60 protein-coding genes and 3 pseudogenes (1 of these 63 only partly in view) are annotated in these 53,844 nt (G+C 57.7%); 32 read left to right on the top strand and 31 right to left on the bottom strand.

Annotated elements, in window-relative coordinates:
- The 3 genes in view from ACQZ5Y_RS27205 to ACQZ5Y_RS27195 are tightly spaced (at most 2 nt apart) and all read right to left on the bottom strand, a layout consistent with a single transcriptional unit that may run on beyond the window.
- Positions 1-441 carry the start of a TniQ family protein gene (locus ACQZ5Y_RS27205; protein ID WP_011405615.1) on the bottom strand. Its footprint begins 777 nt before the window's first position, so only the first 441 of its 1,218 coding nucleotides appear in the window; the start codon lies at positions 439-441; the stop codon falls past the left edge of the window.
- Positions 438-1,346 carry a TniB family NTP-binding protein gene (locus tag ACQZ5Y_RS27200; protein WP_000393453.1) on the bottom strand — a complete coding sequence of 303 codons (909 nt, stop codon included), beginning with the start codon at positions 1,344-1,346 and terminating at the stop codon, positions 438-440. The genes ACQZ5Y_RS27205 and ACQZ5Y_RS27200 overlap by 4 nt, the downstream gene beginning before the upstream one ends.
- Before the next feature lie 2 nt (positions 1,347-1,348).
- Positions 1,349-3,031, bottom strand: a complete 1,683-nt coding sequence (locus ACQZ5Y_RS27195; protein ID WP_010791757.1) for a Mu transposase C-terminal domain-containing protein — start codon at positions 3,029-3,031, stop codon at positions 1,349-1,351.
- A 516-nt stretch (positions 3,032-3,547) separates the two neighbouring features.
- Here ACQZ5Y_RS27195 and ACQZ5Y_RS27190 point away from each other — a divergent pair.
- Positions 3,548-3,829 carry a hypothetical protein gene (locus ACQZ5Y_RS27190; protein ID WP_174060400.1) on the top strand — a complete coding sequence of 94 codons (282 nt, stop codon included), beginning with the start codon at positions 3,548-3,550 and terminating at the stop codon, positions 3,827-3,829.
- 26 nt (positions 3,830-3,855) lie between these two features.
- Here ACQZ5Y_RS27190 and ACQZ5Y_RS27185 read toward each other — a convergent pair whose 3' ends face one another.
- From ACQZ5Y_RS27185 to ACQZ5Y_RS27170, 4 genes and pseudogenes are all read right to left on the bottom strand, one after another.
- A complete protein-coding gene (locus ACQZ5Y_RS27185) occupies positions 3,856-4,278 on the bottom strand; it encodes a hypothetical protein (RefSeq protein ID WP_174060401.1) in 423 nt (140 codons plus the stop codon).
- 9 nt (positions 4,279-4,287) lie between these two features.
- Positions 4,288-4,875, bottom strand: coding sequence for a hypothetical protein (locus ACQZ5Y_RS27180; RefSeq protein ID WP_174060402.1), 588 nt, complete (start codon positions 4,873-4,875; stop codon positions 4,288-4,290).
- A 1-nt stretch (position 4,876) separates the two neighbouring features.
- Positions 4,877-5,281 (bottom strand): hypothetical protein, encoded by a 405-nt coding sequence (locus tag ACQZ5Y_RS27175; RefSeq protein WP_174060403.1) that lies wholly within the window; start codon positions 5,279-5,281, stop codon positions 4,877-4,879.
- A pseudogene (locus ACQZ5Y_RS27170) lies at positions 5,282-5,590 on the bottom strand (thermonuclease family protein); the annotation flags it as partial. It lies immediately after the preceding gene.
- Here ACQZ5Y_RS27170 and ACQZ5Y_RS27165 point away from each other — a divergent pair.
- The 9 genes and pseudogenes from ACQZ5Y_RS27165 to ACQZ5Y_RS27125 form a co-directional block, all read left to right on the top strand.
- Positions 5,587-6,096, top strand: a pseudogene (locus tag ACQZ5Y_RS27165) (lytic transglycosylase domain-containing protein); the annotation flags it as partial. The pseudogenes ACQZ5Y_RS27170 and ACQZ5Y_RS27165 overlap by 4 nt on opposite strands.
- A gap of 14 nt (positions 6,097-6,110) precedes the next feature.
- Positions 6,111-6,809, top strand: a complete 699-nt coding sequence (locus ACQZ5Y_RS27160; RefSeq protein ID WP_107341898.1) for a type IV secretion system protein — start codon at positions 6,111-6,113, stop codon at positions 6,807-6,809.
- On the top strand, positions 6,802-7,038 hold the full coding sequence (locus ACQZ5Y_RS27155; RefSeq protein WP_142523761.1) for a hypothetical protein: 237 nt from the start codon (positions 6,802-6,804) through the stop codon (positions 7,036-7,038). Before ACQZ5Y_RS27160 ends, ACQZ5Y_RS27155 begins: the two co-directional genes overlap by 8 nt.
- A gap of 4 nt (positions 7,039-7,042) precedes the next feature.
- The gene (locus ACQZ5Y_RS27150; RefSeq protein WP_037093751.1) at positions 7,043-8,071 is read left to right on the top strand and encodes a TrbL/VirB6 family protein; all 1,029 of its coding nucleotides are present in this window, start codon (positions 7,043-7,045) and stop codon (positions 8,069-8,071) included.
- 33 nt (positions 8,072-8,104) lie between these two features.
- On the top strand, positions 8,105-8,797 hold the full coding sequence (locus tag ACQZ5Y_RS27145) for a VirB8 family type IV secretion system protein (protein ID WP_037093755.1): 693 nt from the start codon (positions 8,105-8,107) through the stop codon (positions 8,795-8,797).
- A complete protein-coding gene (virB9, locus tag ACQZ5Y_RS27140) occupies positions 8,794-9,606 on the top strand; it encodes a P-type conjugative transfer protein VirB9 (RefSeq protein ID WP_127625913.1) in 813 nt (270 codons plus the stop codon). The genes ACQZ5Y_RS27145 and virB9 overlap by 4 nt, the downstream gene beginning before the upstream one ends.
- Complete coding sequence (gene virB10 / locus ACQZ5Y_RS27135; RefSeq protein ID WP_174060404.1) at positions 9,606-10,817, top strand: type IV secretion system protein VirB10; 1,212 nt, start codon at positions 9,606-9,608, stop codon at positions 10,815-10,817. The genes virB9 and virB10 overlap by 1 nt, the downstream gene beginning before the upstream one ends.
- On the top strand, positions 10,798-11,820 hold the full coding sequence (virB11, locus tag ACQZ5Y_RS27130; RefSeq protein ID WP_174060405.1) for a P-type DNA transfer ATPase VirB11: 1,023 nt from the start codon (positions 10,798-10,800) through the stop codon (positions 11,818-11,820). The genes virB10 and virB11 overlap by 20 nt, the downstream gene beginning before the upstream one ends.
- Entirely contained in the window at positions 11,817-13,904 is a 2,088-nt protein-coding gene (locus ACQZ5Y_RS27125) for a type IV secretory system conjugative DNA transfer family protein (protein ID WP_174060406.1), read from the top strand. The genes virB11 and ACQZ5Y_RS27125 overlap by 4 nt, the downstream gene beginning before the upstream one ends.
- 7 nt (positions 13,905-13,911) lie before the next feature.
- Here the strand turns inward: ACQZ5Y_RS27125 and ACQZ5Y_RS27120 are convergent, their stop codons facing one another.
- Genes ACQZ5Y_RS27120 through ACQZ5Y_RS27110 form a run of 3 tightly spaced genes read right to left on the bottom strand, consistent with a single transcriptional unit; the run spans position 13,912 to position 17,016 of the window.
- Positions 13,912-14,124, bottom strand: a complete 213-nt coding sequence (locus ACQZ5Y_RS27120; protein WP_142523755.1) for a hypothetical protein — start codon at positions 14,122-14,124, stop codon at positions 13,912-13,914.
- A gap of 6 nt (positions 14,125-14,130) precedes the next feature.
- A complete protein-coding gene (locus ACQZ5Y_RS27115) occupies positions 14,131-16,608 on the bottom strand; it encodes a relaxase/mobilization nuclease domain-containing protein (protein ID WP_174060407.1) in 2,478 nt (825 codons plus the stop codon).
- A 3-nt stretch (positions 16,609-16,611) separates the two neighbouring features.
- Entirely contained in the window at positions 16,612-17,016 is a 405-nt protein-coding gene (locus ACQZ5Y_RS27110) for a DUF6290 family protein (protein ID WP_236763230.1), read from the bottom strand.
- Positions 17,017-17,560: 544 nt separating this feature from the next.
- Between ACQZ5Y_RS27110 and ACQZ5Y_RS27105 the strand changes: the two genes are divergently transcribed.
- The 4 genes from ACQZ5Y_RS27105 to ACQZ5Y_RS27090 all read left to right on the top strand — a co-directional run bounded on the left by ACQZ5Y_RS27105 (position 17,561) and on the right by ACQZ5Y_RS27090 (position 19,929).
- The gene (locus ACQZ5Y_RS27105) at positions 17,561-18,265 is read left to right on the top strand and encodes a ParA family protein (RefSeq protein ID WP_137040027.1); all 705 of its coding nucleotides are present in this window, start codon (positions 17,561-17,563) and stop codon (positions 18,263-18,265) included.
- Positions 18,266-18,341: 76 nt separating this feature from the next.
- A complete protein-coding gene (locus tag ACQZ5Y_RS27100) occupies positions 18,342-18,713 on the top strand; it encodes a hypothetical protein (protein WP_236763232.1) in 372 nt (123 codons plus the stop codon).
- Positions 18,710-19,132 (top strand): hypothetical protein, encoded by a 423-nt coding sequence (locus ACQZ5Y_RS27095; RefSeq protein WP_174060408.1) that lies wholly within the window; start codon positions 18,710-18,712, stop codon positions 19,130-19,132. The genes ACQZ5Y_RS27100 and ACQZ5Y_RS27095 overlap by 4 nt, the downstream gene beginning before the upstream one ends.
- A gap of 182 nt (positions 19,133-19,314) precedes the next feature.
- On the top strand, positions 19,315-19,929 hold the full coding sequence (locus tag ACQZ5Y_RS27090) for a helix-turn-helix domain-containing protein (protein ID WP_336510370.1): 615 nt from the start codon (positions 19,315-19,317) through the stop codon (positions 19,927-19,929).
- Positions 19,930-20,022: 93 nt separating this feature from the next.
- On the opposite strand, the gene repC (ACQZ5Y_RS27085) is transcribed toward ACQZ5Y_RS27090, so the two are convergent.
- The 15 genes from repC (ACQZ5Y_RS27085) to ACQZ5Y_RS27015 form a co-directional block, all read right to left on the bottom strand.
- Positions 20,023-21,261, bottom strand: coding sequence for a plasmid replication protein RepC (gene repC / locus ACQZ5Y_RS27085; protein ID WP_174060409.1), 1,239 nt, complete (start codon positions 21,259-21,261; stop codon positions 20,023-20,025).
- A gap of 191 nt (positions 21,262-21,452) precedes the next feature.
- Complete coding sequence (repB, locus tag ACQZ5Y_RS27080; protein WP_174060410.1) at positions 21,453-22,466, bottom strand: plasmid partitioning protein RepB; 1,014 nt, start codon at positions 22,464-22,466, stop codon at positions 21,453-21,455.
- Entirely contained in the window at positions 22,463-23,677 is a 1,215-nt protein-coding gene (gene repA / locus ACQZ5Y_RS27075) for a plasmid partitioning protein RepA (RefSeq protein WP_052642541.1), read from the bottom strand. Before repA ends, repB begins: the two co-directional genes overlap by 4 nt.
- Positions 23,678-23,857: 180 nt before the next feature.
- Positions 23,858-24,727, bottom strand: coding sequence for an ArdC family protein (locus tag ACQZ5Y_RS27070; protein ID WP_174060411.1), 870 nt, complete (start codon positions 24,725-24,727; stop codon positions 23,858-23,860).
- A gap of 221 nt (positions 24,728-24,948) precedes the next feature.
- Entirely contained in the window at positions 24,949-26,013 is a 1,065-nt protein-coding gene (locus tag ACQZ5Y_RS27065; protein WP_336510371.1) for a Fic/DOC family protein, read from the bottom strand.
- Between the two features lie 65 nt (positions 26,014-26,078).
- Positions 26,079-26,285 carry an antitoxin VbhA family protein gene (locus tag ACQZ5Y_RS27060; protein ID WP_127625926.1) on the bottom strand — a complete coding sequence of 69 codons (207 nt, stop codon included), beginning with the start codon at positions 26,283-26,285 and terminating at the stop codon, positions 26,079-26,081.
- Positions 26,286-26,405: 120 nt separating this feature from the next.
- Positions 26,406-26,738 (bottom strand): DUF736 family protein, encoded by a 333-nt coding sequence (locus ACQZ5Y_RS27055; protein ID WP_052642533.1) that lies wholly within the window; start codon positions 26,736-26,738, stop codon positions 26,406-26,408.
- Positions 26,739-27,133: 395 nt separating this feature from the next.
- Positions 27,134-27,637 (bottom strand): thermonuclease family protein, encoded by a 504-nt coding sequence (locus tag ACQZ5Y_RS27050; protein WP_174060413.1) that lies wholly within the window; start codon positions 27,635-27,637, stop codon positions 27,134-27,136.
- Positions 27,637-28,917: a plasmid replication protein RepC gene (repC, locus tag ACQZ5Y_RS27045; protein ID WP_174060414.1), complete on the bottom strand. Its 1,281-nt coding sequence runs from the start codon at positions 28,915-28,917 to the stop codon at positions 27,637-27,639. The genes ACQZ5Y_RS27050 and repC (ACQZ5Y_RS27045) overlap by 1 nt, the downstream gene beginning before the upstream one ends.
- A gap of 590 nt (positions 28,918-29,507) precedes the next feature.
- Complete coding sequence (locus tag ACQZ5Y_RS27040; protein WP_174060415.1) at positions 29,508-29,687, bottom strand: hypothetical protein; 180 nt, start codon at positions 29,685-29,687, stop codon at positions 29,508-29,510.
- A 68-nt stretch (positions 29,688-29,755) separates the two neighbouring features.
- Positions 29,756-31,291 carry a hypothetical protein gene (locus tag ACQZ5Y_RS27035; protein WP_174060416.1) on the bottom strand — a complete coding sequence of 512 codons (1,536 nt, stop codon included), beginning with the start codon at positions 31,289-31,291 and terminating at the stop codon, positions 29,756-29,758.
- Between the two features lie 46 nt (positions 31,292-31,337).
- Positions 31,338-31,574, bottom strand: a complete 237-nt coding sequence (locus ACQZ5Y_RS27030; RefSeq protein ID WP_037094735.1) for a hypothetical protein — start codon at positions 31,572-31,574, stop codon at positions 31,338-31,340.
- A 10-nt stretch (positions 31,575-31,584) separates the two neighbouring features.
- A complete protein-coding gene (locus tag ACQZ5Y_RS27025; RefSeq protein WP_174060417.1) occupies positions 31,585-32,031 on the bottom strand; it encodes a hypothetical protein in 447 nt (148 codons plus the stop codon).
- Between the two features lie 28 nt (positions 32,032-32,059).
- Positions 32,060-33,058: a hypothetical protein gene (locus ACQZ5Y_RS27020; RefSeq protein ID WP_236763234.1), complete on the bottom strand. Its 999-nt coding sequence runs from the start codon at positions 33,056-33,058 to the stop codon at positions 32,060-32,062.
- Positions 33,055-33,510, bottom strand: a complete 456-nt coding sequence (locus tag ACQZ5Y_RS27015) for a DUF3846 domain-containing protein (RefSeq protein ID WP_174060418.1) — start codon at positions 33,508-33,510, stop codon at positions 33,055-33,057. The genes ACQZ5Y_RS27020 and ACQZ5Y_RS27015 overlap by 4 nt, the downstream gene beginning before the upstream one ends.
- Positions 33,511-34,235: 725 nt before the next feature.
- On the opposite strand from ACQZ5Y_RS27015, the gene ACQZ5Y_RS27010 reads away from it, so the two are divergent.
- Together ACQZ5Y_RS27010 and ACQZ5Y_RS27005 are read left to right on the top strand one after the other, a co-directional pair.
- Positions 34,236-34,754 carry a helix-turn-helix domain-containing protein gene (locus tag ACQZ5Y_RS27010; RefSeq protein ID WP_174060419.1) on the top strand — a complete coding sequence of 173 codons (519 nt, stop codon included), beginning with the start codon at positions 34,236-34,238 and terminating at the stop codon, positions 34,752-34,754.
- A 337-nt stretch (positions 34,755-35,091) separates the two neighbouring features.
- On the top strand, positions 35,092-35,487 hold the full coding sequence (locus ACQZ5Y_RS27005; protein ID WP_152342073.1) for a hypothetical protein: 396 nt from the start codon (positions 35,092-35,094) through the stop codon (positions 35,485-35,487).
- Here ACQZ5Y_RS27005 and ACQZ5Y_RS27000 read toward each other — a convergent pair.
- Complete coding sequence (locus ACQZ5Y_RS27000; RefSeq protein WP_174060420.1) at positions 35,481-35,828, bottom strand: hypothetical protein; 348 nt, start codon at positions 35,826-35,828, stop codon at positions 35,481-35,483. The genes ACQZ5Y_RS27005 and ACQZ5Y_RS27000 overlap by 7 nt on opposite strands.
- Before the next feature lie 175 nt (positions 35,829-36,003).
- Here ACQZ5Y_RS27000 and ACQZ5Y_RS26995 point away from each other — a divergent pair, with 175 nt between their 5' ends.
- The 3 genes from ACQZ5Y_RS26995 to ACQZ5Y_RS26985 all read left to right on the top strand — a co-directional run bounded on the left by ACQZ5Y_RS26995 (position 36,004) and on the right by ACQZ5Y_RS26985 (position 38,560).
- Complete coding sequence (locus tag ACQZ5Y_RS26995) at positions 36,004-36,435, top strand: LexA family protein (protein WP_236763235.1); 432 nt, start codon at positions 36,004-36,006, stop codon at positions 36,433-36,435.
- The gene (locus tag ACQZ5Y_RS26990; protein WP_174060421.1) at positions 36,432-37,703 is read left to right on the top strand and encodes a Y-family DNA polymerase; all 1,272 of its coding nucleotides are present in this window, start codon (positions 36,432-36,434) and stop codon (positions 37,701-37,703) included. Before ACQZ5Y_RS26995 ends, ACQZ5Y_RS26990 begins: the two co-directional genes overlap by 4 nt.
- Positions 37,704-38,032: 329 nt before the next feature.
- Complete coding sequence (locus tag ACQZ5Y_RS26985; RefSeq protein ID WP_174060422.1) at positions 38,033-38,560, top strand: hypothetical protein; 528 nt, start codon at positions 38,033-38,035, stop codon at positions 38,558-38,560.
- Positions 38,561-38,847: 287 nt separating this feature from the next.
- On the opposite strand, the gene ACQZ5Y_RS26980 is transcribed toward ACQZ5Y_RS26985, so the two are convergent.
- The 3 genes from ACQZ5Y_RS26980 to ACQZ5Y_RS26970 form a co-directional block, all read right to left on the bottom strand.
- Positions 38,848-39,012 carry a hypothetical protein gene (locus ACQZ5Y_RS26980; protein WP_174060423.1) on the bottom strand — a complete coding sequence of 55 codons (165 nt, stop codon included), beginning with the start codon at positions 39,010-39,012 and terminating at the stop codon, positions 38,848-38,850.
- A 616-nt stretch (positions 39,013-39,628) separates the two neighbouring features.
- Positions 39,629-39,925: an I78 family peptidase inhibitor gene (locus ACQZ5Y_RS26975; RefSeq protein WP_174060424.1), complete on the bottom strand. Its 297-nt coding sequence runs from the start codon at positions 39,923-39,925 to the stop codon at positions 39,629-39,631.
- Between the two features lie 25 nt (positions 39,926-39,950).
- Entirely contained in the window at positions 39,951-40,634 is a 684-nt protein-coding gene (locus ACQZ5Y_RS26970) for an SOS response-associated peptidase (protein ID WP_174060425.1), read from the bottom strand.
- Positions 40,635-40,830: 196 nt separating this feature from the next.
- Between ACQZ5Y_RS26970 and ACQZ5Y_RS26965 the strand changes: the two genes are divergently transcribed.
- The 4 genes from ACQZ5Y_RS26965 (at position 40,831) to ACQZ5Y_RS26950 (ending at position 46,265) form a co-directional block, all read left to right on the top strand.
- Complete coding sequence (locus ACQZ5Y_RS26965; RefSeq protein ID WP_211380956.1) at positions 40,831-41,208, top strand: HigA family addiction module antitoxin; 378 nt, start codon at positions 40,831-40,833, stop codon at positions 41,206-41,208.
- Positions 41,208-43,220 carry a site-specific DNA-methyltransferase gene (locus ACQZ5Y_RS26960; protein WP_174060426.1) on the top strand — a complete coding sequence of 671 codons (2,013 nt, stop codon included), beginning with the start codon at positions 41,208-41,210 and terminating at the stop codon, positions 43,218-43,220. Before ACQZ5Y_RS26965 ends, ACQZ5Y_RS26960 begins: the two co-directional genes overlap by 1 nt.
- On the top strand, positions 43,220-45,517 hold the full coding sequence (locus ACQZ5Y_RS26955) for a DEAD/DEAH box helicase family protein (RefSeq protein ID WP_174060427.1): 2,298 nt from the start codon (positions 43,220-43,222) through the stop codon (positions 45,515-45,517). The genes ACQZ5Y_RS26960 and ACQZ5Y_RS26955 overlap by 1 nt, the downstream gene beginning before the upstream one ends.
- Positions 45,518-45,710: 193 nt before the next feature.
- Positions 45,711-46,265 (top strand): recombinase family protein, encoded by a 555-nt coding sequence (locus ACQZ5Y_RS26950; protein WP_174060428.1) that lies wholly within the window; start codon positions 45,711-45,713, stop codon positions 46,263-46,265.
- 171 nt (positions 46,266-46,436) lie between these two features.
- On the opposite strand, the gene ACQZ5Y_RS26945 is transcribed toward ACQZ5Y_RS26950, so the two are convergent.
- Positions 46,437-46,850, bottom strand: coding sequence for a MerR family transcriptional regulator (locus ACQZ5Y_RS26945; RefSeq protein WP_174060429.1), 414 nt, complete (start codon positions 46,848-46,850; stop codon positions 46,437-46,439).
- 76 nt (positions 46,851-46,926) lie between these two features.
- Between ACQZ5Y_RS26945 and ACQZ5Y_RS26940 the strand changes: the two genes are divergently transcribed.
- The 6 genes from ACQZ5Y_RS26940 (at position 46,927) to ACQZ5Y_RS26915 (ending at position 51,094) form a co-directional block, all read left to right on the top strand.
- Positions 46,927-47,325: a mercuric transporter MerT family protein gene (locus ACQZ5Y_RS26940; protein ID WP_174060430.1), complete on the top strand. Its 399-nt coding sequence runs from the start codon at positions 46,927-46,929 to the stop codon at positions 47,323-47,325.
- Between the two features lie 17 nt (positions 47,326-47,342).
- The gene (locus tag ACQZ5Y_RS26935) at positions 47,343-47,681 is read left to right on the top strand and encodes a heavy-metal-associated domain-containing protein (protein WP_336510372.1); all 339 of its coding nucleotides are present in this window, start codon (positions 47,343-47,345) and stop codon (positions 47,679-47,681) included.
- 46 nt (positions 47,682-47,727) lie between these two features.
- Positions 47,728-47,901 (top strand): hypothetical protein, encoded by a 174-nt coding sequence (locus tag ACQZ5Y_RS26930; RefSeq protein ID WP_174060431.1) that lies wholly within the window; start codon positions 47,728-47,730, stop codon positions 47,899-47,901.
- A 9-nt stretch (positions 47,902-47,910) separates the two neighbouring features.
- Complete coding sequence (merA, locus tag ACQZ5Y_RS26925; protein ID WP_174060432.1) at positions 47,911-49,338, top strand: mercury(II) reductase; 1,428 nt, start codon at positions 47,911-47,913, stop codon at positions 49,336-49,338.
- Between the two features lie 9 nt (positions 49,339-49,347).
- On the top strand, positions 49,348-49,608 hold the full coding sequence (locus ACQZ5Y_RS26920; RefSeq protein WP_174060433.1) for a hypothetical protein: 261 nt from the start codon (positions 49,348-49,350) through the stop codon (positions 49,606-49,608).
- Between the two features lie 130 nt (positions 49,609-49,738).
- Positions 49,739-51,094 (top strand): dihydrolipoyl dehydrogenase family protein, encoded by a 1,356-nt coding sequence (locus tag ACQZ5Y_RS26915; RefSeq protein ID WP_174060434.1) that lies wholly within the window; start codon positions 49,739-49,741, stop codon positions 51,092-51,094.
- 344 nt (positions 51,095-51,438) lie between these two features.
- Here the strand turns inward: ACQZ5Y_RS26915 and hisI are convergent, their stop codons facing one another.
- Entirely contained in the window at positions 51,439-51,861 is a 423-nt protein-coding gene (gene hisI, locus ACQZ5Y_RS26910) for a phosphoribosyl-AMP cyclohydrolase (protein ID WP_174060435.1), read from the bottom strand.
- A 728-nt stretch (positions 51,862-52,589) separates the two neighbouring features.
- Between hisI and ACQZ5Y_RS26905 the strand changes: the two genes are divergently transcribed.
- The 3 genes and pseudogenes from ACQZ5Y_RS26905 to ACQZ5Y_RS26895 form a co-directional block, all read left to right on the top strand.
- A complete protein-coding gene (locus tag ACQZ5Y_RS26905; protein ID WP_174060436.1) occupies positions 52,590-53,006 on the top strand; it encodes a mercuric transporter MerT family protein in 417 nt (138 codons plus the stop codon).
- A gap of 19 nt (positions 53,007-53,025) precedes the next feature.
- Positions 53,026-53,322 (top strand): cation transporter, encoded by a 297-nt coding sequence (locus tag ACQZ5Y_RS26900; protein ID WP_174060437.1) that lies wholly within the window; start codon positions 53,026-53,028, stop codon positions 53,320-53,322.
- A gap of 99 nt (positions 53,323-53,421) precedes the next feature.
- Positions 53,422-53,583: pseudogene (locus ACQZ5Y_RS26895) on the top strand (LysE family translocator); the annotation flags it as partial.
- Positions 53,584-53,844 lie beyond the last annotated feature (261 nt).

The raw sequence follows: 53,844 nt of genomic DNA, 5'->3' as shown, positions 1-53,844 counted from the left end.
CAGTACGGCTTGGTTCTCCGGATCGTTCAGACAGAGCGGGCAGGCGCGATGTATCGGCTGGCTGGGCAGCCAGGCACGCCAGCTCGTGATGGATCGCGTCCTACGGCGGAGTTTCGGCAGCAGCACCGAGAGCTGGAACGCATAGGTTTCCAATGCATCTGGAATCTGATCATCAAGGCTGTCCAGTAGCCAAGGCACCCAGCCGGCGAAACTCATGCAACGCAGCCGGTCCGGCTCGATGCCGCTCCGCTGGGAGAGCATCGCCAGCAGCGCCAGTGGTGGCGCGGTGTCCAGGTCATCAACCTGGCCGTGACCAAGATCGTGCTCCAGCAGCTCGGACACCTCCATGTGATAGCAAAGGGCCACGCGGTTGAGCCACGAAGACAAGGCTTCGCCTTCCCTGGGAGCCGGATGCAGTGGCCAGTGTGGCGCTGGCTTCACATCAGTTCCCGCTCGAATTGCCGCCGCCGCTCGCTGGGACCGGTGTAATCGGCCATGCTGAGCGTGCGATGGTTGATCGCTTCCTCACCGCTCTCCACGGCAGCGACGGCCGCCGCCATCAACAGGTGCGCCAGCTCGCCGATGGTGCCCTCGCTGCGCGTGAGCAGGTAGCGGGCCATATCCAGCGTGGCAATCGACGAGGGTCGCCGCAGCGGGAGCGAAGCCGCGAAGCTGGCCAGCAGTGAGCAGCAATCGTCGTTGGCCTCCCACACCGGCAGCATCATCGGCTCGAAGCGGTTTTCCAACTGGTCGTCCGAGCGGATCGCCAAGTAGGCATCGCGTGTGCCGACCCCGACCAGCGGGATGCGCAGCTCGTTGCCGAGGAAACGCAGCAGGTTGAGGAATTCCCGGCGGTTGACGCTGTTGCCGGCCAGGACGTTGTGCAATTCGTCGATCACCAGCATGCGCACGCCGACCTTGCGTAGCAGTGCCAGCGCCAATTGCTCCATTTCCGGCAGCCGTGGGCGCGGGCGCAATGGCGCGCCCATCGCGGCAAGTAGCGCGACGTAGAAGCGGATTACCGACGGTTCGGATGGCATCTGCACGACCAGTACCGGAATGTGCTCCTGGTCGGCGTCGGAGCTGGCCGGGTGGGTGCGGCGGAATTTCTCGACGATCATCGACTTGCCGTTGTTGGTTGGACCGACCAACAGCAGGTTGGGCATGCGTTGTTTGTTCGGCCACGCATACAGGGCTTCCAGCCGATTCAGCGCCTCGACTGCTCGCGGATAGCCGATCCAGCGGTCAGCGCGAAGGCGATGGATGCGTTCGTCCGCCGGAAGACGGGCCAAGCCCTGGGCCACCGGCATCAGGTGGGACAAGTCGATGATGGGATATTCTTCCACGGCTACCACTCCTCAATCTGGTCGAACGGTTTGGCAGGTGGCTGGTTGTCTGCCTGCGGGTCAGCCATGTCCGCGTCCGGTGGTGGCGTGGTTTTGAAAAGAACTGCCGTTGCCTTGAGATGCTGGCGTCGATCCGCGTCGCGCCGCGCCTTGCGCGTAGCTTTCTGCGCGGTGGACACGATTTCGCGCATCTGGCCGATCATGCGAAACAGCGCCGACTCATCCACCTGTTCGCGCCCTTGCTGCCGCAATTTCGCCAGCGCCTGTCGTTGTTCCCAGAGGGTGACAGCCGGGTGCGACAAGGTGCGGTATGGAATTTCCAGATAGTGCTGCCCCTCCGGCTCCAGCACCCAAATGCGGCTGATGTCGCGCGGGTCGCGCCGGATCAGGAACGCAGGCAAGCGGTCGCGCCGAGCTATCCACGGCTTGAGCGCATCGGCGTAGTAATGGATGTGGTCGATGACGAAGCCGGTGCGGGTCAGCGTGCGGCGGATGATGGGCAGAAAATCGACCAGAAAAGCCGTGGTGCGAGTGATGACGGTTGGCACGCCGGTCCGCGCGATAGCTTCGGCCCAGCGCGCTGCCGGCGGCTGGAGCAGGCCGTTGTGCACGGAGCCGTGGTAGGTGCCGACCGCCAATGTGAGCCAGCGCTCCAGCTCACGCAGCGTCAGGGCGGCCTTGTTTTCGGAATCGTAGTCGCCGCGCTGGTCAGGGTTGGAGAAGGTCGTCCCTGGCAATTCGTCGTGGATCATCTGCATCGCCGTGCCGATGATCCGTTCCACGATGCCGCCGTAGTGCGGCTGCCCGAGCGGGCGATAGTCAAGCCGGATGCCATGCTGCTCGCAGCCTCGGCGTAGCGCTTCGCTCTTGAACTCGGCCGCGTTGTCCAGGTAGAGCAGCCTGGGCTTGCCGCTCATCGGCCACTCCATTTCTATGTTCAGACCCTCCAGCCAGGGACGCTTGTCGCAGGCGACATGCACAAGGCACAGGCCGACCGAAACAGATGACGGCGCTTCCAGCGTGACGACCATGCCGAGCACGCAGCGGGTAAACACGTCGATGGCGATGGTCAGATACGGACGGCCAATCGGTTGCCGGTCGCGCTCGTCCACCACGATCAGGTCGATGACCGTGTGATCAATCTGCACTTGTTCCAGTGGCGCGGTCACGGCGGGAGGCTCACCACCGACACCTTGCAGGCTGCGGGACGCATCCTGACCTTCCCGGCGGCGAGTGGCCTTGAGCGGATCGAGGCCGGCGATCCGCAGAGCCACGGTGTTGCGCGCCGGCGCCCGCAGCTTTTGCGCTTTGCAAGCCTGCGCGACCTCGCGGTGGAACGCTGCCAGGCTACGCTTCTGCTTGGTCAGGAAGCGCTTTTGCAGCAACTCGCGGATGATGCGCTCAACTGATTCCGGCAAGCGTCCCTTGCCTTTTCCGCCGCCGGATCGGCTGCGAGCCAGGTCCGTCACAAGCCCAGCACCTTGCCGGGCACGGCGGATTAGGACATACACCTGCCGCCTGGACAGGCCAAGCGCGTGAGCAGCGGCATCGGCGGCTTCATGCCCGACCACATCAAGCGCTGCCAGCGGCCCGATGATTTCCGCCCGTTGCCGGGCCTGCGCCCAAGCCGCATCGGGCAGGGTGGCCACGCCTTGCTCGGCAATCAATGATGTGTCTGACGCCATGCTCACACCTCGCTTTGGTGCACACGAGTATTGAGCATAGTCGAGATTGGTGCAGATGACTTCTGATATTGCGTTGTCAGGAGTCGCCTGCACATCTGGCGTTACGCCCCGTCAATTGGTGCAGTCGTCTTCTGAAAATGACAGCCGCCGATCTGTCGCAAATATTAGAACTTTCGCGACGATTTCGCATTCAGCCGCTTATAATCGGTTTGAGCGGTAGGTCGCCGTTCCGACAGAGATATTCAACTCATTGAGAGGGGAGAAAGGCGCTCTGTCCTCTCTCCCCCGCAAGCACTAAACCGGTCTCCCCATGCTTCGGCCTGCGGCCTGCAGCACCGGCCGCATTTCAATGAAATTCGTCTCGGCCCTCCGGGTGGGTGATCCCCCTCCGGTTTAGTGCTTGTCCCCCTCTCTCCAGCTGTTCCGCACGAGCTCGGGAGCAGGAGCGGGGCTCCTGCCCTCCCTTCGATTTCGGGAGGTCAAGGAGTGATCGCTTGCGCTTGTGGAGAGGGAAAGATGACAGATAAGCTTGAGCTGCAACCCAACGAGCCATTGTCCGTGAAGGTCGAACGTCACCGGGCCGTCTACCTGGCGGCCGTCAACGGTGAGGGCGGCGCTGACATGGATCAAGAAGCGAAGGCACGAATGGAAATCATCAGGCACGCGCCGTCAGATCAGGATGAGAGAGATCAGAAGCTGCTTTACGTAGCAGGGTATCTAATTGCCTCCAAGGGGAGCCTAAGCCCTGAGGAAATGGAGCTTCTTCTTTCAGGCTCCATCTCACTGCCGGGGCATTGACGAGCAACAGGCATCTGGCCCTGAGATCAGTAGTTGGTGGCAACCCACTCGCCGGATGCAGACTTGGCAAATCCAATGACACGATCGAGAGGAGTTGCGTTTGGATTCCTCTTGATGGCCGCAACGCATGATACGCCTGGACCGCTGGCGTTCTCGTCACACTCTCCCAAGGCGAGGGTTACATCGGCTTCATCGCGGCCGGTCCTCAGAGGATTGCGGGCATAAGCCTTGCGGTATGCGGCTAGGGCTTCCTCCTCTGTCGGTATCTCAAGCACAGGAGCCGGAGGTTCGGGAATTAGGGAGGGATTGGCTGCAATAAGGGCCGCGATCTCCGCATCAGTAGGGGCCCGAACAACCGGCTCTGGCTCCGGCATGATGAGATAAGTACCTCCTGCACCGGCGAGAATGCCGATACCGGCTGCTGCTACGACGAGAATATTGCTGTTCATGTCATCCACTCAGTCATTCAAGTTGAACCAAGCGCGCTGCTTGACGCCCTTATCGTTCGGAATGTCGAAATAATAAGGATCCGCGCGGCGAGGGCGGGGCTGAGTGATCTGCACCATGCAGCCATTGTCTCGGTTGAAAACATCATTGTCGTTGTTCTGGTTGATCTGCCGGATCGTGACACCTTTGCGCTCGTTTTCTCGGCTGTCACCAAATTGGGTACGGAAGGCGGCACGGTTGCTGCACTGGTTGACGGTTTTCGTGCACTGATCCTTGTCGTCTCGGCCAAAGAACGACCGATCTCCATCGGTGCGGGAGGAAACGGCGGTCATGCCGGCAGGGCATTCCTCGTAAGGTTCGTAGCCCGGCTTTCCGGCTTTTGCTTCATGGCAGATCGGCCAGGAGAAGCCGGGCTTCGCCATAGCTGATATGAGCCTTTTCATCGGGGGAACGCAGTAGGGGACGCCACGCCAGGAGGGGCTTTGTGAGGCTGCGCACAAGAGAATCTGGCAACCCCATGAGGCATCCTCGGCCTTGGCAGATGCTGGAGAGATGGCAAGAGCCGCAAGACCGGCTACGGCAAAAAACACTGGTTTCATATCAGGTGTCCCTCTTGATCAATGCTGCTGAAATTGCCGGCTCTGAAAAAGGTTCTTCGAGCGGAGTCCTGTATTGGATGCGTTCGCCTGCAGCGTAGATGACGGCCGAGATCAGCGCGAAGCACGCAAACCAGGAAATGCCGATGCGATAGAGCAGTGGCTGATTGGGAATATCCCGAGAAACCGCGACGAAGGCGAAGAGCCCGACCAGGTAGCTGTCGAACGACAAGTGACGCTTGTCGTGGAAAGCCAGCGACAGGATGAGAAGGAAGGTCGCTAGTAGCGCGTGGATCCACCAGAGTCTCTGCGCCGGGATTGTGAGGGCGATCGAGAGGGAGATGGCAAGCAGCAAGCCAGCCAAGGGATCCGTTGCGAGAGAGGTCGCAATATGTGCGAGGTCTGGCAACTATCGGTCTGTCCTCTTCGGCTTATTTCGCGCATCAGCAAAAGGAGGAGAGATCTCGCTTTTCCTCTCGGCCAATAGATTGAAGTCGGCGATCGGATGCCGATCTAGCGTCCTGTCGACCGCTTTGCGGCGCCATTCGTTCATGTCCAACACGTAGGTTCCCCACATCCCATACCGGGCGGCCATCGCGTTGGTCTGATAGGCGTAATATTGGGAGTTGATGTAAGGGGAATCGAGGCGAGCCCAACCGACGCGCAGCATTTCGGCGGCGAGATCCACACCGTTAGTCGTGCATTGTGCGACGGGTAGCCGCGATCAAAGGCAAGTGGATGCCTCAGTTCGGAGGCTCCGATGTGTCGAACATCCCCGAAAACTTCGGCGGAGGCACGTCGGGCTTTTCAGGTGCGCGTGACGCAACGATCAACTCAATGGCAACCAGCCAATCGATTTCCGAAAACAGCGGGAACGTCGCGTCATGGCTTCAGCAACTCGGCCAGATGGAAAGCGGCACGATCCAAGACAGCTGGGACCATAATTCCGGAGCACGCAATGCGAACCTCGAGATGATGAACCAGGTCATCCGCCTCGGAACAACGATGGCGGAGCTTATGAATTCTCAAAATGCACTCGATCTAGGCGGGCTCTCGGGGTCTTCGCGGTCCAGCGACTACAAGCGAGACGAGAAGGAAGACGATCGCGAGGTAGCTGACCTCTGCGACAAGGAACTGCAGCTTGAGTGGAATCCGGAGGAACAGGCCTGCGTTCGAAAACTCGAACCAGAGGCTGACATGAAGCTGATGTTGAGCACCGAATGACAAGGAGAACGGCCATGAAAAGAGCATTCCTGACTGCGTTTTCGCTAGCGATGGCGTCTACCGCGCATGCACAGGTCCCCGTGATCGACAGCGCCAACCTGAAGATTGCAACGGAAACCTCTCAGACCACCGATCAGATCCTGGATACGAACAAGGAGGTTCTGAAGACGGTAGAAGAGACGCTTAAAGCCGTCACGGGGGATCGCGGGAGCGTTTCAAATCCCATGCAGAACCTCGCCGTTGGTCAAGGGTTCAGCGTTTCTCAGATGCCGTCACTCGATAGCCTGATGCAGGGCGGAGTCCCGAACTTCGGCAGCATGGGCGGTGACATCGGGCAGATTGCCACCACCTTCATCAACGGTCTCCAGCTAGTAAAGAACTTGTCTGGCAAGGCGGACAGCACGTTCTCCGGCGACAAGTCCTACGAAGAGATGATGAAGACCGTCCTTGGAGTTGCTGCCCTAGTCACCGGCTCGCAACAGGCCGTTCAGTCCCGAACACAGGCATTCCAGCAGGCAGGTCAGCAGATCGGCCAGGCCCAAGACATCAAGGGGTCCATCGATCAGAACACGCAGCTGCAGGTTCAAACCGGCCTGACGATCAACGAAATGATTGGCGTGATGAATGGGGCGGTCGGCTCCCTGCAGGCTCAAAACCAGCGCCGCCTTGTCGACATCTCCAATACCAAGAAGGCGCTGACCTACGGTGACTAAGACATTTCGAGTGAATGGTTTTGTGCTCCTCTCCGTTCTGGTTGCTGCCGGCGTAACTGGCTGCGCCGGTGCTCCGAAAGAGAAAACTGCACCATGCAAGAGGCCGGCAAACCTCACATCCTACGCCGAGGATCCGCGACAGGAATGTGGCCCAATGACCAGCGTGAATGGCAACCCATCGGAAGCGCTGGCGGCGATCGACGCTTTCGCTGCAAGCGGAGAGCAGTGACCCCATGAACTTTCTAGGCGGCCTGCTTGAGGCTCTTGAAGATGCAGGGCGGAATTTCTCCCAACGGGCTTATGAGGTCGTTGGCGACGAGATCATGCCCTTGCTGACGATCATGCTTATTGCCTACGTCGCCTATTACGGACTTCAACTCGTCATGGGGACCGCGCGAGTGAGCGTCGGCGAGATCGTCGGCCGGGTCGTGCGGATGATGCTTATCGTCGCTTTCATTGATCAGTGGGGCAACTTCCAACTCTTCTTTTACGACTGGCTGAACAACACGCCGGAAGACGTGGGGCGGGCGCTCCTGACGGCTAGCAGTACCGGGATAACTGAGCCGACAGACGGCCTCTCCATGATTTGGGAGACAGCGAATGAGGCAGCAGCAGCATTCGCGGAGCAGTCAGGCTACTTCGCCATTCTCCCGGGCCTTGTAGGGTTCCTGATCATGCTGGCGGTTGGGCTGTTCATTGCCGTTGCGCTTGCCATCCTCGTGCTTGCGAAGGTGATGATGTGGGTGCTGCTTGGCACTGCACCGATCTTTATCGCCTGCCTATTGTTTGATTCCACGCGCCAGTACGGAATGGCTTGGTTCCAGCAGGTTTTGACTTACGCGATTATTCCGCTCTTCGTTTACGTCGTCGCCGCCTTTCTCATCACGACCATGGACGCTGAACTGCAGAAGGTCGCAGCGGCAGCATCCGCGAACGAGATCCAGCTAGACGATATCTCGGCTTTCGTCCTGATCTGTGCGGCTGGTGCTTTTGTCCTCTTCAACATCCAAACTCTCGCCCAGGGAATTACCGGGGGCGTGGCAACGGGCGTTGGGCAGATCGCTCGATCGGTTGGCTACGCGACCGGTGTTGCACTGCCGGCAAGAGCTTTGACCGCGACACGTTCTGTAGCCGGCAGGGCTGGAGAATTAGGAATGGCCGCACGCGCCAGAACCCATGCCGGCATGAGGGAAAACATCCAAAACGCCGGTGCAGCAGAAGCGATGCAAAACAGAATTACCAACAACAGTCTGCCCAACTAGGCAACTGGTGGCGGGAATTAAGGGCTAGGATACATGGCAGAGAATAACGATGCTCTCCGGAGCTATTTTCAGGATGGGGACCGTTGGGAGCAAGAGATCGTCAAAAAGGCCAAACGGTCCAAGGCGTTCGCTTGGCTGATTACGCTGATCTTCGGCGGCATCACGATCCTGTCGCTCTCCGCATTGGTGATGCTCGTGCCCCTCAAGAGCTTCGAGCCGTACATTGTCGAGGTCGACAAGAACACTGGCTACATTGAGGTCAAGACAGGGCTGACCAGAACATCGAACATCACCGATCAGCAGGCGGTCACTCAGGCGAATGTCGTCCGTTACATTCGATCCCGCGAGGGATATGATCCTTTTGCCATCGAGCAGAACTTTGGAATTGCAGCTTTGCTCTCCACCGGCGACGCAGCGCGCGACCTCCAGGCCCAATGGAGTGCCGCGAACCCTGACAATCCAGCTCGTCGGCTCGGCAAAAACAAGTCGATCACCGTCGACATAAAGTCTGTCACCTTCCCCAACACGACAACGGCGCTCGTCCGGTTCTCGACGCATGAGCGCTCTGATTCAGACGTCATCACGCGCCATTTCATCTCTATCGTTCGCTATCGCTACACCGATACGCCTGAGCGCAACGAATGGCGCTTCGAAAACCCGTTGGGCTTCCAGGTTTATGACTACCGCCGTGATCAGGAAACGGTGACCTCGGGAGGCCAGCAGTGAAATATGGCTTGCCTCTGGCGGCGTCGATCGCCGCTCTCACGATGACTCACGCCTATGCGGCGCAACAGCCCCGCCCTGGCAGTCTGGATGCGCGTGTGACCAGTGTCGTCTATCAGCCGAACAACGTCGTGAAGGTGTCTGCGACCTACGGCATCTCAACGATGATCATCTTCGACGAAGATGAGAAGTTTGAGACGATCTCGCTTGGCGACACCGACAGTTGGCAGGTTGCCCCGTCCGAAAAGGGCAACATCCTTTTCGTCAAGCCGATAGCCAAGGACGTTTCCACAAACATGAACGTGGTGACCTCAAAGAGGATCTACTTCCTTGAGCTGAACGACTATGCACCGGAAGCAGGGAAAAAGGTCTTCGGCATTCGCTTCGTGTATCCCGAGAAGAACCTGAACGAGTCTCTGCGGAAGGAGGCTGAGTTTCGGGCAGCTAACCCGAACATTTCGAGCATCGACAAAGCGAACGTCAATATTGACTACTCTTTCTCGGGCGACGCGGCGCTGAAGCCGACAATGGTCTTCGATGACGGAAAGAAGACCTTTTTCAAGTTCGGCCGAGGGACCGTGCCGGCCATTTTTGCCGTTCAATCCGACTTCTCCGAGACCCTGCGAAACTTCCGCAAGGAAGGCGAATACATCGTCGTTGACGGCGTGGCCACGCAATACACGCTCCGGGACGGAAACCAGTGGACGTGCATTTTCAACCTCCGCAAGCCGGACTTTGCAGCACCTGATCCTGACATCATGGCTCCGAAGCCGGATCCTGATGCCAGCAAACGCAGGAGGAGCGGCAACTAATGAAGCGCAGCCCTGAACTCGACGCAATGGCGGCGGCCGACGAGGCCGAAATCAGCAATCGAAACGTGAAGCGCAATCAAACGGTCGGCATGGCCACCCTTTTGCTGGCTGGCGTCTTCGCCGCGTACCTGGTGCTCGCCACGTCCGGAGAAAGCCCGCCTGAAAGCGCGCAAAGTGAGGAGGAGTTCCGTACCACGACCTTCCGGCCGCCCGGTTTCGTGCGCGATGGAGAACCCGCTCCCCCACCACCCGAACAGCCTGTCTTGGAACTTCCACCTCCGCCTCCTCCGCCGCCAGCTCCGCCGGTGGACGTCACTGAATTCAACGTGCCTCCCCCGCCCGAAGTAGCTCAACCGGCGAGCGCCCCCCCGCCCGCCGAAGAGGTATTTCCAGAGCGATTCCGGTCAAAGCTAATCACGCTTGACCAGAACCTGGGAGGATCCGCGAATGGTTCGCTCGATGGCTCGAACAGCGGCACGCCTTTGACCGTCGCTGGCGAGGATCGCAACAGCCAGTACCTGTCCTCAGCGAGTGCGATCGGTGATCGTTCCGCCAAGGCCCGGCAGATTGAGCGCATCGACGCCATGATCCCAGAGGGCACGCTGATCCCCGGCATCTTGGAAACGGCGATCGTCAGCGACCTTCCGGGCCAGGTCCGGGCCATCACATCCAAGGATGTCTACTCCTTCGATGGGCGGCGTGTCCTGATCCCAACAGGAACACGCCTGATCGGGGAATATCAGTCCGAAGTTACGCGGGGGCAGAAGCGGGTCTTTGTCGTGTGGACGAGGCTGATCCGGGATGACGGCGTGTCGGTGCGCTTGAACTCCATCGGCACGGACAGCCTCGGGCGATCGGGCCTGACGGGTCATGTCGACAACAAGTTCCGTGAGCGCTTTGGCACATCAATCTTGCTGTCGATCGTCGGAGGCGGTGCAAGCTATCTAACCGGATACGGTAGCGACTCCAGCTCCGGAAACGATGACACTGAGCGAGGTGCTGAATTGGCGCGAGATACGATCGCGCAGACCTTCAGCGACATGGCGAACACGGTCCTTGCCGAAAACCTGAGGATCCCGCCAACGATCAGCGTGCCGCAGGGCGAGCGGATCTTTGTCTATGTTCGCCAGGATCTCGATTTCAGCGCCATGTACGACGATCCTGTCACGGAAGCGATGAAGGAGATCAAACGTGAACGTTATGGTAGGTAACACGACGGCTCATGATCCCCACTATTTCCTGAACCGGTCTCTGGAGCCCATCAGGCAATTTCTCGATGACCCGAAGGTGGTTGAGATTGCGGTGAACCGGCCAGGCCAAGTCTATGTTGAGCGCTTCGGTGCTGATCACATGGAGCATCATGTAATCGATGCTCTGACGGCACGCGAGATCGAGAACATTGGCGAGCGGGTTGCCGCAGCGACGAAGCAGTTCCTCAACGCCGCTAATCCGATCCTTAGCGCAGCACTGCCGACCGGCGAACGTATCCAGGTCGTCTTGCCGCCCGCGGCACCCGACGGTGGGTCGATCACAATCCGTAAGCAGGTTGTGCAGAATTTCTCTCTGCAGGACTACCGTGACAACGGCTCTCTCGACAAAGTCTCGGTTGCTGTCGGGGGCCTAAGCGACGTGGATCGGGAGCTGATCGCCTATCTACGCGCAGAGAAGATCTACGACTTCATCCATACGGCCATCACGAAGCGGGTTTCGATCCTGATCAGTGGCGGCACGTCGTCGGGAAAAACCACGTTTCTGAACGCTTGCCTGAACTCTGTAGACCTGAATGAGCGGATCCTGACGCTTGAAGACACTCGTGAGCTATTCCCACCACAGAAGAACGCGGTCCACCTGATCGCCTCCAAGGGTGGGCAAGGCACCGCAAACGTGACGATTCAAAACCTGCTTGAATCGGCGCTTCGAATGCGGCCGGATCGCCTCTTTGTTGGCGAGATTCGTGGAGCTGAGGCCTTTTCATTCCTTCGCGCCATCAACACAGGCCACCCGGGCAGCATGTCGACAGTACACGCCGATACGCCGCTCGGCGCCTATGAACAGCTTGCCATGATGATGCAGCAGTCCGGCATGTCCGCCGGCTACTCCAAGCAGGACCTGATGTCCTACATCCAAATGGTCATTCCGATCGTGATCCAGCTCAGGCGGGAAGGCGGCAAGCGCGGGGTGTCCGAAATCTACTTCGCACGGGATGCATCATGAGTAAGGGGCTACAGGCCTTCTATCTGTTCTTCTGCCTGTTGATCGCATTTGCAGTCTGGATGCTGGCGTACGGGGCGGGGCTTCAGCTCTTCTACGGTGACGGTAGGATCCTCGAGGCGACAATCACCTCAAACCCATTCGCGCCAATTCAGCAGTTCTGGGCCTATAGCTCCTCCCCTTCCCTTCAAAAAGTCGCGCTCGGCTCCGTAGTGCCCGCGCTGCTCGTATCAGGCCTCATTGCTTATCTTGGGCTCAAACCTACCAGCAATCCATTAGGGGATGCAGCCTTTCAGGATCTCGCAACCCTTCGGCGCGGGAAGTGGTTTGGCAAGAAAGGTCACATATTCGGCCGCATCGGGAGCAACGTCCTCCGCGCGTATGACGATCGCCACCACCTCATTATTGGCCCGACGCGATCCGGTAAGGGCGCGGGCTACGTCATCCCCAACGCTCTCATGCACGAAGGCTCTATGATCGTCACGGATCTGAAGGGCGAGGTCTACAAGGCAACCGCCGGCTATCGGAAGCGCAACGGCAGCCAGGTCTTCCTGTTCGCGCCGGGTTCCGAGACGACCAACAGCTATAATCCCTTGGATTTCGTTCGTCCGGAGCGAGGCAAACGCACGACTGACATTCAAAATATCGCCAGCATTCTTGTACCGGAAAACACCGAATCCGAGAATTCAGTTTGGCAGGCCACAGCTCAACAGGTTCTCGCCGGCGCCATCAGCTACGTTCTCGAAAGCCCCTTCTACAAAGGGCGCAGGAACCTCGGCGAGATCAACTCCTTCTTCAACAGCGGGACCGATCTGCAGGCCTTGATGAAGTACATCAAGGAGAAGGAGCCATACCTGTCGAAGTTCACGATGGAGAGCTTCAATTCCTACCTGTCTCTCTCGGATCGGGCCGCGGCCTCGGCACTGCTTGATATCCAGAAGGCGATGAGGCCGTTCAAGAACGAACGCGTTGTGGCCGCAACGAACATGACCGACATGGACCTTCGATCCATGAAGCGTCGCCCCATCACAATCTACCTTGCCCCGAACATCACCGACATCACGCTTCTTAGGCCGCTGCTGACGCTATTCGTTCAACAGGTGATGGACATACTCACACTTGAGCATGATCCCAACTCCGTGCCGGTCTATTTTCTGCTGGATGAGTTTCGCCAGCTGAAGCGCATGGACGAGATCATGACGAAGCTGCCCTATGTGGCCGGCTATAAGATCAAGCTTGCCTTCATCATCCAGGACCTGAAGAACCTGGATGAGATCTATGGTGAGACGTCCCGACATTCGCTCCTTGGCAACTGCGGCTATCAGCTCATCCTTGGTGCCAATGATCAGGCCACGGCAGAGTATGCTTCCCGCGCGCTTGGCAAGAGAACCATCCGATATCAGTCTGAATCGCGCACTATCGAGCTTATGGGCCTCCCGCGCCGAACGAAGGTTGAGCAAATTCGTGATCGGGACCTGATGATGCCGCAGGAAGTCCGCCAGATGCCCGAGAACAAAATGATCCTGTTGGTGGAGGGGCAGCGGCCAATCTTTGGAGAGAAGCTGCGCTTCTTTAAGACGCAGCCCTTCAAGGAGGCGGAGGCCTATTCTCAGACGCACATACCGACCGTTCCAACTGTCGATTACCTGCCACCTAAACCTGTTCCAGCGACCACGCCAGCATATGCCAACGCAGGCCAGGAGCAGGCTGAACAAGCGGAAGCGATAAAGCCTGCGTCTGAGGCGAAAGCGGAGGAGCCGCGGGCGCCTGTCCAGGAGGAGGCTCCGCAAGAGCCAGCGCCCTCCACCTCGCCTGCTCGCGTTGTGAATCCCTCCGCCTTGGCCAGTAAGAAGGTCAGCGCCGGGGGCACTCCGGAACCTGCAAAGGCAGCTGTGCCCGCTCCCGGAAAGCGCACAACACTTGTCTCAGAGAACGACATCGAAAAAGCGCACAATGATCGGGTTAGTCGCCTTAGGGAGGTCGTCGAACGGGAATCGGAAGGCAAATCACCGCGCAAGAGGAAGAGCTTGGAAGAGCTATTCGCAGCGACCGTTCCTGATCCAATCATGGAACAGGCCGGTCGCTAATTCAGGTTCAGAAGGGCCAGAAGCTCGACGCGTACTGACCCGCCTCTGTTAGCCAAGCCACAGAAGCATGATACCAGCCGATCACGGTCCCGTAGACCTTGATCAGGATCGCGAGGATCCCAACGCAGACCATGCCCCACACCATCATCTTGCCGACGATATCGGCAGACTTGGGGTCGTTTACTTCCACCAGGTAGGTGTTCTGATTACCGTCCTGCATGACACTTTAGCGATCACGGTCGTCCCGATTACGCTCCCTCTGTTCAACCTGTTCACGCTCCAACTCCTCGAGACGAGGAATGTGCTGTTGTGCGGGATCAGTCCGAGTGGTCTCGCCGCCCCGCTGGGCCGCTTCCCTATCTCTGTTTACACGATCTTGCTGCCTCTGAGTAGCGTCCACCGTCTCAGCGAGCTGGTGAGCCTCACGCTCCGCTTGCCCGATCGGACGTTCCTCTTCCAGATCCACCCTGAGATCGCGTTGGCGATCGTCGGCAGTATCCGCAGTTATCGGCTGCTTGTTTGACTTGTTTTCGTCCCCACGCTCTTCGTTGCGTTCGATGGTCTCGATCTCCGCGCGCAGTTCCGGATCCTCGTTGGCAACATCCCGGAGATAGCCGTTTCCGGTAGCGGCGAGTTGAGCTGCATGATGAAGCGAAGCTTCAAGGCCCTTCTCATACTGCTCCCGGTTTTCGTCTCCGAGCTCGCCGGCTTCGATATGGGCGAGGCCGGAGCGATAGTGTTCCACATTTGCCATCACATCGTTACTAGCCTCAACGACAACCTTTCCATGCTTGGCAACAGCCGCCTCCCACTGGAGGTTAGCATTCGTCTGCTCTTGCACCTCAGATGCCGTTCTATCCGGCGCTGCCCCACCTTCTCTGGGGACGTCGCCAGCAGCGTTTCGTCCATCCTGCTCATCAAGCCCACGCTCCTTCATTTCGAGCATCTGCCTGCGCAGATCGACGATCTCGCGAGCAAGGGAGGAAACTTCTTCGAAGCCTGACCGGTCCTCTGGACCAGCGCTGCGCTGAAGGTTGAATAGAGCCGTTTCAACCGTCTTTTCGTACGCTTCGAACTCTGGGCGTGTCTGCTCGCGCATGTCCTTTGCCTCCGACAACATGTCTCTGATTGCTACCATATTGGAGCGGTAATCACCGCCGAAATCTGCATGAATGACTGCACCAGCAGGCGATTGATCCGTTTGGGTAAGGCCGTTTTCCAGATAGGAGCGATGCTGAGCGGCGTAGGCCGCAACCACTGTGTCGCCGGCGTTGACTGCAATCTTCTGCCAGGTCTCCTGCGCTTTTAGGATGTATTGGCGGCTTCTCTGGCTCGTCGCCACCACGCGTCGACCAGCTCGCTTTGCGTCATATCGCGCCTGTGCCGGATCGCTGGTGCCTACATGCTCGGTTCGACCGTCATGCCTGACGGCGCGAACCTGATTTCGCGTGAAGGCTGGCGGCGTAGCGAACTCGCGCCGATCGGTCATTTCCATATTAATGCCGTGGTCACGCGCCTTCTCGGCCATGACCTCACGCCATTGCCGGAAGGTGGCCGGAGTCGTCTCGATCCGGTCGCCCGATTCCGAACGCATGGTAACGATGGCATGGGCATGAACATGCGGCCGCTTGCCCCCCTCCCCTGCTTCTTTCGGATCGTTCTCCGGATCGTGCATAGCGAATACGTACCGATGGCCCGCAAACTGCTCAGCCAGGAAGTCGCGAACAGCTCCTTCGAACGCGACAGCATCCGTGCCGGCACGCGCCGACATGATCACGTGCATCACGTCACGGCTCTTGCGGCTGTGCAGTTCATCCCGCCATTCCTTTTGCACCAGGTCGCCCGCAGCCTTGTCATCGGCAATCGCACGTCCCTGATCGTCTCGAACGTCGTTCCGCTGCGCGATCAGGTCTCGCAACTTGGCAGCGCCATATTCCACGCCGTTGCCATAGCCTGTGAACGAGAAAGCCGCAGGGGCCTCTTTCGCAACGGCGCTGGCGTGGAAACGCTCCTGAACGATGGCGGCCGCCTTCGCGTCAGCCGTCAGCCGCTCGCCCTGCGCGCTGCGCAGCACGACATAGCCCTCGACCTTCAGCGATCCATTGTTTCGGGTTTCGACAGAGTAAGCGTAGCGTCGATCACCAAAGCCACTGCTGAGAATGTCCCGCACCTTCTCATGCGGGTTCGAGCCGCCGGAAACGCTCACCTCGACGCTAAACGCGCCGATATCGCGGCTCTCGGTCCTGTTTTGGAAAAGGTGATCCCAATCGCCACGGAGACGCGCCAGCTCCTCACGGCCACGCAACGTCTCGCCGTTCTCGTTCTCAACCTTCAGCTCCCCCCCTCTGGAAACATAGTTGAGCATCGAGCCGACGCGGGCGCCACCACCGTAGGAAGCCAGTTTGACCACGGCGGGCTGGCTCCCTTTGGCAACGCTCGCAAGACGAACGTCCATTGATCGCATAGCACCCGAACCGGCAACCATCGTCCTCGAAGGCGATGACACGTTGAATGCCGAAGTCCTCACCCCTCCCCTAGATCCCGACCCGCCTTTAGACATCCCAACCTGGCGCTGCAGATTCTTCAGTCTCTTCTCAAGCTCTTCCTCGACAGCGCTCCCACGGCCGCCGAGCGTCATTTCGTGCAATAGCGCCGCGCGCCTTTGCTCCCATTCGCTTGTGAAAGTGCCGAAAAAGAACTCCACGGCCTACACCTCGCCTCGGCGCTCATGCCCGGCACGGCGTGAAAGTGTCCGCAGCTCACTCATTACGGCCGCCTGAATCCGCTGGACGTTGCCAAGGTTGATGTCCAGCTCTGAGGGATGGACAACCTTTCCTGCATTCAGGGAGCGGGCGACCTGATTCAAATTGATGCCTATCATCCGCATGTCTTCGAGCAATGCGGCCATGATCAACCTGTCTTCCGCAGTCAGAATAGGTCGAACGCCTGCACCCTCGAGGAGCAGAGAACGGAAAAAAGCAGACACACTCATACCGGCCGACTTGGCCGCTTCTTCGATAGCCGAATGCTCTGCATCGCTGACGCGGACGTTGATGAGACGCCCCTTGCGTTGCTTGGCTGTCGGCACTTCGATCGTGTCTTTACTCGTCAATCAATTAAGCCTTCCCGGAGCCTTGCGACCGTCATCGAGGGCTTGTCCCACGATCGTGATAAAAAATGTAAAACATTTTTACGTATCCTGCCACTCTAAACCTAAAGCACCATCCCCCAATTTCAACCTAATTTCACCTCTCGACTGGCTCCGCTTCTCCTCGCACTCTTTCCGTTGGAACGCTCACCAGGGTTCACCGCCAAAACCGCTACTGAAGGCCTTTGTCTGTCCCTCGTACTCAGGCGAAAGGGACGCTTCGCTCTTCACCCTTTCGCCTTCCGTGCGAGCGCCAAGTGAGGCCTCACGCGGCTCCGGGGTTCACCACTCGACCCAGACACTTGTAAAAACCACACGACCAACTCGTGTGGTTTTATAGATGTTCTAAAGCGTGTGTTCACATGCATGTTTTGATCTTAACCTGCGTGTGTTCACATGTTAGGTTTGCATCGATGTGAAGATCTTAACGACGATACTGATGTGCCGATTGAACCCACGTCGGATCGCTAGAGGGCGGGGGAACCATTAGTCTTGAGAGGATCGTGCAATGGCAATCTGCATATCGCTGGTAAGCGGCAAGGGTGGAGCGGGCAAGACAACCGCCGTAATCCTAGTCGCTGGAGAATATGCGCTTCATGGTAAGCAAGTGCTCTTGGTCGATGCCGATGGCCGACAAAACCTGAATGAGTGGTGGTCCCGTTCCGAGGCGAAAGACAACAGGCCAGACGGCATTGAGCTTCGCACGGCAGTAACCAACGCATCACTTCAGCATATTCTGGAGAACGAAACGCATGGGTTTGACGTCGTGCTGATCGACTCGCCCGGTCAAGACACCGTGCTGCGAGACACGATCATCGCCGGCTCGGACATCGTTATGACCCCGATCCAGCCAAACCAAGACGAGATTCTTGCTGCCGGCCAGGCAGCAATGGACGTGGCTGACACCTGCGATCGTACCGGGCGAAACATTCCACATCTCAACTTCAGAACCCGGATTACTCTCCCGGGACGTTCACTGGAAGCCTACCGCCTGATACGCCCCTTCATCGCAAACTTGCAGGAACAGGGATATGATTCATACCTCTTGGACACTGAGCTTTATGAGCGAAACCCATACCGCGACATCAGACTTGGATATGGGACGCTGCAAATGCTGGAGCTGAGCGACTCAGTCAAAAAGGCCCGGAGCGAGGTCATGACCTTGATGCAAGAAATTGAACGTTTCCTGCCGAACGAGCAGAAGAGGTCGTAAAATGGCTAAAGGGACTTCCAGCATATCTGATTTTCCCGTTGCACCGCGACGGTCCCGGGGGAATGTACCCAATCCAATGTCGCAGCCGGCTATAGACAACGAAGCAGAAAACGCGGTCGCCAGCCATCAACCGGACGAGGTCGCTGTCGAAGAAGCTCCCGCTCAGGTACCAGCCGTTCAGGTGCCCTCAAGATCAAGTTTGATTTTGCCCTCACCGGAGGCTCGCCGGGAGAGAGCGACGAACAAGTCGTTGGAGCGTGAGGCGTCCAGAATACGACTGCAGGAGCTCAAGCAGAACAAGGCGCGCGAGAGCAAGCACTTCGTCAATTGCCCTCTTGATTACGACACCAAGAAACGCTTGGAGCGCGCTGCCTCTGAAAACGACTTAAAAATGACGGTGATCGTCAAGGCCGCAATCGACCAATTCCTGAAGGATAATGGTTATTGATCCTCGACCTTCGATTTCTGGCCGGGGTGGCGCTAGGCGCAACCCTTGGATTTTTGATCAACCCTGAAGCGACGGAGAAGGTCGGGATCGATATTCGCGCCATAAAGAGAACTTTACTCAGTGTCGGCGCCGCTCCACCGGAGCCTTTCAAGCAAACCGACTGGCCAACGGACGATCACGCCAAACGCGAGTTGTTCCGGTTTGCAATGTGGGACTTCGAGGAACACGGACCGAAGTCTGAGATCCGGATCACAAGATGCATCAGCATCGACCAGTTCTCCCTAGCTTGCGAAATGCGCGTGAAGTTGAGTTGGGTCAGCGACGAGAGGATCCTCGAAGGCATTTTTCAACCCAATGCCCGAAGCTGGAATCTGATTGCTGCGAAGGCGGTGAACAGGAATGCTCGCAGTCCAACTTAACTCAAGGCACAACGCGCCTCTGAGTTGCGCATTTCGATCCCAAGAGAGCAATGTTACAGATCATTCCCCCCAATATTGTTGGGTTTGTGTGACTGGCGCGCAGGATGACAGTGCCTTAATGGCACGTTATGGTGCGTGATATCTGCCACTGGCGGATTTGGGGGACTGAGGGAATACCGACGGTGCGGAATCTATCCGACTATATCAATTCAAGGGAACTGGTTGAGACCACAGATCCAGATTTCCAGAGACCCTTGTACCGCCAGCAGCGCTTCGACGGCATTGTCAGCTTCGGGGAGATCGACGCAAAGCTTTCCGCATTCCTTTTAGACGAACGTGCGAAAACTGGTTTGACCCAGAGTGATTTCGCGACCTTGGCTGGTCTCGCACGAGTGGTTTATAGCCGCTATGAACTGAACATTTCGCGCCTTACCGTATCACGAATGATCCACCTTTCTGAGCTCCTTGGTTTCCTGCCAATGCAGATGATTCATGCTGCGGCACCTCATCTTTACGGCAAAGATCCTCAAGAGGCCGATGATCGGGTTGAATTGTTCAGACTTATTCATGACCTTCCCCACGACACCATACGCAGTTTGATTGGCATAGTTGGCCAATTGACGCCAAGCGATGTTCTTGAGGCTCGACAGAAAGCGGAAGCGGAGGCTGAAGCGCAAGCTGAGGCTGAACGCCAACGATTGAACCGAAAAGCTGCGAGAGCCAGCAGAAGAGGCCGTCCGCCTGGTCGCCCACCAGGTCGCAAGTCTTCTACAACCGAAACACCTACAGACGAATGAGAGCTGAAACCGGTCGTAAGTGCTGCCAATGTAGGAAGGCTGACTTCAGGCCTTTTCCATCGAGACCTCACCCTAGTGCGTCAGCACAGCCCCTCACCCTGCTTTCCGGCCTCCGTTCGTATTAGCGCGCATCAACGACATCAGCATTGGTCCGAGCCCGAACTCCCCTGCCCTCGCTCGACGCGTGAGATCGCGAAGATATCCACCTGCCGAATTGATATGCCCTGCCCTCTCCAGGATTGCAGCCAGAGCAACCGCCGCGTTCTCCGGCCCCATCACCTCACACGCTTCCTCATAAGCCGACGGGCTAACACCAAGCATTGATCGAACCACCACCGCGGCTCCCATCAGCTCCCGCCAATGGGAGATCGTCCCCCCGGGCCCGTAATCCAAAATCTGCGGGCAGGCTTTCAGGACCATGGACAGCGGGAACGCCTTCATCTGTTCCGGCTTTGTCAACGGCTGAGCAACCGCTTTGGGTGCTACTTCCAGCTCGACGGCTTCGCCCTGCTCTTTTCGAGAGCTAGGTTCAAGTTCATGGATGGATTCGGGTTTTGAATTCTGTATGTGGCAGCCATTTTGAACAGCATTGCCGTCCATATTTTGAGAATCTAACTGATTTTCCAGAAGGTTGAGGATTTCGGTGCGCAAAAGCTGCATCTCGTCGAGGATTGCCTCCACCTGGTGACGGTCAGGATTGCGGGGAAGTCGGCTGACAATGCCGACATACATGTCTTCGATGGCTTCCCAGTCGCCGTCGGCCCCCTCCTCCATCGCTGCTGAAATCAGCTTGCGCACATCACGCCGGCAGATAGTCAGTGCCTCTTTGGCTCGCCTGAACTGCAGGCGTTCGGCAGCGACTTCCTGTGCCAGAATTGCAAGTTCCGCAGCACGAGCCAAAAGTGGAGAAAGATCGAACCCAAAGGCTTGCTCAATATCGCCACCCTTGTCCCGGTGAGCGTAGCGCTTGCCGTTCGGACTATCCTTGCGCTGGATGAGCCCGGCTTCGACCAGGGCAGCCAAATGGCGCCGCAAGGTCGTTCCAGTGATGCCGTGCGCTCTGACAGAAAGCTGAGCGTTCGAAGGGAAGACCACCAATCCGATATCGCAGTTGAGCTCGCTCTCGGGATAAAATGTCAGCAATGCGTCCAGCACAGTCAGCGCCCTGTCCTGGAGGCCGAGGCGTTCACGGGCCTCACAGGCGTCGCGAAACACTTTCCATTTTTCGACCGGGCGGTTTGGTTTCGTCTCGGACGTCTGGAGCTGCCTCTTTACAAGAGCAAGCACAGCCGGCCGCCGCCCAAAGGGCGTCGTCACATTTCCCGTCTGCATATTCCTTCACCTTTCTTCAGGCAAAAGAAATCCGCTCACCAAAACGATGCCAAAGACTCTTGACTGGGATTCATGGAAATGCGATTCTCGATCTTGCTAGGAATTGAGAGAGGCTTCCATGACGGAAACGTTTTGGGGGCCTTTTTCTTTTGTCGCGGTCTCTCCTCTTGACCAATTAACGAGTGTCTCGATCACACCTCTTGGTGAGTTGGATCGGAATGATTGTTGTATTCGCTTAGAAGATCAGGCATTCGGTCCGCCAGCCAGCGCGCGAAAGCGCGTTCCTGCTTCGGGATTGAGACCGTAGTTCCAGCCGCATTACTCTTCATGCGGCCAAAAACTCGGTCACCCACGGCGAAGTCAACAATCTCTTCAGCTGGTTCCGCAGTCACTTTGTCGGCTGCAGCACTTGCAGCTCGTATCGCTTGGGCAATACGGCTGGAGCTGTCAGCGCCTCGAAACTCGACCGTGTCGATTATCTTGCGAACACGTGCTGCGCTGCTCGGATCTTTCAGCAACTCGGCAAATGCGGTCCATTTCGGGCGACCAACTCCTTTTGCTCTGCCGATCGCAAGAATGATGTCTTCGGGAACCGCCTCCGTCACTCGAAACAGATGCGATATTGCCGCTTCTGAAGTCCCCAAGATTGGGCACATGGCGCGATGGGAAAGGCCAGCACTTTTGAGCTGTACTGCCCACATTGCCTGCTCGATCCAGGTCAAGTTTTCCCGAACACCATTCTCAAGCGATTGCTCTTCAATCAATTGCCGATCGGAAAGCTCTCGGACATACGCTCGAATCTTTATGGTCTCCGGGCGATCCGCTTCTGCCATTATGGCCTTGATCGCCGCCCATCGACGGTAACCGTAGGCAAGCTGGTAATGATCCGGTTTCGTCGGATGCGGCCGAACGAGAACCGGAATTTTTTGGCCTTCGCTTGCGATAGAAATCTTAAGCGCCTCGAGCTCTTTGGCCGCGTCCTCGTCGTTGCCAAAGCGATCTCTATAGGGGGAGCGGTCGATACGGTCAGGATCGAGTGAAATGACACTATCTTCTGTGAGCTGTGTCAGTGCCCGACCCACATTGGAAATGACAGGTGAAGAATGCCGCCGCGCCAGCGAGGGCTTGTCGGACGCGTCCGACAACACAGGAGATTCCGTCCGGCTTTCGGCGGCCGCCATTCGCTGAAGGATGCTTTTCTTCATGTGCTACGTCCCCAAACTTTGTGAACGAGGTCGAGGATCTCGGAGTTAACTCGGTCAGCGCTCTCAATTGCGCGTTTCAACGCTTCACGACCGACCTCACCCGACTCAAGCTCGTATAGGGTCTTCTTCGCTACCGCTGCACCGGCGATTGCCGTCGATTCGAGCGCCTCCGCAACGAGTACATCATCACCAAACAATCGGCGCATGACTCCGGACATGTACTTCTGCGGCCCGTCATTCGGGTTCACGCGCGTGAGCAGGAAGCGGAAAAAGTCATGCTCAAATTTAGCTCCAAACTGCCCCAGCACCTCCGATAGATCGGAGATCATGATCAGGAACTGATTGCACGATGCAACGTCGAGCATCGCCGGGTGAACGGTAATGATTAAGGACGTGGCTGCATAAAGAGCAGCGAGTGTCGAGTATCCAAGGGACGGTGGGGTGTCGATGATAACGATATCGTATCGATCATCGACGCGGGCCAGGGCACTGCTTAACCGCTCGAAAAACAAACCCAGGTCATCTCTGGTTTTCGAGGTCAGATAGGACGGGGTATCAAACTCAAAGTCCATTAGCTCCAGATTGCCAGGAACTAGATCGACACCTGGGAAGTAGGTTGGCCGGATCACTTCAGCGAGCGGCCGCCTCTCATTGTCATATCGAATGGCTGCATAGGCTGTCTGGTTCTCGCCGAGATCGAACTCGGGCTGAATACCAAATAGCGCAGTCATCGATGCTTGGGGATCAAGATCCAGACACAAGACCCGATAACCCTGAAGCCCTAGAAAATGTGCGAGATGGATAGAAGTGGTTGTTTTGGAACTACCACCTTTAAAATTCGCCGTAGCAATTACCTGAAGCTTTTCCCCTTTGCGACGATGCGGAAGCAGCTCGCCAGCTTCGTCAGGACGAAGTTCGGCCAGGAATCGCCTCAGTTCCTTGACCTGCTCTATCGTGTACGTTCGCCGATTGTTTTCTGCGCGCTCGGGCAAAGGCCCCTTCCCTTCCAGCGTCAACTGGCGAAGAGTGCTTTCCGGAACCTTGAGTAGCCTCACTAGGTCAAGGGTTGAGAATGTCCGGCCAAATGTTTTCTGCGCAGAGGGTGGATAGACAGCTTCACGCATATCGTTCAGCTCCGCAGAGAGTTTCGAGGTGTAGACCTCGATCTTCGACGCAGTGTCTCTGACGCTCTGAGAAGCTGGCTGCAGCATTCAATCCTCTTGACGGTTCTGATCACTTTACGAGATCATTTCCGTCAGGAATGCCAGACTGACTCCGATTCTTCAAGGCGTTTTTCGTTAACAAGAAGTTAACGGATCAAGGATGCCCGACTTTACAGTTGTAAAGTTTTGGGTCGATGCGCATGAGGCCCGACAGTTTTGCTAGGGCCTCTACCCTGTAGAAGAGCTGAACTGTCGGAAATAGTCAGCGACTGCCTGAGCCTTCGCGGCGGCAGTGATGACTGCACGTGAATCCTGCTTCAGCACCTTGAGCCAGTTTTCAACGTACGTCGCGGTGTTGTCTCGCGGATCATGCTCAATGCCCAGATCGGCGCAGACGAACGCGGCTGAGATTTCGGCAATAAGCTCCTCCATTGCGTAGGTCTCGCTCCCGAACCGCCCGCTAAGGTCACGATCAAGGCGTGATTTTGCGCCGCTCCAGTGCCCGAGCTCATGAAAAATCGTGCTGTAAAGATGAACCTCGCTGAGGAACCGACCGCGCTCCGGCATTTGGATGTCATCGGGGCCAGGGCGATAGCAGGCTTGCTTTCCGCCGTAGGCTATCTTCGCGCCTGTGGCCCGAATGAAGGTTTCGACATGGTCGATAACCGGAACCGGCTCGATCGGCGCCGCCTCGGCCGGGCTCTTGAAGCGGTCAGGCAGGTTGTCGATCTGCTCGACGTTGAAGACGGTGTAGCCCTTGAGATAAGGGATTGCACGGTCGTCCGCCTCCTGCTCCTTCGGCGTGAAAGTGCCGTACTTGACGACGAGGGTGCCTTGTTCGCCCTTGCGGACCTGAGCACCAAGCTCCTGAGCCTGCCGGTAAGTCATCCATGTGTTTTCGTCGTAACCGGCGAGTTGCCCGGAGAGCCACAGCATGACTACGTTGATGCCGCGATAGGCTTCGCCGGAGGCGCGGAGCGGCGTAGCCGACCTGCGGCTGTTTCCGCGCCATGGCCGGATCCAAGGCTTGGTGCCGGCCTCGAGCTGCTGAATGATGGTGTCGGTGATCCGCTGGTAGGTGTCCTTTACGCACTGCATCGCCGTCTCCTGTTCGTTGGTTGACGGCAAAGATCCGAAGATAGCGAAACGACCCCATGCACCCGTAGGGCCGCAACGGAGTGTAGGACCGCGCAAGCGGTTGAATGGGGGAGGGGCTATCGTAGTTTGTCCGTCAAATCATCCAACGGACAGGGGAGGGCGCAGAGCTCCGGCACCCCGGCCAATGACACAGGCCCTCACTGCAGCGACAGGGCCGCAGATCAGCGCTCTCGGTCGTCTTGGTCGCGGTTTCGCTGGCGATTGGCAAGCTGCTGCGCTTCGATAGCCTTAAGCTCGGCGTTGATGTGCTGCGACGGAGGCTCTTGGGCCTTTTGCTGACCTGGCTGCAATTGGGCATCTTGGACCTGTTCCGGCCGCCCCAGAGTCTTGAAATCAGATCGAGCGGTGAACTTCACCTCCTCGTCGTCGCGAGGCATCCGCTCGGGAAGGTCAGCGCGGTCAACGGCCACAATCCCCCTGTCGGTCACGAGGCTCGCCACGCGATTGTCATGCCCGAGAACCTGTCCTTCGATCACTTCGCCCGGGCGGGCCGTGCGGATGTTGTGCTCGAACGGTTTCTCGCCAGCCTGCTCGAGATCTGACATGGCACTGCGGATAGCCTCGCGACGGTTAGGATCCATCGCATCCTGGATGAGATGCTTCATCGCCGGACTGGACGGATCATTGGTGGTCTCAATGGATGCCTCGATCATGCGAGGCTTGGTGATGACGGTAAGATCGATGTCATGACCGTAGGTGCGGCCCAACGAGACCACTAGCGCCTCGTTTGCCCTTCCATTGCCTTCCCGAAAAGCGTGAACGTAATTCAGCTCAGAAAGGACGTGCGCGGCTTTCTCAGCAAATTGCTCAGGTGTCGCAGCTCTTAGGGCCTGATCGTCTCTGGCGGGCCTCAGCGCCTCGTTGAGGCCCATTTCAATCCGCGATCCGTGCAGGAAGGTCGTGTCACCCTTCGAAAGCCCACCTACCGGCTCTACCCGCTGCCCATCGACGACAGGACTTTCATTGCGCGTATGTCCTGCCCATTCATAGACATCCTGAAAGATGTAGCCGTGCAGAGCCTTCAGATGAGCTGCGTCGTGATTACCGGTAGGGCCTTTTCCCTCGGCGAGCTCCGTTTGTCTCAAAGCCGTAAAAGCGTATTCGGCTTCACGCAGCGCTGAATGGCTCCTGATATCCAGCTTGTTCTTCAGAACATCCTTGAAATCCTTATCCTCTGAAGTGTTGGGATAGGTGTAGGAGCCTTTAGCTTCATCATCGCGGGCCACGCGAAACCTCATGCAAAAAGGCCGCCTGAGATCACAGGCGGCCGCGAGAAATGTCTAGGTGATGATCAAGCCCGCTTGAAGCGGGCCAGCAGCTCTTGGCGCATTTCCTCGGAAGTGATGTCTCCCGCAACGTAACGGCCGTTTGCTTCTTCCAAAACCGGATCGCCGGTGTAACCCTGCCGCATGTTGGCGGCGCGAGCCTGATCGACGGCCTTCTTCCGGGAAGCAACAGCTTCCGGAGAGCGATCGGGGCGGGGGGCATGAACGTTCATTGGCAAAGCCTCCAGTTACTGCTCAACTTAGCATGAAATGCGCCGAATATCCAGCGAAAGCGAGGAAATCCGGCTCTTTGAGGGTGGAAACCCGATCAGAGATCGGGCCTCCAAGAGCAATTAATCGCGCGGTTCCCACTCGATGATGGCCTGCAGTGCCAGGTCATCTTGGCCGGGATAGCGACCCAGGTTGGCATTGAAGCCGAGGCGCTTGATGGAGAGCGTGTAGTAGGGCTTCCCTTCGCCGCTGGTCTTCTTCCAGATGCCGCCAACTTCGATGTCGTGGCCGCGAGGTGACTTGGCATAGACGCGATGTGTCGGAGCCTTTTCGTTTGTGGAGTCGAACGGTGTAACCTTGATGTCCAGGTCCCGGTCGATGGTGGAGATGAGGCCGGTTCCCTTGGCGTTGTCGATGTCGTCTTTGTCGAACTGGATGAAGTTGGTCATGCTCATGTTAATCACTCCTCTATGGTGGTTGCGATGATCGTTCATAAGGCACGGTGAAAAGCGGTGCGCACCGTAGGCCGGAGCGCAGCGAAGGAGGCTGGGGGGCGGAAAATTTTGTTTCGCGAGGAAGCCAAAGGCGGGGAAAATTTGGAGACGAACAGCTTTGCGCTAACCGCGTCGCCGTGCGAACGGGCATCAAGAGCAACCACTTTGGAGGTGTGGGGCCTGAGCGCTTGCAGCAATACGTCACCTCGACAAATGGGACATCGGCACTGGTAGCATGCGGCATTGTGCTGAATGCAACCGAACCAACAACCTGAAACAAGAGGCTGGGTTAACCGAGAGTTGCGCCACCACGTGAGATCTCGCCATCTGTCCCCCATATCTACGCCGCCAGTGCTTCAGTTGCCGGTATGGCTGCGGCGATAGGAGGAGGGCGATTCAATCTGAGCGCCCCACAAGCCTTGGCCGAGCTGTCGGGCACGATTCTCGGCGCGGCGGTACTGGCTCAGGTCGATCGGGTGGGATCTTGGCAGATAGCGCAACAAGAGGCTGGCCTGGCCCGCTTTCACCATTTCAAGGCCGATATCCGAGCGCTCGATGAAGCACTGGCCGACAAGGCGTCGGTACTGGTCCCGATCAATTTCGACACAGCGAACATGCTTTCCGTCGATCATGCTGGCGAGGAACCGTCGTGCCTCGACTCCGCACCTCCATATCGCGCCATTCTTGAAGCCGGTCTGATCGCGCTCACATGCGTCGATAGCCGCAATGCGGATCCTCTGCTGGCGGATGCTGAAGGTGTCTCCATCAATCACCCGCGCCCGGCCTGAAAAATCGGCCGACGCAGCGGAGGCAGTGAACAGAAGCGCAGCCAGCGCGGCTCCCACCAAGCGAATATTCATCAAGCGCGCGCCTCCATAGAATTGCGGGCTGCCAACCCAAATACCGAGCGGTTCAGATGAAGCTCTCCGCTCGCGGCTCGGTCTGTCATGGCCCGCAAATACCCGCCCGGCGAGCTGATTTCGGCGCGCGTGTATTTCTCAAAGGTCAGAGCGATCGCAACCGCAGCCGCCTGCTGGCCCATTCGTTCCACGGCCCGCTGGCGCGCATCTTCCGACACGCCGGCGATGCGGCAAAGTTTGGGAGCGATCCGGTCCAGGTCCGCCCAGCTACGCGGGGGCTGGTAGCCATATTCGGCAAGGCTTGGCGTAGCCCGCCACACATCTTCCAGCGCCACAAGTGAAGGCCGCACTTCCAGTTGCCTATTGCTTTGGCGCGAACGGCTCCCCAGGCTTTCCTCAAAAGCCCTCTTGCTGGCGGAGCCAGCCCTTAACGAACTGATTTGTTCGCCGTTAGGCGAACGCCGTTCATCATTACGAGCTTCAAAAGGTCTTGGGGTTGTAATCTGTATGTGCATGTCGTTTTCGACATCCGCGCATGTCAGATTGGCATCTATGTCGGGCGCTTGCGGGGACCGATTCACGTTGCGCAATCGGTCGGCAAGCCACTCCAAAAGCATTGTTGCCTTCCGGAGGACATGGGCCGGTGCGTGCTTGGCCGATCCTATGAAGGCCGCGATCTTCTCAACACGGGGCCCGATCCGCCCGAGAATGGCTTCCCCTCGCTGGGTTGAGGACGCCAGAGCATATCTCGCGGCACGCAGAGCGTCCCGGAAGCGACGCGCCGCGCTGTCGCGCACTCGAATCTCTTCCCGCTTCTGGCGCACCAGCTGATCAAGTTCATGGTGCCGAGCGATCAGGACACGCAGATCGATGCCGCAGGCGTCGGCAATATCTCCTTCGCCGTCACGGATCGGGTAACGCTTGAAGTTCGCACTGTCCTGCATGGTGACAAGGCCGAGGTCGTACAATCGGGAGAGAATCCGGCTTACGCGCCCTGGCGACTTGTTGATGTCATAGCCGAGCTGTCGGTTCGACTTGTAGACGATCGGCCGCCCTCCTTTGTCGAAGGCGTCTGCCTTGGCGGTCGTGATGATTGCTTCCAGCAACGCATATTCTGCGGTCGTAATCATCCCGATTGTCATCAGGTTTTTTGCAAGTACCGCAAGCTGCCCGCGCGTCACCGTTCCGATTTCCGTCGACTGCGCCAGTCGCCGGAATTCGGCTCGCTCCTTCGTCATTCTGCGACCTGTCGGCCGCTTGTGTTGTGTGGGTTCCCCCATCGTCCGTCTCCTGTCAGAGGCCAGACAAAGCTCCGCCGTTCACCGAAAAGGTGTTTTGATTATTGACATCGGAGGGGAGGTCTGCGAGAACGATTTTGGCTTATTATTACCGAACTGCAGACCGCTTCCGGATTTTTCGGGAGCGGTTTTTCTTTTCTGGGCCGGGTGTGATCTCCAAAAAGCTGTTAGAATGTGTGAGTCGGAATCGGTTACGGTTCCGCTCGTTACGATTTGTAGCCTGAGATACCGAATTGATGCAAGTTGACACATTTCCGCGCTGCTGCGCCGGTTCAGCCGATATCTGAAATAGCGCTTAAATTTCAGTTTGTTAGCATGCTTTTCCGCGTCTTCCCTCTCTTCAAGCCGAAATCTGGAACGTTTCCAGAGTAGGATTTACCCCCCCCCGTTATTGTTGGGGAAATTCAACCGGGTGGGGAGGAGAGTTTGAGAGGAGGGGGGGCGCGGGCCTCCTCTCAACGAGCGGCCTGATGTGCCGTCCCCCGATACGTTTCTGCCTCCCAGGCACCTGCGAAAGCGCCCGCATTGGCTCGATGCCAAGGCGGGCGCCAAGGTGTGGTCTTGCAGCAAAATCAGCCGCGCTGAATAGCCTCCTCAATGTAGGTCGGTGGTAGATCGAAGGCCTTTAGCGCTGTATGGAGTGCCTTTTGAACGTCATCCCAATCAACATGCTCCGGATCGTTCAGATAGGCGTTGATTAGCTGGCAGCAGCTTTCGGCGGCAAGGGTCGGATCAGGTACGGAATCAAGCATGGCTTATCCTCTGGAATAGGGGAGCCGGTCACGCTGGAGGACGTGACCGGGGACAAGCAGCGGCGGGATTATTCCGCTGCCATCGGGAACGAGTGTTCGTTCTTGTCCTCTGAGGTTTCAGCCTCCCCCTCTGCGTCGGGGTCAGACGCGATCCGAACGTGAGGCGGAAGCCAACCGCTGTCCTTGATGGACTTGGCGGCATACTCCGCAGCCTCGCCCTTCTTCATGTTGCCGACGCCAGCGGCGAAATCCTCGCCGCGCACCTCGGCAACAACGGCTTGAATGGTCGGCCTGTTGACGTGGCTGAAATAGCTTTCCGCCGTAGTCTCAAACCAGTCACGCATGTCCACGTCCAATGCGCGGCCCATCTGGTCGGCATGTGCCAGCGCTTGGCTGCGACTGCTGAACTTCTTCTCAACCGCATTGACGGAATGGGCGGCGGCATAGGCCAGAAGCTGCAACAACTCGCTTTGAGATTGATCCATCAGCCACTCCCAAAGGTCAGCAGGATCGCCGGGAAGCCGGTGCCCATAATTTTCCTCAAGGCTTCCCCACGCCTCAAGGGCCTTGTTCTCGGCGGGACGCTTCATCGAACCGTCCAGCACTTCATGTGTGACAGAGATTTCAAGCGCGCTCTGGTGGCCGGGAATGCCCCATGCCGTGCGATACTGCACTTTGAGCAACATCGCGTGGACGACCGCCACAAGCGCAATGTCGGGATTGTTCGCCAGCTCGACACGAAGTGCCGCCGTCTTCTGAGCGGTCAGGTCTTCAATCAATGCGGCTGAATGGGTCAGCCCCGTAGATTTCGAAGCGCCGTCAGCTTCCTCGTTCGCCCCGCCCTGCTTCCCTTCCGTCGCCTCGGCCTTCTTCTTGTCCTCGTCGCGGACAAGGCCTCTCAGTACCGACAACTTGCCCCAATGGTCGATTGTGACGATTGCCCCTGCCATGGCGAGGTCTTCGCTGCGATAGGCTTCTTCGCGCTTCTGCAGGACGGCGATTTCCTGCTCGACGGCGGACAAGGCGGCCTCTGCACCTTCATCCTCCTGATCCGCGTCGATCTGCGCCGCCAGTTCGTCATAACGCTCAGTCAGTGCGTCAAGCTTGGCTTGATCCTCGTCGCTGAGGTCCACGCGCTGCGGGTAAACCCGGGCCATCTGATAGATGTTATCCGGCTGCTGAGCGCACCACTCGACCCATTTCCAGCCTTCGGCCTTCACAGCTTCCGCCTCGACCTCCAACCTCTCGGCAACCAGCTTTTCAAGCAAGCCGCTATCGCATGCAAAGCCTCCTCCCTGCTCGGCAAACAGGTCGCGGCGCACTGGACCGCCAGCCGCCTCATAAACCTCTAACCCGCCGATCAGCGCGAGCCGCTTGTCGCTTGCGGGGACTTCATCCACGGCGAGACGGCGCTTGATTGTGTTGGCGCTGCGATCCCATGAGGGGAGGGCATTCCACACCTCTTCCTGTCGAGCGTGATCGTCGGTGATGGTGAAGGCGGCAAACGCCTGCAGAAAGAAGGTGCGCAACGGCGGATCATAGCCGATTACGGCGTTCTCGTCGGTCTCTTCGTCGGTTTTCACGGTCACGGTGTAGCGGCTCAATGGTGTCCCTCCTAATATCGGGCCGCACCGAAATGCGGCCCAGGTCCTATTTGAACAGCGGCATTGACCGCTTGTTGGTCAGGCTGGCGCGGTCGGTCTCAAAGCGGTAGCCGTCCCAATCCTTCCACGCTTCCCAACCTGTCGCAGTGGCGCGTCCATACCAGACGCGCACGCTGACCTTACTGTTTCCAAGGTCCTCGACAACCTCAACCGTGTGGCTCCCTCCTAAACCGGAGGGCGTGTCGAAGACCTCAACGCTTCGGCGCTGGCCGTTGCTTTTCATGCTTCGCCTCCTACAGCCGGAAATGGGCAACCAAGCCCTGATTGGCTCGGTGGCTTGCCAGTGCATAGGCGCACGCCTGCGCCAGAAGGTCGGGATTCGCTGTCATGCCCGACTTCGCGCGTCCCTTGATGTCGGCTTTCAAGTCGTCATCGCTGGTCCCAACGTGCATGTTTCCTACAATCCAGCGCAATTGCGCATAGGGGATCTCGTCAACGCGCCGAACAGGCAGGGCCGAAATCAGGCCCTTGCGCTGACTGGCTGCCTCTCCGGCCTCACTTGCCTCCTTCTTGGTCGGGAAATAGGCTTTCACCAGTTGGCGGCGCTGCGCGTCGGCGGCGCTCATGAAGGCGTTCGAGCCGTCTTCTTGGGTGTATAGGCTCCAGTCGGCGGCACTGCAGCCGAACATGGCGTCGACTCGGCCGGAAAACTCCATGACTGTAAAAATTTGCTCATTCATGTGGGGATCCTCTGTTTTCCGGGGCTGATCAAGCGGCGCTGTCGCCGCTGATCGATTTCAAGACGCACTTGGCCGCATAGCGTCCGGCCTCGTTCAAGTTGCGCTGCCACGCTCCTTGCGATGGGGACCAGCGGAACCCGTAAGATTTCAGGGTGCGCCGCGTCTGTTCGTCCGGCTTGCCGGGAAACAGCAACTGAATGCGGGCCATGTCGGCATTTTCCTTGACCCTGACAGCTCCTGCCTCCGTCTCGACGTCCTCGGCGCGGTCGCCGCGCTTCTTCATCGCAGCAAGCGAAGCGAGGCGGGTTTGCATGCGGCGCAGTTCGGCGCGGGTGTTGGTGGTGGAAAAGCCGCGTCGGTTCTGCCACGGGGCAAGGGTAACGCCACGCGATGCCCTCTCCTCGTCCATGCCGGTTTCTGCCACCACACGGGCCAGAATGTCGGCTTCGCTCGCCTGATCCTTCTCCATCCGACGAATGATGACATTCGCTCGTTTCATCCGGTCGATGGACAGCGCTAGGTCTTCGATCCGCGAGGCGATGCGCTGCATGGCGGCCGGATCGCCGGAGCGGATCGGCTCGTCATCGGTCCCGTGCGGAAACGCCTTTCGCTTCACTGCCTTTTTCGCAGTCGCGATATGGGCCGAGACGTCAGCACGGCGGGCGTCTGATACTCGCATCCGCTTTTCATTGCGGGCGACGGGAAAGCGGGCAGGTCCGGTGATAAACCAGTTCATGCAAGGGCCTTCCGCTGCCCAATACTTGCGGGTGATCGCGACATGACGGCGGGCAAAGGCCTCTAATTCAGCGTCCGGCAGGGGCAGTTTTGCTTGCTCCCACAGCTCCACCATGTAAGCGGCAAAGCCGTTCAGGCGCTCTGCCAGCCCTTCCAGTTCGGAAAGGGTGCGCCGCTCCGGAAAATGAGTAAGGGCATGGAAGCTATGTTCGATGTCCTTCGCCGCGATGGTCGCGGCAAAGGTTCCGGCGAGAATGGACAGGGTGCGGTCCTCGACAACAGCGATGATCATCGGACTACCCCTGCCATGACGGTTGGGTGAGTGCGGGTGATGCGGGTCTGGAACCCGATCAAAGCGCCGCCCAAAATGACCCCATTGGGGGAATGCTCGTCTGCCTTGGCAAAGACCGGATCAAGAACCGGCTTGCAGACGTTCAGGCGGGCCGCTGCTTCCTCAATGCTGATCTGCGGCGGTAGGACATGCGAGCCGTCCAGGCTGGCAAGAACGATCTTTCCAGCCAATGGCTGCGGGTAGCCATCAAAGACAGTGAAAGCGGTCAAGCCGTCGCGCAAACCCTCCTCATCGACGATAAGAACGTGGTTCGTGTCGAATGGCACCACCTCGACAAGCTGGCATCCAATCAGCCCGTAGGTATGAGAGAACGCGCTTGGTGCGGCGACCTCTGCGGCTTGAATGGTCCCGGCTTCCGGGTCCAGCAGGTAAACGGTTGCGGTTGTGGTCATAGTCTAGCCCTTTCTCCAATTCCGCGAAGCGGTCTTCTCGTGCCCCTCGTGGGCAGGAGCCCCGCTCCTGCTCCCGAGCTCGCGCGGAGCAGCGGGGGAGAGGGTGGCAAGGGGATAAAAACGGAGGGGGTTCGCCCGCCCGAGGCAAAGCCGAAGGGGCGGCGCGTTAGCGGCGATCCTGCACGAGAGCGCGGCCTTAAGGCTGCGCGAAGGAAGGACGGGGAGACCGTTTTTTCCCCTTGTGAGGGAGAGGGGGCGGCGCTCCTCTTTCCCTCATCAAAGAGACAGACAGGACGCCTCCGGCGTCACTGCTTCATCGTGACGGGGACCGGACTCACCGTGACTGGTGCTGATGACGGTGAGGAGCTTTCAAGATGCGGAAAGGCCGCCCCGATCAGGCGGGGCGGCCTCCGTAGGCACGCGACAAGAAAGGGCTAGAGACTTGCCACGACCTGACTTGATCAGTAGCCAATATGGGTCGATCGGGAGAGGCTGTAAATGTCGGTACCGATTTTTGCCCAAGATGCATGTGATTGAAGGCGAAGCCGCAGCGCAACCGATCGTCACCCGAATGGGCGGAGACAGCGCCTGCTGGCTCCGTGCCGAAGGCATAGAGCGGGGTCGCAAAGCGATGCGCTAAAGTAGCTATTCAGGGTAGACTTTCGAGGCACCATCTTTAATTGTTCCAGAGGAATAACGATTAATTTCCAGTGTGGTTGGTGGCAATGGCAGGTTTCGGACTCGAGCAGTGGGTAAGCTATCTCGGACTTGAACGCGTTGACGACCCGAACAAAGATTATCCCGTTTATCGCAAGCGGCTCGACGGAAAGATCATCGATCTCAAGGAACTGGATCTGCTTGTTGCTCAGCGGCTGCGTGACCTGCGAACCGACCGACAAATTGCGCAAGCTAAAGTCGCTACACTGCTGGGGGTGAAGGAGGCGACGTATTCCCGTTACGAAAACGCCTCTTCCTTGATGACCGTCGGACGGCTGATCCACGTTTTCGAGGTCCTGGATATCACTCCAGAAGAATTCTTCGATCCCTTCGTCAACGAACGGCCTACGCATCCCAAAGGCAAGTCACGCAAAGACGTGAGAAACAAGCTGATGGGAGAAACGGTCGATCACCTGAAAAAGCTCGACGATACGGCCTTGAAGATGGTGCATGACCTGGTGATAGCCATGGAGCCCCGGACGGTCGGAACGCAGAAAAGGAATGGCGCGGCGAAAGCCGCGCCATGACACTCAGCGGGTTGGCTTTGGTTTCCGCCGCGCGCCGGCCGCTTTGGCGATCAGCCGGCGCTCACGCGGCGTCCTTTCCCGCCCGTCTGGCGAAGACATCGCTTGGATCGATCGGCGCCAGTCCGAGATCCGAGAAGGACAATGAAGAACATCGGAGCTTTCAGCATAGCGCCGCCCCTCCTTCAGGGGCGGGAAAGCGGGAATTCTCGACACGGTTTTGACGGAAGAAGGGAAGCCGCAGGAGGCTTAGCATAGCGCCGCGAAGCGGAAGCCGGGACCGACCTCCCCCGGCAAAACCGTTCCGCAAAATTCGACAGTGACAGGAAAGGTGATCCCAATGGCAAATGCATTTGATCAGGCGCTGCAGAAGGCAACAGGCGGATATCCCGCTGACAGGCTGATCGTCACCAAGAACGTGGACAACGAACCCGAAGTCTGCATGTTCGTCCTCGATGCTGACAATCAGCTGCTCCGAGTTTCCTATGGCCCGAAAGGTGAGATCAGGTTTCAGACGGACCAACTGGATGACCTGCTTTTTTCGCGTCAGCTCTTGGAACTGATCGCGAAAATGCAGGTTCTCGCTGACCGTAAATGGAGACAGATCCAACGCCATTGGGTAGAGGACAAGGCGACGTGGGAGGGGTTTGAGCATCTTTTGGACGCTCCGAACGCGCCAGAGGTGATTGGCTTCGACGATCCTGTCGTCAGGAAAGGCAGCGACCGGATTCAGTGAAGCGAAGGCGCTGGCTCCTGCAGCAGCTTTACCATCTGCCTCACAACCGTTCGCAGCTTCCTCCAGTCGCGTAGATCGCCTTCGTTCACGCGCTCTTGGATCGCGGTCAGGATCCATCCGACGCAGGCGATATCGTCTGCAGCGCGATACTCATCCGATCGATGAAAACAAGCGATGATGCGAGGGCGCGCGCCTTCCTCAGTCTTCGGGATCTTCGAGACCAGGTCCTGCGCTTCTCGATAGGCCCTTGCCACGCGCTTGAGGTCGTCCGGCCCGGCTTGGGTAATCATGCCGACGGTCCACATCAGGGTATTTGAAAGGTGCTCCACTTCGTCAGTCATGGTGATCCTCGTCCTCTCCACTGTGACAGTGCCCCGAAAAGCTAACACCTTGCCGACACTCGCGTTAGCTGCAGATCTGCAGATTAGGATCGCGTAATCTTCTATCTTGATTTTTGACGCCCCATGTGTTCCCTATTTGTTCCTTTCGCTACCAGTCGTGAAAGGATCGAATTGAATGCTCGCCGGCCTGAAAATCGAGGCGGAAGTCTATGTGCCTCTCATGCTCCACGGGTTATGCGCCGGCTTTCCATCACCCGCAGATGACTACATCGAAGAATCGATTGACCTCACAAAGCTCCTGATCCGGAACCCGCCGGCGACGTTCTTGTGGAAGGTCGACGGCAACTCGATGCGAGACGCGGGAATCTTCCATGGGGATCTGATCGTGGTCGACCGAAGCGTGCGGCCGGTTGATGGCGATATTGTCGTGGCGACCGTGCACGGCGAGCGATCCTTGAAGCGGCTGCGCATGACGGGTGGTCGTTCGCGGCTGATGTTTGAGAATGCGGATATGCCGCTGTTCGACCTTCCGGAGATCGCGGAAGTCGAGATCTGGGGTGTCGCACTTTGCAACGTCCATTGGCTGCGACCGAGGAAGCAGGGATGACCTCATTCGCACTGATTGACGGCAACTCATTCTATTGCTCTTGCGAGCGCGTCTTTGACCCTGCCATCGCAAAGCGGCCGGTGATTGTTCTGTCCAACAACGACGGATGCGCCGTTGCCAGAACGGCGGAGGCCAAGGCGCTCGGCATTGGCATGGGCGAACCCTACTTCAAGATCCGCGATCTCTGTCGTGACAATGATGTAGCGGTCTACTCCAGCAACTACACCCTTTATGGCGACATGAGCGCCAGGCTGAATGCGATCTATCGGCAATGGTCTCGGGATGTTGAGGTCTATTCGATCGATGAAAGCTTTTTGGATATGACCGACATCAGGCCCGCCGATCGCGTCGCCTACGGCCGCGATCTTCGGTCCACGGTTCAGCAATGGACCGGGATCCCGACCTGTGTCGGCATTGGCCCGAGCAAGACACTGGCGAAGTTCGCAAACCACGTTGCAAAGAAGAACCCGGAGCTTGGCGGCGTCTGCGACCTGACAGATGCAGCCGTTCGGCAAAGCTGGCTCGATCGCGTCGAGGTCGGGGAGGTTTGGGGCGTCGGATCGGCATCAGAGCGAAAGCTATTCGGTCTGGGCATTGAGACAGCCGGCGACCTGGCGCGCGTTGATGCGCGGCTTGCCCGCAATCTTCTGAGCGTGGTTGGCGAGAGGACGGTTCTGGAGCTGCAGGGCATTTCATGCCTGCCGCTCGAAGATGTGCCGCCACAACGGAAGGGCTGCGCCGTAACCCGATCCTTTGGAACACCGGTTACCGATCTGGCCGGAATGCTCGAGGCAGTCGCGGCCTATGCGATGAGGGCGGGAGAGAAGCTGCGCCGGCATGGCCTCGAGGCGACACATATGGCGGTCTTCATGCATACGTCGCGCTTCAACTCGACGGACAAACCGCACTCTGCTCAAACGACAGTCCATTTTCCCGAGGCTTCGAACGATACTTTTGATCTGATCCGGGCTGCTCAGAGGGGAGCGCGCAAGATCTTCAGAGACGGCCATCGATACGCAAAGGCCGGCATCATCATGAATGATCTGGTGCGGGCGGCGTCACAGCCGCGGCCCCTGTTCGATGCGCGGGACCGTGACCAGTCGGAACGACTGATGACAGCGCTGGATGCGGTCAATGGGAAGTTTGGCCGTGGCTCGCTTATCCCGGCCTCGGCCGGCATCAAGCGCGACTGGCAAACGAAGTTTGACCGTCGATCGCCGCGCTACACCACGAATATCAAAGAACTGCCCGTAGCCGTGGCGCGCTGAAACAACACAAGGAATTGAGGGATTTGCATGAGCCTGCCTCGGCTGAAGGATTACCGGGCGGAAAAGATCGACGTCGAGTGCCGGCGTTGCGACCGCTACGCCGTGCTCGATCGGAAATCACTGGTGAAGAAATACGGCGCCAGCTGTCAGTTCGTCGACCTGAAGCGCGCCCTAGCGATAGGATGTGATCGGCTGGGGTCAGATCACTGTGAAACCAGGTTCCCATGCCTTATGAACAGTAACATACTGAAAAGATAAGATTCTGTGAGCTGAATTAACGAAAGCTTGTCAGACACATCATAACGCTCGACACTTTACGGAGCGTTTGAATGACACCTGCAGAAACGAAATGGAGCCTCGTTTGGCGCCGACAGATTCAGCTCTTCAAGCTGTATCTCTTTATGATCGCGTCAGCGATCGCCATCATCGTCATCTCATGGGCGCTGACTTTTGTGCCTCTGTTGGGTCTAACTAACGAGCAGTTCCTGACCAACGCTCGCGCTTTGTCTGACGTTACGGTCGCACGCGTCTTGTTCTCTACCTGGTGTTTGGCTGGCTTCGCCGCTTGTATCTCATTCCGCGCAAGGCAGATCTTGCTTGGCGTCGGCCCTATCGTTGAGGAGGCAGGACTTTCTCTTCTCGGTGGAATGATGGGGTTGGCTATTGCAGCCTCTCTGCAGGTCGGGGGCAGCCTGCTCGTTGAATTGGGCGCGGTTACCCTCTTGGCGTTCATCATCAGCGGGTGCGTTCGGTTGTGGATTGTAGAAGATTTCATGGAATACCGCATTCTCCGAATGCTCCTCGTTCCGGTCGCATTGGTAGGCGTCTGGTGGGGGCTTGTGTGGCCGCCGCTATAACATCCTCCAAGGATCAAATATTACACTCACCGAAGACGCCGGCTCGCCAGGATAAACACCAAGCCTAAGCCAAAGAACGGCAGAGAGTAGGCGAGGGCGTTCGGATACTTCCAAGGCGCCGGGGGAAGGTTGCTACATCCGCCCGCGCCGTCCAGACCACAACTGAGGCTCGCTACAAAATACCAGAAGCCGACCGCAAACAGGCAGACGGCAATTCCTGAAAATAGAAAGACGCGCTTGACCACAGCGCGACAATACCCAAGGCGCTGGAATTGGAAAGAGCCGCCCTAGCGGGGCGGCTCTGCGCTGATCAGCGCATCGAATGCGGCCTCTTCTTCGGCAAGCTTAACTTCGGCCGCCGCCAGCTCGGCTGCGATCTGCTGACGCTCGGCCTGGTCGATTGACGCTGCAAGTTCGGCGCGCAGTTCGTTGATGTGGTCGTAAGTGGTCATCGTCGGCTCCTTTGAATGAAAACAAAGGTGCGGGACCGACAAGGGAGGGTTTGGGTCAACGACCGCCGTAGGCGGCTGGGGGGCGTGGGGGAGCCGATTTCGTTGCGCAGCGGCGAAATTGGGGGAACCGCGCATCATTGACGCGAATCCTGCCTTGTCGGTTTAATTGGCTGATGTTGAGAGAGAATAAACCTCTCCGTATTCCTCGGCCTCTTTCTTTCGGAACCTGTGACTCCGCTCGTCGTTCTGGCGACGGAGGGGCACAAATGGCGGACAATTCTCATGTATTCAGGCAGCTGGCCTCTAGTGACATGGTGCGTAAGGCAGCGCAGGCCCATGTGAAGCATCAGCCAATACCGAATGATGATCGGATCAATTCCCTCCTGGAACGGCTGTCTCAGGCTGAAGCTTGCAGCACTGCATCAGAAGAGAAAGCCCCTCAGACAGGGAATGCAGATTGAGCAGCTTGCAGGCCGCCTATCGCTTCCCATATGAATCTTGATTGACACAGCGGGTCCTCCCAGCCGCCGCGTGATCGTTCCCCTCTGGAGGCTTAGACCTTCACACCTCAAGGGCCGCGGCTAACGCTGGCCCTTTTTCTTTGGCGCCAGGTAAATCAGCCGCAGGTGGCCCGGGTGACCAGACCCGTCGCGGGATCAGTCTCGATCGTCACCCGATCCTCTCTGAAGTCCTGGGTCACCATATCGCCGGGTTGGATCTGGCGAATCCTCTTAGAGCCGGTCAGCTGCATCGCCTCTGCGTCTGTTGGCTTTTCCTTGCCCACCAGTGCTTGCGCGGCTTCCGCATTGCACGGACCTGCTGCCGGGGATGAAGCCCCATCCGCGCTGCAACCAGATGAAGCCAAAGCCACACAGGCTGCGACCATAGGGAAGGAATAGAACGGCGACGTCATCGGGAATCTCCTTGCTTTGAAGCTCCTACAAGGAGTTCAGGATTGGCTTTTTCGTGTCGCTGCCATCATAGCGAGACGAGTTCACCTCGCGGCCGACACGGTAAAACTCAAGCTGGCTGTCGATCTGGTTTTCAAGAAGGAAGGCTTTCGCGTCAGCACCCTGAACAGAGGCATCCAACCAGGTCTCATAGGCAGACGGATCCAGCATGATGGGCATTCGCGTATGAATGTGAGCGATGTGGTCGACGGCCGGTGCAGTGATGATCGTGCAGCTGGTGACGCCTAGCTTGTCGTTATGCGCCCATAGTCCCGGGAAGGAGAAAGGCTTTCCCTCGGGGAGCTGCAACAGCCATGGGTCTTTCTTTCGGTCGTCTTCGCTTGTGGTCCATTCGAAATAACCGTCAGCCGGAATGAGGCAGCGCTTCGACTTGAAGGGCTCTCGGAATGCTCCTGAAGTGTCCACGGTCTCGATCCTTGCATTGAACATCGCGGCCTTCGGCAATTCCTTGGCGAAGAACGGCACGAGCCACCAGCGCCCGTAGTCGATTTCGAGCTCGCCAGCTTTGTCCTTGTGGGCAAAATAGACGCTCTGTGTCGGCGCGATGTTGTATCGCGCCGGCATGTTCGACGGAGGAGGCGTGTTGTCGTGAATGTTGTAGAGGGCGTGGATCTCGGCCCATGTCATCGTGTTGGTAAACCGTCCGCACATTCAAGAAATTCCTTCAATGCCATAACAAATGCGCCAACTGCGACCTCAGCAAGCCAGCTACCTTCCAATTAGGCTGCACTACGGCCAGATCCCCGGAATTTACGCTAGACGTAAATCATCCTTTTTCATAGAAGCGCCCAAAGGCTTCCGCTTCACGCAAACCAAAACAAGCGATGGCACGAAAGGGACATTCTTTATGAATGGCAAGGACATTGTCTCCTCCGCAGTTCATCCTGGCGAGATACTCGCAGAGGAGTTGCGGTCACTCGGCGTTTCCCCGACCGAACTCTCTCGCCAGATCAAAGTCCCGCCCAATCGCGTGACCCAAATTGTAAAAGGGCAGAGAAACATCAGTGGAGATACTGCCCTTCGCTTCGGTCATTGGTTTGGCACAAGCGCACAGTTTTGGCTCAACCTCCAAAGTGCTTACGACCTCAACAGGGCAGAGAAAAGCGCGGGTATAGAAATTGCCAAACTACCCACCAGGCCAAGTTCTGCTGCCGTGGTTGGAAGTATTCAATCCAAGCATGATCATCTCAAACTTAAACTTACAGCCAGAGAAGAACGTCGATAATGAATGAGCAATCAAAAAACGTGTCGTCGGAAAATTCTTTGGACTTCATGTCGAAGGAAGAACTCATTCACATCATCCGTTCAATGGTTGACGGTGGAGTGTCCATAAATTTCCACGGCAAACGTTTCTCGCACGAGGTTTTTAAGAAAGTTCGCCCTCGGCAGACCATCATAAAGAAGGATCTTTCTGTTGGACAACCCGAAGAGCAGGTAAAGAACCTTCTCATTGAAGGTGAAAACCTTCAGGCTATGGTGACTCTCTACAAGGAAAGGGGCCAAGTAGATCTCATCCTGACAGATCCCCCCTATAACACGGGGCAAACTTTTAGGTACAATGACAAATGGGATGATGATCCTAACGACCCGGACCTTGGTCAGGTAGTAAAACTAGAAGATGGCTCTCGCCATACAAAATGGATGAAGGCGATGCTGCCACGTCTTCACATGATGTATGCCATGTTGAAACCTTCTGGCGTCCTCGCGATCTGCATAGATGACAACGAACTTTTCCACCTTGGGATGATGCTCGACGAAATCTTCGGTGAAGAGAACCGTATTGCGATCATCAACTGGCAAAAATCTTATGCTCCCAAAAATGATAGTACACATGTCTCAACAGCAACTGAGTATGTACTAGTTTATGCTAAAGATAAGAGTTCGGCTAAAACGGCGCTTACGCTCCGTACGGAAGCTATGAACGCTCGCTATCGAAAGATCGATGGTGATGTTGAACCATGGACGAGCGACAATCCAGTTCGACGTGAAGCACGCGAGCGTGATCGCTATGCTATTCAATCTCCCTTCACCGGTGCTCTTCACTATCCAGGGGCAAACTCATGGCGAGTGCCACGCCCCAATCTGAAGGCTTATCTCGAGCAATGGGGATCCGAGTACATTGAGCGCGATGTAGGTGACGGGCGACCGAAAGCACTGATGCTAAAGGGTTCACCGGAGGTGAAAGTGAAACAAGGTCAGAACCTTGACACTGATCCTGTCGTCGAAGGCTTCGAGTTGTTGAGCCACCCCGTCATTGGCAACGCCCGAGCCAAGGCGCAGGAAGTGCGCGACACACAGGTGTGGCCATTCCTGCATTTCTTGAAGAACGGAGATGGCAGACCCCGAGTCAAACGTTATCTTGGTGATGTTAAAAAGGGCAAGGTACCCCTCACTTACTGGGCTGATGAGGATTACGAGACCCCCCTTGAACTCGGCCCACAATCTTGGGACCACGAAGAATCCGGTCACAGTCAAGCAGGCCTAACCGAACTAAACGCGATAATCGGCAAGGGTCATCGGTTTGATACAGTGAAGCCTATGAAGCTGATGATGAAGATCATTCAGCTGTGGTGTCCTGCGGGCGGCCTCGTACTGGATCCATATGCCGGCTCGGGCACAACCGGACACGCAGTCTTGGAGCTCAATAGGGTCACGGGCGCGTCACGTCGTTTCATTCTCATAGAGCAGGGCTCCCCAGATCGTGGAGATAAGTATGCGCGTAGCCTAACGCAGCTGCGACTTCGCTGCGCGATCACAGGTGATCGGCCAAGCGCTGACGGCACATTCAAACGAACAGCTGATCCTCTACCCGGCGGCTTCCAGTTCCGGCAGCTGACTCAGAAAATCGACAGCCGTGCCGTACTGACCATGAAAAAGGAAGAGCTAATAGATCTGGTGATCACATCGCATTGGGATAACAGCCGGCGCAGCAGCGCTGGTTTGATCCGGTTCGAGAATGAGGGGTTCAAGTATCTAGTAGGCCGCAACGATCAGAATGAGGGATATTTTCTGATCTGGAATGGCGGGGACAAAGTCGGCCAACTCGATGAAGAAAGTTACTCAACTGTCATCGCTGAGGGTAAGAAGGCAGCGCTAAAGCAACCCTATCATGTCTACGCGCGCTACGAGCTTTATCAGTCGAGGAACGTCATATTCTATAAGATACCAGACAAAATTCTTGCTCATCTAGGCTTAAATGAGTCGAGCGATAGCTTCAACGAGGACGGTGATATCTAATGCGGTTGTTCCCCTTCCAGCTTGCAGCATCCTCCCAGATCGCAGACAGGTTTTCTACTTATGCTGCCGATCCCTTAATGAGCACTCGGACGCGGCCGGTTCCATTCTTTCAGAATCTCAACGCATTAACAGGCAGTGGTAAAACGGTAATCTTGGCTGACGCTGTCAGCCAAATGCGCAGCCACCTTGGGGTTGAGCCGATCGTGCTGTGGCTCTCAAAGGGCAAAGTTGTGGTTTGGCAGACTTTGCAAAATCTTGCCTCGGGGAAGTACGCGGAGCTAGCCGGATCCTTCACCACAAAGCCTTTGATGGACTGTAAGCAGCGAGACATTGAAAACTCGCAGGGCGGCTTGATCCTGGTAGCCACGGTTGGGAAGTTTAATCAGGCAGATCAGGAAAAGGGTGATCGGTTGATTTATCAACTGGCCCTCGACCTAGGCGATGCTTCTTTGTGGGAGATGCTAAAGAAACGTCGGGACGGTGCTGGCCGTCGTCGGCCCTTCATCATCGTGTACGATGAAGGCCACAATCTGTCAGATCAGCAAACACAACTACTCCTTGACCTCGAGCCAGACGCGTTGATCGCAGCTAGTGCGACCACCCGCATCCCGCCTGAGTTGGGCCGTATCATCTCGCGCCTAAAGCAGGAAAAACACTGGACGGACGATGACCTAGTAACGGCAGTAAAGAGCAGCGACGTCGTCGCGTCAGGCCTTGTCAAACAGCAAATAATGCTCGGTGGCTACGTGACACCAATGGAAGTTGCTGTCGACGACATGCTTGAGAGCATGAAGAAGACCGAGGCCGCTGCTGCTGCGGTAGGCCTGCCATTCCGTCCAAAAGCGATTTACGTAAGCAACACCAACATCGTCTCAGGAGCCCCTGACAATCCGGCGTTACGGTTCTCGGATCGGCAAGCAAGGCCAATTCAGATCTGGCGACACTTGGTCGAGAACAGAGGCATCAATCCCTCCACGATCGCAGTGTATTGCAATCTAAAATTTGAGCAGAAGGCTCCACCTCCCCCCGAGTTTGTCCTGTTCAATGGGGGCGACAACGACTACGATCGATTTATATCCGGAGATTACCAGCACATTATATTCAACCAGACCCTGCAAGAGGGCTGGGATGATCCGTCGTGCTACTTCGCGTACGTCGACAAAGATATGGGATCCAAGGACCAAGTCACCCAAGTGGTGGGCCGCGTTCTCCGACAGCCACAAGCGCAACACTACCCCGAGCCAATTCTCAATACCGCCCAGTTTTACATCCGAACGGACCAGAAAGCTGTTTTCGAACAGGTACTAAAGGAGGTTCAGGCAAAAATTGGCAGCGAAACGCCCGAGATCGCTCTCACGGTTTTTACTGGAGGGAAAGGGGCTGCTTCCAAGCTGGTTTTGCCTCCTAAAAAGGTGAAACAACTTCCTGAACTTTCGATTCAGGCAGCACTAGCCAAGGAACCCATCAACAAGATTCTCGCTAGCGTTCAAGATTATCGCGGAGACAACCGTAATACGATTGGCGCCGGGACGAGAATTCAGGTCTTGCAGGACATCGGCGGCGGAAGAGCTGGCCAGGAGGAGTGGGTTGACGTTGAGCATTCGAACAGGGTGACGGCACGCTGGATCTTTGTCAGAGAGGTCGAAAAATCTTATCGCAGGGCGATCAACCTCTGCGACATTGAAGATCCCAAGTTCGATGCCTTGGTCGAGTACACCAGCCCAGCCGCGGAGCAGATAAGGGACGCTGCTAGAAAGGTCGTCGCTGCCTATATCGATAATTCCAGCGTCATCCACAATTTTGCTGGCGCGTTTGAAGTGCCCGCGGTCTCGATCGATCCAAGCGCCGCATCCTCGTTCAACTTCGCCATCCACGACAAGTACAGTGGTCTGAATGGGTTTGAGCGGGATTTTGCGCAGGCGCTCGACAAGACACAGCGTGTTTGGTTTAGAAACCCACCACGTGGTTGCTTTGAGATTCCACTACTCACAGCGGGCGGATCGAAAAACTTCAACCCGGACTTCATCGTTTGGATAGGTGACCAAGCAATAGCAGCTATCGACACGAAGGGCGATCATCTTATCGTCGAAGATGCTGGGCGGAAGCTGCTGTTCATCAACAAGATAGGATCAGGACCTGATCTGATTATTCGGCTAGTTACCCAAGGCTTGTGGAATGATCGCTTTGAGAAACAGGGCCGTGAGGGCTATTCCGTTTGGAGCTTACGCAACGGGAAACCTCATCCTATGCATGTCGACACTGCCGCACAGGCTGTGGCCGCTAGTTTGCGCAGTTAACCCAAAGCCTAAGGGTTCTGCATCTTCGCGGTTAGGAACGTTTTCTTGACGGGCAACAACGTGCGCAATCTAGCCCGTATGGGTATACCTGCTGAGACAATCTCCGCGAGACACTAAACAGTGTATCATTTGGGTTGCTTTTGCCGTTATGAGACGCTACCCAATGAAGGTCTAGAACCTAATGAGACGTTTCATGGCGATTTATGGGTATGCTCGGGTCAGCACGATCGATCAGGATTTGACGATTCAAGAGGCGGCTCTGAAAGCGGCCGGGTGCACGGTCATCCGGGCGGAAAAGAAATCCGGATCGAATAAGCAGGATCGGAAGGAGCTTAACACGCTTCTGGAGTTCATGCGCGACGGCGACAGCCTGGTCGTGACGCGGGTCGATCGACTGGCAAGATCAGTTGGGGATCTGCAAGACATCGTACGGCTGCTCAAGCAGAAAGGGGTGACGCTGAAGGCGACGGAACAGCCGATCGACACCAGCTCGGCGGCCGGCAAAGCTTTCCTCGATATGCTCGGCGTGTTTGCTGAGTTCGAGACGAACCTTCGCAGAGAACGACAGATGGAAGGCATCGCCGCAGCAAAAGGCAGAGGGGCCTATAAAGGCAGGAAGCCCCACGTCGATGTTGCTGAGATCCGCCGTCTTAGATCCGAGGGGATCGGACCAACAGAAATTGCTAAGACGCTGAGCATAGGTCGGGCGAGCGTTTATCGTGCCCTTAGAGAAGCCGCATCATCGTAGGGCGAGATGGTGGCTTCGCGCCGCCAATTGCGGTCATTGTGACTGACGCGAAATTCCCTATTCTGCGACGTCGCAAAAGTCAGGAAAACAAGTGTCGCTTTAATTGGGAGTTTTGCGACAGACCTCCTGGGGTCGGTTTGGGTATGGGGCGACATGACACCCTAAGGGCAGTCAAGCGGCGAGCGCGTCAAGGATCGGGCATTCCGGCACGTCTTCGCCAGAACATTGCGAGATCATTGTGACTAGCACCGCTTCGATACGCTGGAGGTCGGCAATCTTGGCGCGAACCTCGCCTAGATGCGGTTCGGTCCGACGCTGCACCTCCGCGCAGGTCTGGCTTCTGCAATCGACAAGGTGAAGCAGGCCGCGGACCTCGTCGATGCCAAATCCGAGTTCGCGCGCCCTGAGGATGAAGCGCAAGCGGCGGACGTCGGTTTCGTCATAGATGCGATAACCGCTTGCGCTGCGCGGCGGGTCGGGCAGCAGGCCGATCTTCTCGTAATAGCGGATGGTCTCCAGGTGGCAGCCGGTCGCACGGGCCAATTGGTGGCGCTGTAGACCCTTGGCGGAAAGAAGAGAATTCATGGTGAAAATACCTCTTGCGTCTGTACTGACTACAGAGCCTATCTTGTTTTCATCCAGAAATCGAGGATGGTTTGCGATGAACGAAATCGGTAGCAAGACATTGAATTCTTCAAAAGCGGCCGCCGAACCGGATCGGCGCGAGGGCGGGCTGGCAGCGATAAGCGTTATCGGCGCATTTCTAGCATCGGCCTGTTGCATCGTCCCGCTGCTCCTGGTGACACTTGGTGTGTCGGGCGCGTGGATCGGCAACCTGACGATGCTCGAACCCTATAAGCCCTATATCGCGGCGGCCACACTCGTGCCGCTGGGGTTGGGTTTCTGGCAGGTCTATTTCAAGCCCGAAGCCGCGTGCGAGCCGGGTTCCTACTGCGCCCGTCCGCGCTCCGGCATCATTACCAAGACCGCGCTTTGGCTAGCAACGGTCCTGATTGTGCTTGCCAGCACCATCGGCTGGTGGGCGCCGCTGTTCTACTGAAACGAGGAGATAATTGCGTGAAACACCTGTCGAAACATCTGGTCGCGGCGGCGGCTCTTGGCCTCAGTGGTACAATTTCGCTGCCGGCAACCGCTCCGGCGTTCGCACAATCCACGTCGGAAACGGTTACCGTCAAGGAGCTGACGGAGACCTTCGCGATCGAGAACATGTATTGTGCCCTTTGTCCGGTCACCGTGCGCAAGGCCATGGAGGGCGTTGCGGGCGTGAAGTCGGTCAAGGTGGATTTCGAGGCCAAGACGGCAGCGGTTGTCTATAACCCGTCTGCCGCGACGGTCGCGGCGATTGCCGCTGCGTCCACCAATGTTGGCTATCCTGCCAAGGCGATCGGGAGTTGAGTCGGTGCCTGACCGGTCCATGCTTGGCGTCGGAGTGGTTGGCGTCTTGATCGCGGCGCTGTGCTGTGTGGCGCCGAGCCTGCCGGTGGCGGCAGGTGTGATCGGCGTGGGAGCGGTCAAAACAGCGGTCTACGGTCTGGCGCCAATTCTCATCATCGTCGCCGCAGCCGGCTACCTGCTGTGGCGACATCGTTCACACATCGATACCAGGAAACATTAGGAGATTTTCATGTCCGACTGCTGTGCGCCCCAAAAAAGCAATGGCCGTTACGATCTTGCGGTGATCGGTGCCGGGTCGGCCGGGTTCTCGGCCGCAATCACGGCCTCTGAGCAGGGAGCAAATGTCGCCCTGATCGGCCACGGCACGATCGGCGGCACCTGTGTCAATGTCGGCTGCGTCCCGTCGAAGACGATGATCCGCGCCGCCGAGGCGCTGCATGGTGCACGTGCCGCGCACCGCTTTCCCGGTCTTGTCGGGGAAGCCAACGTCGCTGACTGGGGCCGTTTGGTTGTCGCCAAGGACGACCTGGTGACCACGCTCAGGCAGAAGAAATATGTCGACCTTCTGCCGCAGTACAACGGCGTCGCTTATCTGGAAGGGAAAGCGCGCCTGAATGGGCAGGGCGTGATTGTGAACGACGATCCGATCATGGCTGGCAAGATCATCATTGCTACCGGATCATCGCCGGCCCTGCCGGACATTCCCGGCATTGGCGATGTGCCTTACCTCACCAGCACAACCGCGCTTGAGCTTTCCGAGCTGCCGCGTTCGCTGCTGGTGATCGGCGGTGGCTATATCGGCTGTGAACTGGCGCAGATGTTCGCCCGTGCCGGGGCGGAAGTGACACTTGTAACCCGCCGCCGCCTGTTGCCGGAAGCCGAGCCGGAAATCTCCGCAGCATTGACCGGTTATCTTCGCGACGAGGGCATTACCGTGCTGACCGGCCTCTCCTACCGCCGGATCGCGCCCACGGACCGCGGTGTCGAACTGACGGTCGCCATCGACGGAGCCGACCAAGTGATCGCGGCCGAGCAGGTGCTTTTGACCACTGGGCGGTCCCCGAACACTGGCGGTCTTGGCCTTGCCGAGGCGGGAGTTAAACTATGCGGCAATGGCGGCGTCTTGGTTGATGAGCGGATGCGCACCTCAAAGCCTGGCGTCTATGCGGCAGGTGATGTCACCGGTCGCGACCAGTTCGTCTATATGGCAGCCTATGGCGCCAAGCTCGCTGCCCAAAATGCACTGAACGGTGACAGCCTTGTCTATGACAATGCGGCCATGCCGTGGGTGACGTTCACCGATCCGCAGGTCGCGGGCGTCGGCCTGACCGAACAGGCGGCTCGCAACGCCGGCTTCGAGACCAAGACTTCGATCGTGTCTCTTGACCAGGTGCCGAGGGCGCTGGCCGCGCGCGACACGCGCGGGCTCATCAAACTGGTTGCCGACGCCAAAAGCGACCGATTGCTTGGTGGACAGATCCTCGCGCCTGAGGGCGCCGACAGCATCCAGACGATGGTGTTGGCCATCAAGCACGGCATGACGGCGAAGGCGCTCGGCGAGACGATCTTCCCTTATCTCACCACGGTCGAAGGGTTGAAACTGGCGGCGCAGGGCTTCGGCAAGGACGTGGCGAAGCTGTCATGCTGCGCCGGATAGGAGGCTTCGATGGAACCTTCGAACGGATACGGCCTTGCGGGATTGCTCGCGGCTAAGATCGTCTGCTGCGGCGCGATTGTACTGGCAGCAACAGGCGCGATCAGCTTTGCCGGCCTTGCCAGTTGGCTGGTCGGCGGCGGCGACTTCTGGCTGGCAGCGGCCGTCTTGGCCATTGTCGGAATCTACTTGTGGCGGCACCGCGCGCGGGCAAATGGTAAGACCGACGGCAAAGGCCCCGTCGGTCAACCCATATACGGTCGGCGCAAGTAGTTCTGCTCAAAAGCGTCGCCGGATGTCATGTTGAGAAGGGTATGAGTGCAGGCAGGGCGTTGCAAACCTTGCTGTGGGGGTTAGGTTTTTTGTCAGGGGGAAAAGTAGTCTTTTAGGAGAGGAGAATTGCATGAGCGATAACAAAAGCTTCGATCTGATCGTGATCGGAGGTGGGACCGGTGGAAATGGTGTCGCCCGGATGGCCGCTGACGCTGGCTGGAAGGTCGCCAGCATCGACACCCTTCCTTTCGGCGGCACCTGTGCATTGCGAGGCTGCGATCCCAAAAAGATGCTGATCGCCGTGACTGAGGGCATTGACTGGGCCCGCAACTTGAGCGGCAAGGGGCTGGAGGCACAGACCTCCGTCGACTGGGCGGACATGATCGCCTTCAAGCGCACGTTCACCGACGCGATGCCTGGTCGCATCGAGGGCGGGCTGGAGAAAGCCGGTATCACCGTGTTGCATGGCGAGGCACGCTTCACCGGGCGAGACAAGATCGAGGTGAATGGTGAGATCTTGTCGGCGCGGCACTTTCACATCGCCACCGGCGCCCGGCCAATGACGCTGAACATCCCCGGCGAGGCGTTGCTGGCGACTAGCACCGACTTTCTCGAGCTGCCCGAACGGCCGGACCGGGTCGTGTTCGTCGGCGGCGGATTCATCGCGATGGAATTTGCCCATATCTCCAAACGCGCAGGGGCGCGGGAAGTTACGGTTCTGGAGATGATGGAGCGACCGCTGGGCAATTTCGACCCCGACCTGGTCGGTATACTTTCCGAGGCGACCGCCGATCTGGGGATTGACCTGCGGACCGAGGCCAAGGTTCTGAAGATCGAGAAAGACCGGCTGGATTTAACCGTTACCTATGAGACGCCGGAAGGGAAGCAGGCAATCAATTGTGATCTGGTGGTTCATGCCACCGGGCGCGTGCCCAACATCGAGCATCTCAACCTGGAGGCCGCGGGCGTGGAATACGGCCGCAGAGGCATCAAGGTCAGCCCCTACATGCGGACCACCAATCCCGCCATTTTTGCGGCAGGCGACTGTGCCGACAGTGGGCCTAATCTGACCCCGGTTTCGGCCAACGAAGGCCGGATTGCGGGCAAGAACCTGCTCGCAGGAAAGGATGAGCGCGCCGTCAGTTATCCGCCGATCCCAAGCGTTGTCTTCACGCTGCCGCAGCTTGCCTCGGTCGGCCTGTCCGAAGCCGCAGCACGCGACAAGGGGCTGGCCTTTGACACGCATTTCGAAAAGACCGCCGGCTGGTATTCGTCGCTGCGGGTCGGGGCGCGCTACAGTGCCTACAAGGTTCTGGTCGAGAACGGGACCGGCCATATTCTTGGTGCACATCTGATCGGCCCCGGCGCGGAGGAGCAGATCAATCTCTTTGCCATGGCTATGGGCGCGGGGCTGACCGCGAACAGGGTCAAGGGCTTTATCTTCGCCTATCCCAGCTATGCCTCGGACATCAGTTCGATGGTGTAGCTGATGCGACCGGGCTGGCAGTTCGGCCGCGTACACAGCCGCGAAGGGAGAAGGAACGAGCCACCGCTAGGGCACGGCCTGGGCCTGCATTTCGGGAAAGTCTTGTATAGCAATACCGGTTCGAGCGAGCGTCTGGACGTCACCATCATCAGTGATCCCGTCAATACCGCCGCCCTGTGTCTGGAGGAAACGCGCGTGCTTGGAACCGACTACCTGGGAACCGATGCATTCGTCGCCCGTCGCCCGTTTTCACCCGCAATATTTCAAGCTCATTGGACAGCGCCGGCTAAGGGGGATTGCCGAGCCAATCACCCTACATGCGCTTACCGCGCCAGTTGATAGCCTCAACGGGACGGTGGCGGGGCCTCCGGCACCCGACGGAGCGTCGGGCGATCCGGCCCCGTAACGATCCGGCGATAGAAGCAACTCGCCCGACCGGTATGGCAACATCCGCCGTCACCGCCAACGCGCACCTTAAGCCACACCGCGTCCTGGTCACAATCGACGCGCAGTTCCTCGACCTGCTGGACTTGTCCGCTCGTCGCGCCCTTATGCCAAAGACATTGGCGGGACCGGCTCCAATACCAGGCCTGACCGGTCTCGATGGTCCTTTCCAACGCCTCCGCATTCATCCACGCCAGCATTAGCACCACACCGTTCGCCGCATCCGTGGCGATCGCAGGAATGAGCCCATCCGCGTTGAATTGCGGTGTCAGGATGGAGTTTTCCTCGATCGTTTCCGCGAGGTCCGTGGCTGGCGTGGTCATGGGCAAGAGCCTATCTTCGAGTTTGCGGGGTAGTTCGGGATTGGAGTGTGCTGGCTCAAAGGATGGTTGGTGGTTGGCGGCCGCCGGGCCGTGCTTTGGGCTCGTCACATGTGCACGTCGGGGAGGCATCTTCCCGACGAGATGAAGCCCGGCGCCAGCGCATGAGGGCATAGCCGGCGGCTCCAGCCAGGAGTGTCAGCACACCTCCTATCACAAGACCTTGCCCGCTGAACCATCCCAAAACGCCACCCACCGCCGAGCCGATGACTACCGGTCCAAGGCAGCAAAGCGCGACTAAAGGCGCGATGATGATCGCGGTTACGATGCCGGCGGTCGATTTGTCGTCCATAGTGCTTTCTTTCGGTTCTGGCCGCATCACACAGCATCGCGGTCCATTGATCGCATTTGCACAACCGCGTCGGGTATCCCGATGACGTGATCGCTGCCAAGAGACTTGGCTACGCCCTGTACTAGCTACAGAGTCAAGTCAAAATCTTGATCCGCTTGGCCAGGGCGGCACTGCGGAAACAGCGAGGTAGCGCCTCGGTTCATGATGCTTGAAAGCCCGCTAGGTCCTCAGGCGGCGGCGACTACCCAACGGGGTTCACTTTTTAACGCCGTCACAGAGGCGTGATCGCAATCTTGAGATTACCCCTTGAGCCTGTAGTGAGTACAAGGCGTAGGCTACTTTGCAAATCGCTGTTCAACGATACAGAAAGAAAGCAATTATGGAGGCATCAGGTCTCAAAGGGTCCGGAAAATCGGCGACCGCCGTCCACGTGACATCGGAACACCAGCGGGGCAGCCGCCAGCAACTGCTCGCCGCTGGCGGCCTTCTCGGGGCGATCGCAGTCTCAAGCTGCTGCGTCATCCCGTTTGCTCTGTTCACCGTGGGCATCGGCGGAGCTTGGATCAGCAACCTCACCGCCCTCGAACCATATCAACCAATTTTTGCCGCCATGACGTTCGGTATCCTCGGCTACGGGTTTTATCTCGTCTATCGCAAGCCAAAGGTTGCCTGCGCCGAGGGTTCCTATTGCGCCCAGCCCAAGTCGGGACGGATCGCCAAGGTTGGACTCTGGGCAGCCACGGTCCTCGTCGTCATCGGGTTAGGGTTTCCAAGACTCGCACCCCTGTTCCTCTAAGCCAAAGGAGAATAATCCCATGATCCGCCCTGTTGCACTTGCTGTTCTACTCGCTGCCATACTTTCACCGCTCGCCGCCATAGCTGGCGAGAAAACGGTCGTGCTGAACGTTGACAACGCTACCTGCGCGCTCTGCGCCCCCATCGTCAAGACGGCCCTCTCTCGTGTCTCGGGTGTGAAAACGGTCCAGATAAAGGAAGCCGACGCGATGTCGGGTGCTGTCGCCACGGTCTCTTTCGATGACGCAGTCACCGGCGTGCCGACACTCGTTGATGCGACGACCAACGCCGGTTATCCGTCGCATGTGGCGCAATAGGCCGCCGGCTGATTGTCCGCTGGCGGAGAGCGGTATCACCTCTCTTCGCTGCTCCACATCGGCGCGCTGATGAACGTTGCGGATCGGCCGGTTGACAGGGCCGTCATCCTCGTTGTTGAGGTGGTGGTGATCGGTGGGCATGTGATCCTCGCCGGTCGCGTTCGCACGCTGCTTCGGACGCCGACCATCGTGCGCCGCGTTAGTCGAACGGACGGTGGTGTAATTGTTGGTTCTGGCGTTGCTGTGGTGGCATCGAGGTAAGCCGCGAAACTGTCGCAAAAGTCGGTCGTGAAAGTTAGACTTTTGCGACAGACTTTTGCGAAGGAAATTCCCCTTACAATTCAAGGGCCGCTGTCATTTTCAGAAGGTGACTGCACGGAATATCAAGAGTCGGCTGCACAGTCTTTTCTGATCTGTGGTCGTCTCAGAAAACGGAAAATAAAGCACGCTAAGCTGTGGAAGCCCCTGCCAAGCTCGTTCCACCTTGCAACGACGCAATCAGCGGACACGAAACATTCCCCT

Source organism: Agrobacterium sp. A3-95 (assembly GCF_053521785.1).
The sequence above is the reverse complement of the archived record's forward strand: the minus strand, read 5'-3'. Positions and strand labels throughout refer to the sequence as shown.

Bases quoted from the DNA above. Each gene is read 5' to 3' on its own strand.
- ACQZ5Y_RS26905 (WP_174060436.1), top strand. From the start codon at position 52,590: ATGGAGGCATCAGGTCTCAAAGGGTCCGGAAAATCGGCGACCGCCGTC.
- repA (WP_052642541.1), bottom strand. From the start codon at position 23,677: ATGCTGCAGCCAGCTTCTCAGAGCGTCAGAGACACTGCGTCGAAGATC.
- ACQZ5Y_RS26915 (WP_174060434.1), top strand. From the start codon at position 49,739: ATGAGCGATAACAAAAGCTTCGATCTGATCGTGATCGGAGGTGGGACC.
- ACQZ5Y_RS26945 (WP_174060429.1), bottom strand. From the start codon at position 46,850: ATGAATTCTCTTCTTTCCGCCAAGGGTCTACAGCGCCACCAATTGGCC.
- ACQZ5Y_RS27010 (WP_174060419.1), top strand. From the start codon at position 34,236: ATGGCAGGTTTCGGACTCGAGCAGTGGGTAAGCTATCTCGGACTTGAA.
- ACQZ5Y_RS27180 (WP_174060402.1), bottom strand. From the start codon at position 4,875: ATGAAACCAGTGTTTTTTGCCGTAGCCGGTCTTGCGGCTCTTGCCATC.
- ACQZ5Y_RS26950 (WP_174060428.1), top strand. From the start codon at position 45,711: ATGGCGATTTATGGGTATGCTCGGGTCAGCACGATCGATCAGGATTTG.
- repC (WP_174060414.1), bottom strand. From the start codon at position 28,917: ATGGGGGAACCCACACAACACAAGCGGCCGACAGGTCGCAGAATGACG.
- ACQZ5Y_RS27190 (WP_174060400.1), top strand. From the start codon at position 3,548: ATGACAGATAAGCTTGAGCTGCAACCCAACGAGCCATTGTCCGTGAAG.
- ACQZ5Y_RS27040 (WP_174060415.1), bottom strand. From the start codon at position 29,687: ATGCTTGATTCCGTACCTGATCCGACCCTTGCCGCCGAAAGCTGCTGC.
- ACQZ5Y_RS26970 (WP_174060425.1), bottom strand. From the start codon at position 40,634: ATGTGCGGACGGTTTACCAACACGATGACATGGGCCGAGATCCACGCC.
- merA (WP_174060432.1), top strand. From the start codon at position 47,911: ATGTCCGACTGCTGTGCGCCCCAAAAAAGCAATGGCCGTTACGATCTT.
- hisI (WP_174060435.1), bottom strand. From the start codon at position 51,861: ATGACCACGCCAGCCACGGACCTCGCGGAAACGATCGAGGAAAACTCC.
- virB10 (WP_174060404.1), top strand. From the start codon at position 9,606: ATGAAGCGCAGCCCTGAACTCGACGCAATGGCGGCGGCCGACGAGGCC.
- ACQZ5Y_RS26955 (WP_174060427.1), top strand. From the start codon at position 43,220: ATGCGGTTGTTCCCCTTCCAGCTTGCAGCATCCTCCCAGATCGCAGAC.
- ACQZ5Y_RS27160 (WP_107341898.1), top strand. From the start codon at position 6,111: ATGAAAAGAGCATTCCTGACTGCGTTTTCGCTAGCGATGGCGTCTACC.
- ACQZ5Y_RS27150 (WP_037093751.1), top strand. From the start codon at position 7,043: ATGAACTTTCTAGGCGGCCTGCTTGAGGCTCTTGAAGATGCAGGGCGG.
- ACQZ5Y_RS27120 (WP_142523755.1), bottom strand. From the start codon at position 14,124: ATGCAGGACGGTAATCAGAACACCTACCTGGTGGAAGTAAACGACCCC.
- ACQZ5Y_RS26985 (WP_174060422.1), top strand. From the start codon at position 38,033: ATGACACCTGCAGAAACGAAATGGAGCCTCGTTTGGCGCCGACAGATT.
- ACQZ5Y_RS26920 (WP_174060433.1), top strand. From the start codon at position 49,348: ATGGAACCTTCGAACGGATACGGCCTTGCGGGATTGCTCGCGGCTAAG.
- ACQZ5Y_RS27145 (WP_037093755.1), top strand. From the start codon at position 8,105: ATGGCAGAGAATAACGATGCTCTCCGGAGCTATTTTCAGGATGGGGAC.
- ACQZ5Y_RS27125 (WP_174060406.1), top strand. From the start codon at position 11,817: ATGAGTAAGGGGCTACAGGCCTTCTATCTGTTCTTCTGCCTGTTGATC.
- ACQZ5Y_RS27185 (WP_174060401.1), bottom strand. From the start codon at position 4,278: ATGAACAGCAATATTCTCGTCGTAGCAGCAGCCGGTATCGGCATTCTC.
- ACQZ5Y_RS26990 (WP_174060421.1), top strand. From the start codon at position 36,432: ATGACCTCATTCGCACTGATTGACGGCAACTCATTCTATTGCTCTTGC.
- ACQZ5Y_RS27000 (WP_174060420.1), bottom strand. From the start codon at position 35,828: ATGACTGACGAAGTGGAGCACCTTTCAAATACCCTGATGTGGACCGTC.
- repC (WP_174060409.1), bottom strand. From the start codon at position 21,261: ATGCAGACGGGAAATGTGACGACGCCCTTTGGGCGGCGGCCGGCTGTG.
- ACQZ5Y_RS26960 (WP_174060426.1), top strand. From the start codon at position 41,208: ATGAATGAGCAATCAAAAAACGTGTCGTCGGAAAATTCTTTGGACTTC.
- ACQZ5Y_RS27105 (WP_137040027.1), top strand. From the start codon at position 17,561: ATGGCAATCTGCATATCGCTGGTAAGCGGCAAGGGTGGAGCGGGCAAG.
- ACQZ5Y_RS26965 (WP_211380956.1), top strand. From the start codon at position 40,831: ATGAATGGCAAGGACATTGTCTCCTCCGCAGTTCATCCTGGCGAGATA.
- ACQZ5Y_RS27100 (WP_236763232.1), top strand. From the start codon at position 18,342: ATGTCGCAGCCGGCTATAGACAACGAAGCAGAAAACGCGGTCGCCAGC.
- ACQZ5Y_RS26940 (WP_174060430.1), top strand. From the start codon at position 46,927: ATGAACGAAATCGGTAGCAAGACATTGAATTCTTCAAAAGCGGCCGCC.
- ACQZ5Y_RS27060 (WP_127625926.1), bottom strand. From the start codon at position 26,285: ATGAACGTTCATGCCCCCCGCCCCGATCGCTCTCCGGAAGCTGTTGCT.
- ACQZ5Y_RS27025 (WP_174060417.1), bottom strand. From the start codon at position 32,031: ATGAATGAGCAAATTTTTACAGTCATGGAGTTTTCCGGCCGAGTCGAC.
- ACQZ5Y_RS26900 (WP_174060437.1), top strand. From the start codon at position 53,026: ATGATCCGCCCTGTTGCACTTGCTGTTCTACTCGCTGCCATACTTTCA.
- ACQZ5Y_RS26975 (WP_174060424.1), bottom strand. From the start codon at position 39,925: ATGACGTCGCCGTTCTATTCCTTCCCTATGGTCGCAGCCTGTGTGGCT.
- ACQZ5Y_RS27070 (WP_174060411.1), bottom strand. From the start codon at position 24,727: ATGCAGTGCGTAAAGGACACCTACCAGCGGATCACCGACACCATCATT.
- ACQZ5Y_RS27050 (WP_174060413.1), bottom strand. From the start codon at position 27,637: ATGAATATTCGCTTGGTGGGAGCCGCGCTGGCTGCGCTTCTGTTCACT.
- ACQZ5Y_RS27020 (WP_236763234.1), bottom strand. From the start codon at position 33,058: ATGATCATCGCTGTTGTCGAGGACCGCACCCTGTCCATTCTCGCCGGA.
- ACQZ5Y_RS27015 (WP_174060418.1), bottom strand. From the start codon at position 33,510: ATGACCACAACCGCAACCGTTTACCTGCTGGACCCGGAAGCCGGGACC.
- ACQZ5Y_RS26995 (WP_236763235.1), top strand. From the start codon at position 36,004: ATGCTCGCCGGCCTGAAAATCGAGGCGGAAGTCTATGTGCCTCTCATG.
- ACQZ5Y_RS27005 (WP_152342073.1), top strand. From the start codon at position 35,092: ATGGCAAATGCATTTGATCAGGCGCTGCAGAAGGCAACAGGCGGATAT.
- repB (WP_174060410.1), bottom strand. From the start codon at position 22,466: ATGAAGAAAAGCATCCTTCAGCGAATGGCGGCCGCCGAAAGCCGGACG.
- ACQZ5Y_RS27030 (WP_037094735.1), bottom strand. From the start codon at position 31,574: ATGAAAAGCAACGGCCAGCGCCGAAGCGTTGAGGTCTTCGACACGCCC.
- ACQZ5Y_RS26980 (WP_174060423.1), bottom strand. From the start codon at position 39,012: ATGACCACTTACGACCACATCAACGAACTGCGCGCCGAACTTGCAGCG.
- ACQZ5Y_RS27055 (WP_052642533.1), bottom strand. From the start codon at position 26,738: ATGAGCATGACCAACTTCATCCAGTTCGACAAAGACGACATCGACAAC.
- ACQZ5Y_RS27195 (WP_010791757.1), bottom strand. From the start codon at position 3,031: ATGGCGTCAGACACATCATTGATTGCCGAGCAAGGCGTGGCCACCCTG.